The organism is Filomicrobium sp. (genome assembly GCF_025698805.1).
In the GTDB taxonomy this organism is placed as follows: Bacteria; Pseudomonadota; Alphaproteobacteria; order Rhizobiales; family Hyphomicrobiaceae; genus Filomicrobium; species Filomicrobium insigne.
Window position 1 is genome coordinate 57,672 of record NZ_JAILWT010000004.1, and the last position, 57,526, is coordinate 115,197.

54 protein-coding genes and 1 tRNA gene (2 of these 55 only partly in view) are annotated in these 57,526 nt (G+C 57.2%); 28 read left to right on the forward strand and 27 right to left on the reverse strand.

Features of this window, described 5'->3' with window-relative positions; genetic code table 11:
- A protein-coding gene (gene thiS / locus K5845_RS11250; protein ID WP_244466767.1) for a sulfur carrier protein ThiS crosses the window boundary here: on the reverse strand, nt 1–29 show its start. 193 nt of this gene lie to the left of the window's left edge; 29 of the gene's 222 nt are visible here — the first part of the coding sequence; it begins with the start codon at nt 27–29; its stop codon lies beyond the left edge, outside the window.
- A 309-nt stretch (nt 30–338) separates the two neighbouring features.
- On the opposite strand from thiS, the gene K5845_RS11255 reads away from it, so the two are divergent.
- The gene (locus K5845_RS11255) at nt 339–3,788 is read left to right on the forward strand and encodes an acyl-[ACP]--phospholipid O-acyltransferase (protein WP_287959007.1); all 3,450 of its coding nucleotides are present in this window, start codon (nt 339–341) and stop codon (nt 3,786–3,788) included.
- Nucleotides 3,789–3,851: 63 nt separating this feature from the next.
- Here K5845_RS11255 and K5845_RS11260 read toward each other — a convergent pair whose 3' ends face one another.
- Both K5845_RS11260 and K5845_RS11265 read right to left on the reverse strand, forming a co-directional pair.
- Nucleotides 3,852–4,394 (reverse strand): arsenate reductase ArsC, encoded by a 543-nt coding sequence (locus K5845_RS11260; RefSeq protein WP_172655238.1) that lies wholly within the window; start codon nt 4,392–4,394, stop codon nt 3,852–3,854.
- Nucleotides 4,387–4,749, reverse strand: a complete 363-nt coding sequence (locus tag K5845_RS11265; protein WP_046478270.1) for an ArsR/SmtB family transcription factor — start codon at nt 4,747–4,749, stop codon at nt 4,387–4,389. The genes K5845_RS11260 and K5845_RS11265 overlap by 8 nt, the downstream gene beginning before the upstream one ends.
- A 384-nt stretch (nt 4,750–5,133) precedes the next feature.
- On the opposite strand from K5845_RS11265, the gene K5845_RS11270 reads away from it, so the two are divergent.
- The 3 genes from K5845_RS11270 to K5845_RS11280 all read left to right on the forward strand — a co-directional run bounded on the left by K5845_RS11270 (nt 5,134) and on the right by K5845_RS11280 (nt 7,756).
- A complete protein-coding gene (locus K5845_RS11270; RefSeq protein ID WP_076605313.1) occupies nt 5,134–5,412 on the forward strand; it encodes a YrhK family protein in 279 nt (92 codons plus the stop codon).
- A gap of 152 nt (nt 5,413–5,564) precedes the next feature.
- Nucleotides 5,565–6,041, forward strand: a complete 477-nt coding sequence (locus K5845_RS11275) for a YtoQ family protein (protein WP_046478268.1) — start codon at nt 5,565–5,567, stop codon at nt 6,039–6,041.
- A gap of 524 nt (nt 6,042–6,565) precedes the next feature.
- Nucleotides 6,566–7,756 (forward strand): NAD(P)/FAD-dependent oxidoreductase, encoded by a 1,191-nt coding sequence (locus tag K5845_RS11280; RefSeq protein ID WP_287959008.1) that lies wholly within the window; start codon nt 6,566–6,568, stop codon nt 7,754–7,756.
- A 53-nt stretch (nt 7,757–7,809) separates the two neighbouring features.
- Here K5845_RS11280 and K5845_RS11285 read toward each other — a convergent pair whose 3' ends face one another.
- Complete coding sequence (locus tag K5845_RS11285) at nt 7,810–8,004, reverse strand: hypothetical protein (protein WP_046478266.1); 195 nt, start codon at nt 8,002–8,004, stop codon at nt 7,810–7,812.
- Nucleotides 8,005–8,181: 177 nt separating this feature from the next.
- Entirely contained in the window at nt 8,182–8,679 is a 498-nt protein-coding gene (locus tag K5845_RS11290; RefSeq protein ID WP_244512327.1) for a C40 family peptidase, read from the reverse strand.
- 767 nt (nt 8,680–9,446) lie between these two features.
- Between K5845_RS11290 and K5845_RS11295 the strand changes: the two genes are divergently transcribed.
- Together K5845_RS11295 and K5845_RS11300 are read left to right on the forward strand one after the other, a co-directional pair.
- A complete protein-coding gene (locus K5845_RS11295; RefSeq protein WP_287959009.1) occupies nt 9,447–10,091 on the forward strand; it encodes a L,D-transpeptidase in 645 nt (214 codons plus the stop codon).
- A gap of 405 nt (nt 10,092–10,496) precedes the next feature.
- The gene (locus K5845_RS11300) at nt 10,497–11,273 is read left to right on the forward strand and encodes a ferredoxin--NADP reductase (RefSeq protein ID WP_046480257.1); all 777 of its coding nucleotides are present in this window, start codon (nt 10,497–10,499) and stop codon (nt 11,271–11,273) included.
- Nucleotides 11,274–11,379: 106 nt separating this feature from the next.
- Here the strand turns inward: K5845_RS11300 and K5845_RS11305 are convergent, their stop codons facing one another.
- On the reverse strand, nt 11,380–11,814 hold the full coding sequence (locus K5845_RS11305; protein WP_287959010.1) for a DUF3775 domain-containing protein: 435 nt from the start codon (nt 11,812–11,814) through the stop codon (nt 11,380–11,382).
- A 285-nt stretch (nt 11,815–12,099) separates the two neighbouring features.
- Here K5845_RS11305 and K5845_RS11310 point away from each other — a divergent pair, with 285 nt between their 5' ends.
- Nucleotides 12,100–13,671, forward strand: coding sequence for a bifunctional aminoglycoside phosphotransferase/ATP-binding protein (locus K5845_RS11310; protein ID WP_090225805.1), 1,572 nt, complete (start codon nt 12,100–12,102; stop codon nt 13,669–13,671).
- Between the two features lie 6 nt (nt 13,672–13,677).
- On the opposite strand, the gene K5845_RS11315 is transcribed toward K5845_RS11310, so the two are convergent.
- Nucleotides 13,678–14,550 (reverse strand): GntR family transcriptional regulator, encoded by an 873-nt coding sequence (locus K5845_RS11315; protein ID WP_287959011.1) that lies wholly within the window; start codon nt 14,548–14,550, stop codon nt 13,678–13,680.
- Between the two features lie 352 nt (nt 14,551–14,902).
- Between K5845_RS11315 and K5845_RS11320 the strand changes: the two genes are divergently transcribed.
- From K5845_RS11320 to K5845_RS11330, 3 genes are all read left to right on the forward strand, one after another.
- A complete protein-coding gene (locus K5845_RS11320) occupies nt 14,903–16,282 on the forward strand; it encodes an L-serine ammonia-lyase (protein WP_090225810.1) in 1,380 nt (459 codons plus the stop codon).
- 64 nt (nt 16,283–16,346) lie between these two features.
- Nucleotides 16,347–17,276, forward strand: coding sequence for an AEC family transporter (locus K5845_RS11325; RefSeq protein ID WP_046478260.1), 930 nt, complete (start codon nt 16,347–16,349; stop codon nt 17,274–17,276).
- Nucleotides 17,277–17,430: 154 nt separating this feature from the next.
- Nucleotides 17,431–18,804, forward strand: coding sequence for a cation-efflux pump (locus tag K5845_RS11330; protein WP_287959012.1), 1,374 nt, complete (start codon nt 17,431–17,433; stop codon nt 18,802–18,804).
- Nucleotides 18,805–18,842: 38 nt separating this feature from the next.
- Here K5845_RS11330 and K5845_RS11335 read toward each other — a convergent pair whose 3' ends face one another.
- From K5845_RS11335 to K5845_RS11355, 5 genes are all read right to left on the reverse strand, one after another.
- Entirely contained in the window at nt 18,843–19,595 is a 753-nt protein-coding gene (locus tag K5845_RS11335) for an enoyl-CoA hydratase/isomerase family protein (protein ID WP_287959013.1), read from the reverse strand.
- 44 nt (nt 19,596–19,639) lie between these two features.
- Complete coding sequence (locus K5845_RS11340; protein ID WP_287959014.1) at nt 19,640–20,854, reverse strand: CaiB/BaiF CoA transferase family protein; 1,215 nt, start codon at nt 20,852–20,854, stop codon at nt 19,640–19,642.
- Between the two features lie 28 nt (nt 20,855–20,882).
- Entirely contained in the window at nt 20,883–22,007 is a 1,125-nt protein-coding gene (locus K5845_RS11345) for a Rieske 2Fe-2S domain-containing protein (RefSeq protein WP_046478258.1), read from the reverse strand.
- A gap of 61 nt (nt 22,008–22,068) precedes the next feature.
- Nucleotides 22,069–23,097, reverse strand: coding sequence for a PDR/VanB family oxidoreductase (locus K5845_RS11350; protein WP_287959015.1), 1,029 nt, complete (start codon nt 23,095–23,097; stop codon nt 22,069–22,071).
- Between the two features lie 189 nt (nt 23,098–23,286).
- Nucleotides 23,287–24,387, reverse strand: a complete 1,101-nt coding sequence (locus K5845_RS11355; RefSeq protein ID WP_046478257.1) for a TRAP transporter substrate-binding protein — start codon at nt 24,385–24,387, stop codon at nt 23,287–23,289.
- Between the two features lie 277 nt (nt 24,388–24,664).
- On the opposite strand from K5845_RS11355, the gene K5845_RS11360 reads away from it, so the two are divergent.
- Together K5845_RS11360 and K5845_RS11365 are read left to right on the forward strand one after the other, a co-directional pair.
- Complete coding sequence (locus K5845_RS11360) at nt 24,665–25,291, forward strand: carboxymuconolactone decarboxylase family protein (protein ID WP_052743852.1); 627 nt, start codon at nt 24,665–24,667, stop codon at nt 25,289–25,291.
- Nucleotides 25,288–26,226, forward strand: coding sequence for a LysR family transcriptional regulator (locus K5845_RS11365; protein ID WP_287959016.1), 939 nt, complete (start codon nt 25,288–25,290; stop codon nt 26,224–26,226). The genes K5845_RS11360 and K5845_RS11365 overlap by 4 nt, the downstream gene beginning before the upstream one ends.
- Here the strand turns inward: K5845_RS11365 and K5845_RS11370 are convergent.
- The 3 genes from K5845_RS11370 to K5845_RS11380 form a co-directional block, all read right to left on the reverse strand.
- Nucleotides 26,223–27,605: a TRAP transporter large permease gene (locus tag K5845_RS11370; RefSeq protein ID WP_046478255.1), complete on the reverse strand. Its 1,383-nt coding sequence runs from the start codon at nt 27,603–27,605 to the stop codon at nt 26,223–26,225. The genes K5845_RS11365 and K5845_RS11370 overlap by 4 nt on opposite strands.
- A 1-nt stretch (nt 27,606) precedes the next feature.
- Nucleotides 27,607–28,176 carry a TRAP transporter small permease subunit gene (locus K5845_RS11375; protein ID WP_046478254.1) on the reverse strand — a complete coding sequence of 190 codons (570 nt, stop codon included), beginning with the start codon at nt 28,174–28,176 and terminating at the stop codon, nt 27,607–27,609.
- 262 nt (nt 28,177–28,438) lie between these two features.
- The gene (locus K5845_RS11380; protein WP_170832377.1) at nt 28,439–29,872 is read right to left on the reverse strand and encodes a multicopper oxidase family protein; all 1,434 of its coding nucleotides are present in this window, start codon (nt 29,870–29,872) and stop codon (nt 28,439–28,441) included.
- A gap of 191 nt (nt 29,873–30,063) precedes the next feature.
- On the opposite strand from K5845_RS11380, the gene K5845_RS11385 reads away from it, so the two are divergent.
- Nucleotides 30,064–30,642 (forward strand): glutathione S-transferase, encoded by a 579-nt coding sequence (locus K5845_RS11385; RefSeq protein WP_287959017.1) that lies wholly within the window; start codon nt 30,064–30,066, stop codon nt 30,640–30,642.
- Between the two features lie 4 nt (nt 30,643–30,646).
- Here the strand turns inward: K5845_RS11385 and K5845_RS11390 are convergent, their stop codons facing one another.
- Nucleotides 30,647–32,587 carry a sigma 54-interacting transcriptional regulator gene (locus K5845_RS11390; protein ID WP_287959018.1) on the reverse strand — a complete coding sequence of 647 codons (1,941 nt, stop codon included), beginning with the start codon at nt 32,585–32,587 and terminating at the stop codon, nt 30,647–30,649.
- Between the two features lie 241 nt (nt 32,588–32,828).
- Here K5845_RS11390 and K5845_RS11395 point away from each other — a divergent pair, with 241 nt between their 5' ends.
- From K5845_RS11395 to K5845_RS11415, 5 genes are all read left to right on the forward strand, one after another.
- Complete coding sequence (locus K5845_RS11395) at nt 32,829–34,223, forward strand: CmpA/NrtA family ABC transporter substrate-binding protein (protein ID WP_046478251.1); 1,395 nt, start codon at nt 32,829–32,831, stop codon at nt 34,221–34,223.
- Between the two features lie 4 nt (nt 34,224–34,227).
- Nucleotides 34,228–35,058 carry a nitrate ABC transporter permease gene (gene ntrB, locus K5845_RS11400; protein ID WP_046480251.1) on the forward strand — a complete coding sequence of 277 codons (831 nt, stop codon included), beginning with the start codon at nt 34,228–34,230 and terminating at the stop codon, nt 35,056–35,058.
- Nucleotides 35,059–35,089: 31 nt separating this feature from the next.
- The gene (locus K5845_RS11405) at nt 35,090–36,001 is read left to right on the forward strand and encodes an ABC transporter ATP-binding protein (protein WP_287959019.1); all 912 of its coding nucleotides are present in this window, start codon (nt 35,090–35,092) and stop codon (nt 35,999–36,001) included.
- Nucleotides 36,002–36,039: 38 nt separating this feature from the next.
- Nucleotides 36,040–36,480: a cyanase gene (gene cynS / locus K5845_RS11410; RefSeq protein ID WP_090225827.1), complete on the forward strand. Its 441-nt coding sequence runs from the start codon at nt 36,040–36,042 to the stop codon at nt 36,478–36,480.
- A gap of 99 nt (nt 36,481–36,579) precedes the next feature.
- Entirely contained in the window at nt 36,580–37,050 is a 471-nt protein-coding gene (locus K5845_RS11415; protein ID WP_287959020.1) for a nuclear transport factor 2 family protein, read from the forward strand.
- Between the two features lie 59 nt (nt 37,051–37,109).
- Here the strand turns inward: K5845_RS11415 and K5845_RS11420 are convergent, their stop codons facing one another.
- From K5845_RS11420 to K5845_RS11430, 3 genes are all read right to left on the reverse strand, one after another.
- A complete protein-coding gene (locus tag K5845_RS11420) occupies nt 37,110–37,985 on the reverse strand; it encodes a hypothetical protein (protein ID WP_152024984.1) in 876 nt (291 codons plus the stop codon).
- Nucleotides 37,986–38,259: 274 nt separating this feature from the next.
- Nucleotides 38,260–38,333 (reverse strand) — tRNA-Gln (locus tag K5845_RS11425).
- A gap of 100 nt (nt 38,334–38,433) precedes the next feature.
- Nucleotides 38,434–39,231 carry a M15 family metallopeptidase gene (locus K5845_RS11430; protein ID WP_244512329.1) on the reverse strand — a complete coding sequence of 266 codons (798 nt, stop codon included), beginning with the start codon at nt 39,229–39,231 and terminating at the stop codon, nt 38,434–38,436.
- Between the two features lie 229 nt (nt 39,232–39,460).
- On the opposite strand from K5845_RS11430, the gene K5845_RS11435 reads away from it, so the two are divergent.
- Together K5845_RS11435 and K5845_RS11440 are read left to right on the forward strand one after the other, a co-directional pair.
- On the forward strand, nt 39,461–40,762 hold the full coding sequence (locus tag K5845_RS11435) for a Ppx/GppA phosphatase family protein (RefSeq protein WP_287959021.1): 1,302 nt from the start codon (nt 39,461–39,463) through the stop codon (nt 40,760–40,762).
- Between the two features lie 46 nt (nt 40,763–40,808).
- Nucleotides 40,809–41,555 (forward strand): RlmE family RNA methyltransferase, encoded by a 747-nt coding sequence (locus K5845_RS11440; protein WP_076605312.1) that lies wholly within the window; start codon nt 40,809–40,811, stop codon nt 41,553–41,555.
- A gap of 131 nt (nt 41,556–41,686) precedes the next feature.
- Here the strand turns inward: K5845_RS11440 and K5845_RS11445 are convergent, their stop codons facing one another.
- The gene (locus tag K5845_RS11445) at nt 41,687–42,517 is read right to left on the reverse strand and encodes a hypothetical protein (RefSeq protein WP_287959022.1); all 831 of its coding nucleotides are present in this window, start codon (nt 42,515–42,517) and stop codon (nt 41,687–41,689) included.
- A 303-nt stretch (nt 42,518–42,820) separates the two neighbouring features.
- On the opposite strand from K5845_RS11445, the gene K5845_RS11450 reads away from it, so the two are divergent.
- Together K5845_RS11450 and K5845_RS11455 are read left to right on the forward strand one after the other, a co-directional pair.
- On the forward strand, nt 42,821–43,828 hold the full coding sequence (locus K5845_RS11450; RefSeq protein ID WP_287959023.1) for an NAD-dependent epimerase: 1,008 nt from the start codon (nt 42,821–42,823) through the stop codon (nt 43,826–43,828).
- Nucleotides 43,829–43,964: 136 nt separating this feature from the next.
- A complete protein-coding gene (locus tag K5845_RS11455) occupies nt 43,965–44,801 on the forward strand; it encodes a HesA/MoeB/ThiF family protein (protein ID WP_090225841.1) in 837 nt (278 codons plus the stop codon).
- A 31-nt stretch (nt 44,802–44,832) separates the two neighbouring features.
- Here the strand turns inward: K5845_RS11455 and K5845_RS11460 are convergent, their stop codons facing one another.
- On the reverse strand, nt 44,833–45,831 hold the full coding sequence (locus K5845_RS11460; protein ID WP_090225844.1) for a 2-hydroxyacid dehydrogenase: 999 nt from the start codon (nt 45,829–45,831) through the stop codon (nt 44,833–44,835).
- A gap of 323 nt (nt 45,832–46,154) precedes the next feature.
- Between K5845_RS11460 and K5845_RS11465 the strand changes: the two genes are divergently transcribed.
- The gene (locus K5845_RS11465) at nt 46,155–46,643 is read left to right on the forward strand and encodes an SH3 domain-containing protein (protein ID WP_046480244.1); all 489 of its coding nucleotides are present in this window, start codon (nt 46,155–46,157) and stop codon (nt 46,641–46,643) included.
- A 37-nt stretch (nt 46,644–46,680) separates the two neighbouring features.
- On the opposite strand, the gene irrA is transcribed toward K5845_RS11465, so the two are convergent.
- Nucleotides 46,681–47,094: an iron response transcriptional regulator IrrA gene (gene irrA, locus K5845_RS11470; RefSeq protein ID WP_046478240.1), complete on the reverse strand. Its 414-nt coding sequence runs from the start codon at nt 47,092–47,094 to the stop codon at nt 46,681–46,683.
- Nucleotides 47,095–47,448: 354 nt separating this feature from the next.
- On the opposite strand from irrA, the gene fabA reads away from it, so the two are divergent.
- From fabA to K5845_RS11495, 5 genes are all read left to right on the forward strand, one after another.
- Nucleotides 47,449–47,985, forward strand: coding sequence for a 3-hydroxyacyl-[acyl-carrier-protein] dehydratase FabA (fabA, locus tag K5845_RS11475; protein ID WP_090225849.1), 537 nt, complete (start codon nt 47,449–47,451; stop codon nt 47,983–47,985).
- Between the two features lie 93 nt (nt 47,986–48,078).
- Nucleotides 48,079–49,311 (forward strand): beta-ketoacyl-ACP synthase I, encoded by a 1,233-nt coding sequence (fabB, locus tag K5845_RS11480; protein ID WP_090225852.1) that lies wholly within the window; start codon nt 48,079–48,081, stop codon nt 49,309–49,311.
- Nucleotides 49,312–49,445: 134 nt separating this feature from the next.
- A complete protein-coding gene (gene fabI, locus K5845_RS11485) occupies nt 49,446–50,315 on the forward strand; it encodes an enoyl-ACP reductase FabI (RefSeq protein ID WP_046480243.1) in 870 nt (289 codons plus the stop codon).
- A 54-nt stretch (nt 50,316–50,369) separates the two neighbouring features.
- Nucleotides 50,370–51,242: a glutamate racemase gene (locus K5845_RS11490; protein ID WP_046478237.1), complete on the forward strand. Its 873-nt coding sequence runs from the start codon at nt 50,370–50,372 to the stop codon at nt 51,240–51,242.
- A gap of 126 nt (nt 51,243–51,368) precedes the next feature.
- On the forward strand, nt 51,369–51,989 hold the full coding sequence (locus tag K5845_RS11495) for a hypothetical protein (protein ID WP_287959024.1): 621 nt from the start codon (nt 51,369–51,371) through the stop codon (nt 51,987–51,989).
- Nucleotides 51,990–52,098: 109 nt separating this feature from the next.
- On the opposite strand, the gene pnp is transcribed toward K5845_RS11495, so the two are convergent.
- From pnp to infB, 5 genes are all read right to left on the reverse strand, one after another.
- Nucleotides 52,099–54,288: a polyribonucleotide nucleotidyltransferase gene (gene pnp / locus K5845_RS11500; RefSeq protein ID WP_046478235.1), complete on the reverse strand. Its 2,190-nt coding sequence runs from the start codon at nt 54,286–54,288 to the stop codon at nt 52,099–52,101.
- A gap of 303 nt (nt 54,289–54,591) precedes the next feature.
- On the reverse strand, nt 54,592–54,861 hold the full coding sequence (gene rpsO / locus K5845_RS11505) for a 30S ribosomal protein S15 (RefSeq protein ID WP_046478234.1): 270 nt from the start codon (nt 54,859–54,861) through the stop codon (nt 54,592–54,594).
- Between the two features lie 235 nt (nt 54,862–55,096).
- Nucleotides 55,097–56,020 (reverse strand): tRNA pseudouridine(55) synthase TruB, encoded by a 924-nt coding sequence (gene truB / locus K5845_RS11510; RefSeq protein WP_090225854.1) that lies wholly within the window; start codon nt 56,018–56,020, stop codon nt 55,097–55,099.
- 59 nt (nt 56,021–56,079) lie between these two features.
- Nucleotides 56,080–56,487, reverse strand: coding sequence for a 30S ribosome-binding factor RbfA (gene rbfA, locus K5845_RS11515; protein WP_046480242.1), 408 nt, complete (start codon nt 56,485–56,487; stop codon nt 56,080–56,082).
- A gap of 149 nt (nt 56,488–56,636) precedes the next feature.
- Nucleotides 56,637–57,526, reverse strand: partial view of a translation initiation factor IF-2 gene (gene infB, locus K5845_RS11520; RefSeq protein WP_287959025.1) — the end only. The gene runs 1,939 nt beyond the window's last position; the window shows 890 of its 2,829 coding nt (coding positions 1,940–2,829); the start codon falls outside the window, past its right edge; it ends in the stop codon at nt 56,637–56,639.

The window sequence follows — 57,526 nt, forward strand, 5'->3', positions numbered from 1 at the left end:
TGGATGCCGGGGGTAGTGATTGCAAGCAACGTCGTCTCCTATTGGTCGTGCTTCACGACTAGAATATTGCTCTTGTTGCGGGTCTTTGAAGGGTGGATGCACCTTGGCATACCACCGCGCGCAGGCCAAATCTGCGGTAAATTTTCTACCTAAGCAAATCTTGCGCTGGCGGGACATGAACCCGGGCTGCTATTGCGGTCAAGACGGAAGACAGTAGGGGGGCGGGGCGGTGCCCATTCGGAGCCGTCCTTTCAACATGTTCGAGCGCAAAGCTGTCTTCAGCATCCGCCTCTCTTGGTGCATTGCAGCCGCGTTCGTTGCCTGACAGGACACTAAAAATGTTTAGCGACCTCATGACTTCCCGCCGTTTCGCACCCTTGTTCTGGTGCCAGTTCCTGTCGGCGCTGAATGACAATTTCATCAAGAACGCACTGGTGATCCTGGTGCTTTTTAAGATCGGCGCGGATTCCGGGGCTTCGCTCGTGACGTTGGCCGGTGCCGTGCTGGTGGTGCCATTCTTCTTCCTCTCCGCTTTAGGCGGGGAGCTCGCCGATAAGTATGACAAGGCCAAAGTGGCGGTCGCCATCAAGCTCGCCGAATTCCCGATCGCCGTCCTGGCCGCCGTTGGCTTTGTGATGAGCGGCAGCACTGATCCGGATATTGCCCGCTGGTCGATACTGGTATTGTTCTCCGCGCTTTTCCTGTTTGGGAGCATGGCGGCGCTTTTCGGACCGATTAAATACGGCATTCTACCCGACCATCTGCAGATCAAGGAGTTGCCGGCGGCCAACGCCTTGGTGGAAGGTGCCACGTTCCTTGCCATCCTCGGCGGCACCATTGCCGGCGGCTATGCGATGACCAGCGAAGCAGGACAGGCTGTTGTTCCAGAGTGGGTGGTCGCCCTTCTGATCGTCTCGTTCGCGTTGTGCGGATGGTTGACGGCCAAATGGATCAAACCAACGGGCGGGCAGCACGATCTGCGGATTACGCCCAACCCGCTCTCATCGACTTTCCGGCTTCTATGGGAATTGCACGCGGAACGGCGCCTATGGATCGGCGGCCTGATCACGTCGTGGTTTTGGACGGCCGGGATTGTTGCATTGTCCTTGCTCCCCACCCTCGTAAAAGATGTCGTCAACGGCACCGAACATGTCGTCACCCTCGGCCTTATTGTCTTCGTCGTCGGCATCGCGATCGGCTCGTTTTTGGCAGCCCGGGCGAGCCACATGCGCCCCAATCTCGCGTTGGTGCCGATTGGCGCTCTTCTCATGGGCCTGTTCTCTCTCGATATCGCGTGGGTTGCTTCGGCGATGACACCGGCGCCTGTGCCGCTTTCGCCCAGCGACCTGCTCAAGACGTTTTCCGGCGTGCGCTTGATGTTCGATCTGGCCGCATTGGCCGCGGCCGGCGGGTTGTTCATCGTACCTGCGTTCGCGGCCGTTCAAGCGTGGGCGAAGCCCGATCACAGGGCGCGCGTCGTGGCTGCCGTCAACATTCTCAATGCGGCTTTCATGTCCTTGGCCACGCTCGCCGTGTTTGCCGCTCAAGTCTATGGTGCAACGGTCGCGATGCTGTTTGCGATTGTCGGCATCGCAGGTCTCATCGTGACGGTAGGGGTTCTACGCGCATGGGGGCGTGAGGGTGTTCGAGACGTCGCGCGCTTCATTTTCAAAAGCCTGCTGGGCCTCGAAGTAACAGGGCTCGAAAATCTGCCACCTGATGGCGAGCGAGTCATTATCGCGCCCAATCATGTCTCCTTCCTCGACGCGCCGATCCTCTATTCCATTCTACCGGGGCACGCGGGCTATGCCATTGACACACAGATGGCGCAGACGTGGTGGATCAGGCCATTTCTCGCGCTCGCCAAAACCTGGTCCATCGATCCGACACGACCGCTTGGTGCGCGGAGCCTGATCGCTCACGTCAAAGATGGAGAGACGCTGGTCATCTTTCCGGAGGGCCGCTTAACGGTTACCGGCGGACTGATGAAGGTCTACGACGGCACCGCAATGATTGCCGATAAGAGTGACGCGATCGTGGTACCGGTACGCATAGACGGCCCCGAGCGCTCTCCATTCGGCTACATGAACCGCATGCAGACGAAGAAGGTGTGGTTGCCGAAGACACGCGTCTCGATCCTGCCTCCCGTCAAACTGGACGTACCGGAGGACCTCAGAGGGCGCGCGCGACGCCAATCGGCGGGGGCACGGCTCCAGGACATTATGGTCGAGGCCGCCGTCGCGACTGCGTCAACGGAGCAGACGCTGTTCCAAGCTCTGGCGGAAGCCCGGAGAACTCGCGACACGGGCCGCGCTGCGATCGAAGATCCGCTCGGTACGAAATTATCCTACGCCAAGCTCATCACGTCAGCGCAAGTGCTCGGTGCCAAGCTGAAACCGCTGGCTGGCATCGGCGAAAGCGTCGGTGTGCTGCTGCCGAACTCAGCTGGTGTGGCCGTGACCTTCTTTGCCCTACAGACGATCGGTCGCGTGCCGGCGATGCTCAATTTCACCGCCGGCAGCAGCAATCTGATCTCTGCCTGCAAAGCCGCTAAGATCAAAGTCATTCTCACGTCGCGTGCGTTTATCGAAAAGGCACGCCTTGGTGACGTCGTTGCTTCGCTATCGGAGCATACTCGTATCATCTATCTGGAAGATGTTCGCGTGAGCATCTCTGCGGGCGATAAACTTCGCGGCGTGATGGCGGGGTCGTCTCCGCAGGTGAAACGCAAGCCTGACTCCCCCGCCGTTATTCTGTTTACGTCGGGCAGCGAAGGCGCTCCCAAAGGGGTCGTGCTGTCTCACCGAAATATGCTGGCCAACGCGATGCAATCGCTCACGCGCGTGGCGGTGAACGGTCAGGATCGCGTGTTCAACGTGCTGCCCGTCTTCCACTCGTTCGGCCTTACGGCGGGGCTCGTGATGCCGCTCGTGGCAGGCGTGCCGGTGTTCCTCTATCCGACGCCACTGCACTACCGCATCGTGCCGGAACTCGTTTATCAGACCAACGCGACGATCCTGTTCGGCACCGACACCTTCCTCAACGGCTACGCGCGTACGGCGCATCCTTATGATTTCGCGCGCGTGCGTCTCGTGCTCGCTGGCGCAGAGCCGATCAAAGATCGCACACGCTCGCTCTACATGGACAAGTTCGGCGTTCGCATTCTGGAAGGCTATGGCGTTACCGAGACGGCACCTGTGCTGGCTATCAACACACCCCTTGCCAACAAGGCGGGAACCGTCGGCCGGCTTTCGCCTCTGATGGAGGCGCGGCTGGAACCGGTGCCCGGAATCGAAGAAGGTGGGCGGCTATTCGTTCGCGGTCCCAACGTCATGCTCGGCTATCTGCACGCGAGTAATCCCGGCGTTCTCGAACCGCCGGAGAATGGCTGGCACGACACAGGCGACATCGTCACCATTGACGAGAACGGGTTCATCACCATTCGCGGCCGCGCCAAGCGCTTTGCCAAAATCGGTGGGGAAATGGTGTCCCTTGCAGCCGTCGAGGCGCTTGCAACGGAGCTATGGCCCAGCGCCACGTCGGTGGTGGTCGCGCTTCCCGATCAACGCAAAGGCGAACGGCTTATTCTGATGACGAACGAAGCCAAGGCCACACGCGCTGAATTCCTGGCGCACGCTCGCACCTCCGGGGCCAACGAGCTCTCGGTCCCCGCAGAAGTGTTAGTCGTTTCAGCGGTTCCGCTTCTTGGCAGCGGCAAACCCGACTATCCGGCAGCGCTGGTGCTTGCGAAGGAGCGGCTCGGTCTGGCTGATATTAACGCGGCCTGAGGGTGAACAACTCTCAAGCGTTGTAATGTCAGATGCACTTGAGGCTGCGCTCTTTGCGCCGCCTCATCGGCCGTCGCTCTCTGCAAAGCCTGCAATATTCCTTCGGCGGACATCCTCTGAGAGTTCAGACACTTTCCGCCGCATACTTTTGTTGTCGAGGTCCTGCTTGGCGAGCTGGGTGAAGTTAGAAATATGATGATGGAGCAAGCTATAGGTGTTGGCGAACGCAGCCAGCTTATTTCCATCACTGCCTTCCGTGCGCGAGGGATCCGGCATACCCCAATGTTCCGTTATAGGATTGCCCGGCCAGACGGGGCATGTTTCAGCGGCGGCCTCGTCGCAAAGCGTAAAGACAAAATCAAACTCCGGGGCGCCCGGTTCTGTAAACTCATCCCAAGATTTAGAGCGTAGCCCGTCCGTCTTGAGACCGTAATTTTTGAGAATCTTGATGGCAAAGGGATTGATCTGGCCTGCCGGGGCGCTTCCTGCGCTGTAGGCGTTAAATGCACCCTGACCGAGCGAGTTCATCAAACACTCACCGATAACAGAGCGTGCTGAATTGTGCGTGCACAAGAAGAGCACGTTGTAGGGCCTCTCATCAATCATGACGCTCTTCTCCTTCACAAACGCATTCTAAATTACGATCGGGTTGCCAGCCTTCGCCGCATAGTTCCGGGTGTCCGCCACAGCAGTCCTCTGTGAGATACGTCAGCAGGGCACGTACCCCTTCGACCTGAACCGCGTAGCGGATGTAACGCCCATCGCGCCAGGAGCGCAGCAAGCCCGCGCGGTCGAGTTCCTTTAAGTGAAATGACATTGCCGTCGGACCGACCCCGATGGCCTTGGCGATGTCGCCAGCTGCCATCCCTGACGGACCGCGCGCCACCAGCAGGCGGAACAGCGTGAGTCGGCTTTCATGAGCCAGAGCTGACAGCGCTCGTACTACGTCCTGTGTCTCCATAATTTCATTGTTACAATAATCCTTGAATTATTCAATTATTATTTTGAGAGACCTGGGACGTTCAGCAGTTCGGGAGGCTGGAGAGCGTTCGAGGACGTCTGGTCAGCGATGGCGTTCGCGATGGTTATTGCGAACGCCTAGGCTGCCGCGCTGAAGGCCGCGCACTCTGGCTCGATCGCGTTTGCTGAGCATGCGACACTGCGTTGACACGCTTCCGGACACCGTGTCTGCGGTTGCAATTGTGCGCGACCAAAATTTCAGGTGTTCAAACGATTTTACGCACGGATTTGAAATCGCGGGGCCAAGGGACGTCCTCGCCATCACGATATTCGCTCGTTTCGCGTGCTCCACCTTGGGCACAGCACAATTCAGAGGGACCCACCGATGCACCTTTTCAATCCCGAGAACCGCACCCGGTCTGCCGAGCATATCCGCATCTACATTCTCTTCGAGATCTGGTACACGTTCGTCGATTTTACGGCTGCGCTTTGCTTCCTCATCGGGAGCGTTCTTTTCTTTTGGGACAGCACCATGTTTGTAGGAACGTGGTTGTTTGTTGTGGGTTCTGCCTTCTTTGCTTTGAAGCCAACGCTGCGATTGCTGCGCGAGTTGAAATATCTGAGCATGGGGGAGATCCCTCCAGCTCCCGAAAGCATCCCCTGACGCTTTACACTCACGCTCAGGTTTGACCGACACACAGCTGCCTTTGATCTCGCGGCGATATCGGGCCATAAGCTTCGCAACGCACATGCCCGCCCCAATCCTGCCAACCGGCGGCGCGTGCCCTGCAGAACAGACAGCGGAGGTAAGTAACGATGGATCACTGGACCATCTATCTTTCGGGCGAAATCCACACCGACTGGCGCGCGCAGATCGAGTCCCAGGCGCTTGCTGCCGGTTTGCCAGTTTCGTTCACGGCACCGGTTACAAACCACGAATATTCCGACGATTGCGGCGTCGCCATCCTTGGATCAGAACCGAACAAGTTCTGGCACGATCACAAAGGTGCGCAGATGAACGCAATTCGCACGCGTACGCTTATTGAGAACGCCGACCTCGTGATTGTGCGCTTCGGCGACAAGTACAAGCAGTGGAATGCGGCCTTTGATGCCGGCTATGCCAGCGCGCTCGGGACGCCGATGATCATCATGCACGAGCCGGAAAATGCGCATGCGTTGAAAGAGGTCGACGCGGCGGCTTTGGCAGTTGCACGGACTGTCGATGAGATCGTTGCCATCTTGCGGTACGTCATCGCCGGCGAACTGAAGCTCACGAAGGCCGCCGCAGAGTAAGGCGTGGCGAAAGAGACCGGCGTGCGCGTTTCTCAATTGCGAGCCGCGCACGCAGGTCAAGTCTGCTGCTGCAGAAGGGTCGAGAAGCCCCTTCCGATGAGCAACGAAAATGGCTCGACGACCTAGCGTTCCGCGAACGCCTTTTCAATTACCTACTCCCCCGGCTCTCCGCTCGACGCTTCAAAATAATGATCCTGCTCATCGGTTCCTTATCTGCGATCATGCGCGCGTTCCGTCGGCTTACCGGGTGACGTGATGCTCGGGAGTTTCTCCGCCATCTTGGCGTTGAGGACATCTTTCAGCCGGACGTCATTCAACAGATTGTTATGGGAAAGTTTTCCTGACGACGGCGCACGTATTCTGCGAGCGGCGGGGGATCCAACCACAGCCGAGATGTTTGACCGCATTACAAACAAGGCTATTAGGGTTGGCGTCTTCGTTTCCCTCACCTTCCTCATAGATGGCGAAATGTACTTCGGCCAAGACCGGCTTGATTTCGTCGCTGAGCGCCTAGGAGTTTCATGATGAGCTTGCCGATTGTCATCGTCGGCGCAGGTCAAGCTGCGGCCCGCGCCATCGAAACATTGCATGGCCTCTCATGCGGGCGGCGCATCGTGCTTGTCGGTTCTGAACCCCACCTACCCTATCAACGTCCACCGCTCTCCAAAAAATTTCTGACGGGGGACGCAACCGAGGAGCAGCTTTGGCTCCAAGGGGAAGCATTCCTTGAAAAGGCGGGCGTGGACTTCCGGCGCGGTGAAACGGCGCTCGAGCTCGACGTTACGGCGCGGAATGTGACGTTGTCCGGTGGCGAGACACTTGCATATCATCAGCTCCTCATCGCCACAGGGTCGCAGCCACGGCGGCTCAACCTCGCTGGCGAGGAGCTTGCGCGCGTGCACACCCTCTATTCGATTGCGGATGTACAACGCCTTGGTGCCGGCCTCGAGGACGCGCAGCGTGTCGTCATTATCGGCGGAGGGTATATTGGCCTCGAAGTCGCCGCGTCACTGATCAAGCTCGGCAAGGATGTCACCGTGCTCGAACAGCAGGACCGCCTCCTGTCGCGTGTCGTCAGCCCAGTGCTATCTGATTTCTTCAAACAGCTACACGAAGGGCATGGTGTTACGCTACGGTTTAATGCCCGCGCGCAACGTATCGAGGGCGACACGGACGCCACGGGCGTGATGCTGGATGATGGCGGTGTAATCAGCGCCGACCTCGTTCTCGTCGCGGCTGGCGCGGTGGCCAATGATCAGATTGCGCGCGAGGCCGGACTTGCCTGTGACAATGGAATCTTTGTCGACGAGGCCTGCCGCGTTGCGCCGCATGTTTTTGCCGCTGGCGACTGCACGCGCTTCCCGTCCCGGCGCTACGGCCGCCACTTGAGACTTGAAAGTGTGCAGAATGCCAACGATCAAGCACGTGCGGCAGCAACGGCCATGTGCGGAGACGAGGTCAGGTATGATCCGGTTCCGTGGTTCTGGTCCGATCAGTACGACGTGAAGCTACAGATTGCTGGCCTTTCAGATGGTTACGACCGAGTTTCAGTTGAAGGCGACCCGAAGGCGAACTCCTTTGCGGTATCCTATTGGCGCGGTCCGCAGCTTCTCGCCGTTGACGCGATCAACACGCCGCGCGCTTTCATGCAGGCCCGCCGAACCTTGCAACAGCCCCCGTCTCAATCAACGCCTTCGATGGCGGCCTCCGGTTAAACGGTCTGTCGGGGCTCAAGCACGCTCGCTCTCATTTAAAAACCTAACGCGGCTCATCTGCTGACGCGCGTGGCCGGGACAAACGTCAGGGATGTCGAGTGCTCCGGCTTTAACCGCGCCAGAGCTTTTGCTTCCCATCCCTCCATGGACCGCACGAACCCCATATAGGCCTCCGGACCAAGGTCGATATCGGTCGCGAGCCGGTGAAGACGGCCCGCCATCCGGGCCTCATAGATTAGCTGCGCCATGCCGCGCCCCTAGCTTTCCTTGCATGAGAACGCATTATGGGCGGCCGAATGATCCGTCGCCAGATCTATTTTGGCGCAGGCTAAGCAAGAACATGGACGAGAAAGGGGCCGCCCTACGAGAACGGCCCTGCTGGTAATCTGGAAGCGTCTCGGCTCTGGACGCTTCGCCGTAACGCGTCAGATCCGGAAGACCGCGCCCGAAACGGAGCGGGCACGCTCGCGGACCTTTCCGCCATCGTTGCCGGACTTCACGATCCACTTACCATTCGCGGCACGACCCGTAATGATTCCGACGTGGTGACGCCACACGACGACTGCTCCGACTTGCGGCGACGTCGGACGGCCATACTTGCGCCAGTTCCAAGCAACGTTGAATTCAGGGCCGCCACCCAACTGTGTGCGCATCCACCAGCCGCACCACCTCGACGGACGTGGGCCTACGCCACGGCTCGCCATCGGTGCGGCACTGACCTTGGTCGTAGAATATGTCCGCGCTTTTTTCTGAGGTTTGGAATTTACATTGCCGAAGTTTGCACCCAGCGAACTCCGACCAGAAGATCTCGCGTAAGATGGGCCATCGACTTTATCGAACATGCCCCCCGTAGACATTTGCGCAGAAGCCGGACCAATACCGGCGCCTACTAGAAGTCCCGCTACCGCGGCAAAGATCTTCATGTTCATCATTACGCTCCTACTACCTGTTGTTTTTTTTCGGGAGCGCACCGGCACCAACATTGAGGCGAAAAAGTGAGGGTACGTCGTGAGCGCGTCAAAACGCCTCGCCGTAGAGTAAATGTAGAGCCCTGACCGTCTGTGACCTGGAAAATCAATAATTTGTCCCGTTTCATGGGACCGATGCAGCGTCGGGTTGTAGGTGAACGTGCTTCATAACACTGATTTGAAGATAACTTCATTCGACGCGGGCACGTATTCGGGCGATTCTGAGTCAGATTCGAAGTGCCGCAGGGCGGGGGCATGCATCAGATGCGGCTCGGAAATACCGAGACTACTTGGTCGCGACTTGGGTTGCAGACGGGACTAGCGCTCGTACTGCTGCTGAGCTGTGTCACCTTGATCCTAGCTCAGACGCCAGCATCATACGCTTCGGGCACCACAACCTATAATTGCCACTCACGCACGCTCGAATTGCGTAGTGGCAATACGGAGCATGGCTCAGTCTGTTGTCGTCGTTTGGGGTTGTGCCCATCACATACATTCTCGGGACTGAACACCGGCTCCCCGCTCAGCATTCCTGCGCCCCGCAACGATCAAGCTTGGAATTTTCTGGTTGGCGCACCGCTGCGCGGGCTCACCTTGGCACCAGAGCCTCCCCCTCCGAGACGCCACGTCTAGCTCACTCTATCGCCCAATCTGATTTTCAACTTGGCGGGTCACCACGCCCGCGAGAGGGGATTTGTGCCCTTCGCTCGGAGGTCTTTCACATGTTGTATCGTCCTGAGCGTATTAGCGTGCCGCTCATCACACCCGCTTTCCGTTCCCGTATCAGTCGTCGGATGGTGTGCTCAGCCGCGGCTCTCGCAGCTCTAACGTCATCGTTCCTTGCACCTCAGGTTCACGCGCAAGGTTTTCTCGATAGCATGGCTCAGTCGCGGATCAGCAAACAGACTGTCCGGCTAAATACGGAGTACCCGGCAGGCACAATCATTGTCAGCTTTGGTGATCGTCGGCTTTACCGGATTGAGGAAGGGGGGCAGGCAACCTCATACCCAATTACCGCCCCTGCCAAATACGCGAATTGGGAGGGAACGCTTCCCGTCACCATGAAGCGGGTCAACCCATCGTGGCGGCCAACGCCGTCCATGATCCGCAAGAATCCGAAACTACCGAGTTACGTGCCAGGTGGTCATCCGCAGAACCCGTTGGGCGTTCGTGCCCTTTATCTTGGCGACACGCTCTATCGCATTCACGGCACGGACGCTCCGTGGACAATTGGGGAAGCCGTCTCTGCGGGTTGTATCCGAATGTATAATGAGGACGTTAAGGACCTCTACAGCCGAACAAAAATCGGCGCAAAAGTCATCGTGACGCGAAAAAAGTTCCAACCTGAGCGCGTTGCGGCACGGTGACACGCAAAATTTTTTCTTGTTGGCGGATCGGGAATACCGTCCCTGATCCGCCGAACTTGACGATCTGCGTATTGTCCCGCGACGGCAAAGCATGAAATTCGTTTTTACGATTCAATCTATTCGCGCTGAAATTGCGTCGATTGAGCGCCTCGAGGGGCCCGTTGACTGTTCTGTTAAAGGGGCGCACATGATGCTTATTCAAAAACGGCCACGGTGGCGGCGGCTCGAAACACGCTAACTGATTTTGCGTATTGAGAGCTTCTGCCATCCAGAGAAACACTGGAAACAGGGCCAGCCTTCGCGTCAAAGAGGGCGCCTTTCCAATACCTACGCAATTCTTTAGGGGATCTGGTCGATAACCGTTCTGGTCCCTTGAACACCAGACCTGTGATCGGAGATGCGATCGTGAGCGCTTTTTACGAAGAAACCGTTCTGTCGGTCCGCCACTGGACTGACACGCTGTTCAGCTTCACCACGACACGTAGTCCCTCGTTCCGCTTCGAGAACGGACAGTTCACGATGATGGGACTTGAGACAGAAGGTGGTCGGCCGTTGATGCGCGCATATTCGCTCGTCAGCCCAAACTACGAAGAGACCCTGGAATTCTTTTCGATCAAAGTTCCTGACGGGCCGTTGACTTCGCGCCTTCAACACATCCGCGAGGGCGACCGCATTCTGGTGTCGAAAAAGCCCGTTGGCACACTTATTATCGATAACCTTAAACCAGGGCGAAATCTGTTCCTGTTCAGCACGGGAACCGGACTTGCTCCATTCATGAGCATCATCCGTGATCCTGCGACGTATGAACGTTTCGAGAAGGTTGTTCTCGTGCATGGCTGCCGGCAGGTGGCCGAGCTAGCTTACAGCGAACGGATCGGCAGAGAACTTCCCGAGGACGAGTTCATCGGCGAACTCGTGCAGGGGCAGCTTATCTATTATCCTACGGTGACCCGCGAGCCCTTCGAAAATCGTGGCCGGATCACCGATCTTGTGACCAGCGGAAAGCTGTTCTCAGATCTCACGTTGCCACCGATTGACCCCGAACTTGATCGCGCCATGTTGTGCGGCAGCCCCGAGATGCTTCGGGAAATGACGCAAATTCTGGAAGATATGTCCCTCACCGAGGGGAACAGCGGAACGCCCGGCGAATATGTGATCGAAAAGGCGTTCGTCGAAAAGTGACGATCGAACAAACGCGCACCTGAGAGCCGCTTATCATAGGCTTGTCGAAGCGGTTTCGCCCGGAGCGGAACCGCTTTTTTACTGAAGCGCTATTGGCGGGCGCACCTCAGATGACTTCACCTCTGGTGAGCTCATCCTCGGCATCATCAATCGAAAATCCGAGGTTTTCGAACCCATTGGTGAGGTAGTCCGCGAGCAGAGGAAGCCCCAGCAGATAATCCGCCGTCGGGTTCGTACGCTCTTCGCGTGCAGTCCTTAGCGCCTCGCCAAATTCTTCCGGTTCAAACGTCCCGCGCCCGACCCATGCTATGGCAACGAGCTCGGCTTGCTCATCATCGTTCAGTTCGGCGATGAAGGTCGTAAGTTCGGTGCGCACCGGATCATTCGCGAGGTTTTCCAGTATTGCATCGCTGACGTCATTTTCGTCGCTCGCATCCGGATCGTTCCAGGAATCAACTTTTGCGTCGAACTCGCGGGCCTTGATAATGACATAAGCGACTTTTTCGGGTGTGATATTGAGATCCACCTGATTGCTGTCCATGTGTCGTCTCCTAACGCAGCAATGCGAGAGCTTTCTACGCTCTGCCTCAAGAAGCGGCTGCGGGCTTTGATCGACCTCAAAGCGCTACCCGCCTCCCAAACCTCAATGAGGCGAACTCAGCCAAACAACGCACCACGACGTAATTGGTTGAGTTTCATCTTGTCTGGTGGTTTCACATCTCTGTTTGGAACGTCTGTCACGCTTGACCGTTAACGCGGATTTGCAGCAGTGGACCGCAAGATTGCGGACCGACATCGAGCGTTGTCACTGGAGGGTAGCTCAAGAATGGCTTCAACGGTCCCGGAAGCGAATGGCGCCCAAGCGGACGTAATCGCGTTTCTAGAAAACCCGGCGAACTATGCGCCTGCGCCGGAAGGCGTCGACCGCATCGATACACATGGGGCCATCGTTTTCCTTGCCGGCGACTATGCCTACAAGATGAAACGCGCCGTACGCCTTCCCTATCTCGACTTTTCGACGCTTGACCAACGTCTGAGGGCCTGCAATCGCGAGTTCGAGCTCAACACAAGAATTGCTCCTGAACTTTATCTTCGCGTCTGCCCGATCCTTAGGCAGCCCGATGGGATGCTGTCCTGGCAGGGTGCAGGAGAGATCGTTGAATACGTCCTGATCATGAGACGTTTCGAGCAAAGCCAGCTCTTGGATGAAATGGCTATCGCGGGGAAGCTCGATGAAAAGCTTATGGTCCCGCTCGCCCATCACATCGTCGACACGCACGGAAGTGCCACCGTCCATAAAGACGTTGATCCAGCGAAGAGCTTTGAAACCATCCTGGAGCACGTGACCGCTGCACTTACCCGCGACATCAGCCCGATCCCTGTTGACGACGTGGCAGCTTACAGGGCTGCAGCTTCAGCGGCGCTCCGCGAGACCACGCCGTTGATGCGAGAACGGGCGCGCCAAGGCTTCGTGCGGCGGTGTCATGGGGACATGCACTTGCGCAATATAGTGCTTCTCGAAAGCGGGCCGACGCTGTTCGATGCACTCGAATTTGACGAGACCCTGGCAACGATCGACGTGCTCTACGGCCTCGCCTTTCTGCTCATGGACCTTTACCGGCGAGGTATGCGCCGTCACGCATGCCAGCTCTTCAATCAATATCTGCAGGATCAATCCGGCATTCGCCACCTGGAGGGCCTAGCTCTTCTGCCGTTCTTCTTATCCTGCCGGGCGGCGATACGCGCGATGGTGGGTTTGGATAGAAAAGCCAATGTCTCCCAAGACCGGACAGCTGCGATCGATGACGATGTAAGGCAGTATTTTGCATTTTCCCGACAGTTTTTGACGCCGCCCCGGGCTCGTCTGATCGTGGTCGGTGGATTATCTGGAACGGGCAAAACCACGGTAGCGCGCATGCTCGCGCCCGACATCGAACCTGTTCCCGGCGCGCTGCATCTGCGCAGCGACGTGGAACGCAAGCTCATGTACGAATGGGATCCGGAGGAGCCTCTGCCTGAGTCTGCGTATGCGGAAAAGGTAACGGCGCACGTTTATCAACGGCTTGGAGATAAGGCCGAGTGCGCTCTAAGAGCTGGCCACTCAGTTATCGTCGATGCGGTTTTCGCGACGGAGAGCGAACGCAGGGATATTGAAGCGCGCGCCCGGAAAGCCGACGCCGAATTCTTAGGCCTATGGCTAACTGCGCCGGCTGATGTTCTGTATGCCCGCGTTTCCGCGCGCGAAGGGGACGCCTCAGACGCTGACGTTCAAGTCGTCCACCAACAGCTTTCTTACGATATAGGAGTGGTCGACTGGCAGCATATAGACGTTGACGCCGGCCCAGACGAGGTCCGTTTGCGTGCTGCCAAAATCATAGGATTGCCGCAGCACAATTAGCGCTTATTAGTTTCCGACTTCGAGTTCAAATCGGTTCGGTGGAACAATGATATCGTGAAAAGAGATTGGAGCATCACGGAATGTGAAGCTCCTGGCCTTTATTCTAATGGCCACTTCACCTGGTTTGCAGCCCAACATTTCTGCCTGTTTCGGATCCAGTTCGCAGCGTGAAATCAGATGCGTGGAACGAAATGTCGGGGCATTGAACCGCTCATGCAAGAAAATCCGAAGATTTTTTCCAGCGAGAATTGCCGGAGGTGTATCGAGGATCGGACGAAAACGCTGGCCATCGACATAAAGATCCGACCACAACCGAAATTCATCCGCTACCGACACCACGCGCGAAATCTTCACATAACTCGGGGATTCCCCCAAAAATTTTGACCAGTCACCTTTCTCTTTCACTTCCTCGACGAAAAGTTCCCTGGTTTCCCAGGGCATTAGCCCAGATCCATCCGGGTTACGAAAACGGAAGTACCATACTGTTGAACCTTGTTCGCGCGTTTGGGAAACGAATGTCCCAGAACGCCGAGACCGCTCTACCAGGCTCGCATTCTGCAGAGCCCGCATTGCAGCCTGCACTGTGCCAACACTGATATTGAGCTCGTGACTCAGTTCTTTTTCCGTGGGGAGCCGGTCTCCGGAACGCCAGTACCCCCGCTCAATCAATTCTGAAATAGCATTCACCAAAGCCTGAATTTTGGAGATGCCGGCTTCCGCAGAAAAATTTGACAGGGTGCGTATGAGCACGTCAAACCGTGCGGTGTCACGCTGATCAGACCGCGTAAAAGGCACTGTAACCTCATGGTTTTGCGCAAGATTATTTTCAGTATCAGCCATAGCAATAACCCGTCTTTCGTGATGGAAACTATACTGCAATCTAAAGACGCATACCAAAAAGACGTATGATTTAGATCAAGACGGTTGATCTTTAATACCCTTGTCGGCGATCCGCGCAAATATGCGTGTGTCGGATACGGACGGATAAGACCCGCACATGTAATTGGCAGCCCACTGGGCGGAGATGCACAGTTTGGCAGATTTTTTGCCCAGCGCTTAAATAATTTGCTGTGTGTCGGCGAGGCATTGTCACACTTCAGTGACACCTCACTGGCATCTACTAGCTCCGCCGTGATAGTGGCTCGCATTCTGGGTAATTGGCAAAGTTCCGGGCCAGCGGAATTTATGGCAGAGTTCTCCTTGTGCGCACTGCCATCGTTCGAGGGATCATATGTTCATCAGTGTGCTTGAAATTTTTAAAATCGGCATCGGACCGTCGAGTTCACACACGATGGGGCCGATGGTGGCTGCCAATCGGTTCCTTGATGAATTGCGGACAGGCAAGGGCACAAGCGTTGCCCGCCTTGGCGTGACGCTCTACGGATCGCTTGCGTTTACCGGGAAAGGACATGCGACTGACCGGGCTGTCATCTTGGGGCTGGCCGGTCTTTTGCCAGAGGTGCTTGATTACGACCACGCGGAGGCGACGCTCGCAGCAATCTCCGGCACAAAACAAATTAGTGCGCCTGGGCTGCCTACGTACAGTTTCGATCCGGCCGTGGATATCGTTTTTGATTATGGTCCGGCCCTGCCGGGCCACGCCAATGGCCTGTGGCTTCATGCCTACGATCAGGACGGCCAGGAGATTCACGCGACGATCTATTATTCGATCGGCGGCGGTTTCGTGCTCACTGCGGACGAACTTGAAGCCGGGGTGACCTTATGCACAGAGCCCGCAATTCCGAAGCCTTTCCCATTCAAGAGCGCGCAGGAGATGCTTCGATTAGGCAAGGAGTCGGGCAAGAGCATTCTTGAGATGAAGCGCGCCAACGAGCTTTGCCTGAACGGGGAAGAAGAGCTAACGCACCGGCTCGATAAAATCTGGTCGGTTATGAACGATTGCATCGACCGTGGGCTCGCGACTGAAGGGACGTTACCGGGCGGGCTGGCCGTCAAACGCCGCGCCAGCGCCATCTATAAAAAATTAAGTCAACATCGCTCCAATGCTCTCTATGCACATGAGATCAATGATTGGATTTCCACCTTTGCCATGGCAGTGAACGAAGAGAACGCTGCAGGCGGACAGGTCGTGACAGCCCCAACGAACGGTGCGGCCGGCGTTATTCCGGCAGTGATCCGGTATTATCTTGAGTTTTGCCCCGGGGCGCAGCAGAGCGACGTGCGAGATTTTCTGCTGGTCGCCGCTGCTATCGGAGGCCTAATCAAACACAACGCTTCGATATCTGGAGCTGAAGTCGGGTGCCAGGGCGAGGTGGGCTCCGCTTCCGCGATGGCGGCGGCAGGCTTGTGCGCCGTTCTTGGAGGCACAAACGAGCAGATTGAGAACGCGGCAGAGATCGCACTTGAACATCATCTCGGCATGACTTGCGACCCCGTGAAAGGATTGGTGCAGGTTCCGTGCATCGAACGCAACGGGTTCGGCGCTGTTAAAGCTGTGACGGCTGCGTCTCTTGCACTCAAGGGAGATGGGTCACATGTGGTCGAATTGGACAAGTGCGTTGAGACAATGCGACAGACGGGCTTCGACATGAGCCTCAAGTATAAGGAAACATCTACGGGCGGGTTGGCTGTGAACGTCGTAGCCTGCTGAAGCATCGCGACTTTGCCGTTGCGAGGGAACCTGTAACGATCATTTAGCGGCGCGGAGCCTTCGTTTGCTCGAAATTTTGGTGGCCATTGCGCCGATTTTTCTCCTTATCGTGCTTGGCCATATTCTGCGCAGGGGCGACATCCCCAGCCTTGAGTTCTGGAGTCTGAACGACCGATTGGTCTATTGGGTGCTCCTTCCATCTCTATTGTTTCAGAAGACCTCTACCAACGAATTTTCGCCAGATCTTATCGGCTCGTATGCCGTTGTGATCCTTGGATCGTTTGCGGTCGTGTTTGTTTGCGCGCTGCTGGTTTTGCGCGTGATGACGATTTCCCCGGCGGCGGGGACTTCGTTTCTGCAAGGCGCTGTTCGCCACAACATGTTCATCGCCTTGGCGGTCGCTGGATCGCTCTACGGTCCGACAGGGCTTGCGCTGGCGACGCTCATTCCGGCCCTTCTCATTCCGGTCACGAATATAGCGATCGTGACGGCCATGGTCGCCATGCTGCACGACGGTGAGGAAAAGGGCTTAACGCGGCATATTCTGCGGGACCTCGTACGGAACCCGTTGATCATCGCGATCGGATTAGGCGTCCTGACGAATATGCTGACCGACGGGCCTGTCCCGGTGTTGAATGAGGCCGCAACGCTTCTGGGGAATGCGTCGCTGCCCGTGATGCTACTTTGCGTAGGCGCCAATATTCGTGTGCGCGGCTTGGAGACGGCCGTCGTCCCGATGTTGATATCTTGCGTTATAAAACTCGTCATATTCCCCGCTGCGATCCTGGTGCTCGCTATTCTCATGGGCCTTTCCGAGATGGAGACCGTCGTCGCGCTTCTTTTCGGCGTGGTGCCCACATCTGCTTCGTCTTACACATTCGCGAAGCAGATGGGTGGAGACGCGCCACTCATGGCGGCGATCGTGACACTGCAGACCGTCTTTGCTTTCCTCACTATGCCTCTAACCCTCACGCTGGCCCGGCAATTTATGTAGTCCGCAAAGTGCCACAAGGTCTTGCCTGAGTGCTCACAAAGGCTATTGAGATAGCGCATAAGCGTACATCAGCAGACTGGCCGCCACGCCGTCAGCCAAAATCCATGACATGCGGGCAGATATCGTTTGTCTTGTCCGCCAACGAGACAACGTCATGCAAAAGGAAAAAGAGCACGTCGCCCTGATATCGGTGCTGGCAAGCGGCGGTTTGGCGATCGTCAAGTTTGTGATCGGCTTCATGACGGGCAGTATCGGTCTGATCTCGGAGGGCGTTCATTCTTCCTCGGATTTTGTCGCGACCCTGATCACTTGGTGGGCCGTCCGCGTCAGCCACAAACCCGCCGATGACGACCATCACTTCGGCCACGGCAAAATGGAAAGCATGGCGGCGCTATTCCAGGTCGTTTTGCTTTTTGGCGCTGCCGGATGGATCGCTTATGAAGCGATCAAGCGGCTTCTCGGTGAATCCCACGTCATTGAAGGCGCTTGGATGGCTATCGCCGTTCTGGTCGGCTCCATCATTGTCGACTTCTGGCGCGTACGGGCTCTCCGTAAAGTCGCTAAAGCCACGGGTAGTCCGGCACTCGAAGCGGACGCGCTGCATTTCCTTTCGGATATGCTGTCTTCCGGCGTCGTGCTAATCGGCATGATTTTCGTCGCGTTCGGGCAAATGTCGGCTGATGCGGTTGCAGCTCTCATTGTGGCCTGTTTCATTATTTTTGCGGCGTTTAAGCTGGGGCGTCAGACTTTTGACACGCTGGTTGACACGGCGCCTGAAGGGGCTAGCCGCGCCATTGCCGCGCACGTTGAAAGGATCCCTGAAGTTCTGGCTGTTGAGCGAACCCGTGTACGTAGCGCAGGCGCGACGCTCTTTGTTGAACTCGCTGTCGCCGTCAGCCGGTCACTTCCCCTTGACCATGTCTCGGCGCTAAACGCTCAGATCGTCGAAACGGTCCAGAATGAATTTCCCAACGCCGAGGTGATCGTCGTTGCAGAGCCGCGCGCGGTCGACGATGAAGCCATTGAAACGCACCTGCGCGTGATTGCCGCGAATCTCGGCGCCGCCATCCATCGCCTGACGATCCAACGGGTGGCCGGACGGCTTTCGATCAGCGTCGACATCGAGGTTCAAGCCGATCTCAGCGTCGACCAAGCTCACGATGCCGCCAGCGAACTCGAAGCCGCCATCCGCAAAGAACTCGGCGATGACATCGAAATCGATACGCACATCGAGCCCATGGCAGCGAACTGGCTGTCCGGCAAAGAAATCCCGGACGAGCGCTATCGCACGCTGAAAGACTCGCTCATTGCTTCAGCCGATGAAGGCGGCGTCGTGCGGGACGTGCACAACGTGCGTATTCGCTCGACCGAGCTTGGCCTTATCATGAACTTCCACTGCCGGTTGCCGCCGGACATGCTGGTGAGCGATGCCCATACGGCTGTCGATGAAGTGGAGCGGCGTGTACGTTCGCTCCATCCCGATGTTGTACGGGTTATCGGGCATGCCGAACCGCAGCGTGCGATTTAGGCATGCCCGTTGCCCGGAGACGGCAGGCAGCGGCCGGCTTATTTCTTCTTCATCGAGGCGATGTAGTCGGAAATTCGGGTTTTGAGCCCCGGCTCCATGACCGAGCGGGCTAATTCGGCGAGATCAGAATCCCGGCGATCGTCGTTCGTCAGTTGCAGGACGCGTTCCAGTCGCGACGCACTCAGAATGGATGCGGCTTCCGTTGCTTCTGTCACCAGTTGCGGCCAGTTATCCTGTTCCGCAATTCCCGTTAGGAAGCCGATGCGCAGAGCTTCGTTAGCTTCCAAGATCTTGGACTTCGACAGCACATCACGGGCATTGTCCCGGCCGATGACTTCGGCCAATCGCCGCGTGCCCAACACGACACCAAAACGCAAGCCCGGCATGCGGAAGCGCGCGCCTGGCGCAGCGATACGATGCGTGCACGAGGCGACCAAATCGGCGGCTGCGCCGAAGCAGGGTCCGTGCACAAGAGCCATCGTCACGAACGGAGCATTGTGCACTGCCTGGAGAAGTGCCTCAACACGCAAGAAGCGCAGAGCGAGATCGCCCTCTGTCTGTTCTTCCAGGCCAGTAAAGTCGAAACCTCCCGAAAAGCCCTTACCCGCGCCACGGAACACGACGAGACGCGTTCCGTCGCCCCGGCAGACTTCAAGCGCAGAGAGAAGTTCTTCGACAATACCGCTATCGAGCGAGTTGAGCTTGGCTGGCCGTGACAACGTCAGCGTTGTCGTTGTTCCGTCCTTGCTAACCTCGACGCTGTTCGCGTCGAGCCGTTCATCTATGGTCATAGACAGGTCTTAGCTTTCCTGTTGCGTTTCGGAGTTTCCGAGCTTCAACGACCGGTTCCACCCTGCGCCACGACGCGTGCAGGCGAGCTGAGCCACTCCTCGAATACCTCTTCGGTGTGAGCACCGAGTTGTGGAGGCTCACGGGAGATCTCAAACTCGTATCCCGTCATCTTCACCGGATAAGCCGTTGTGCACGTCTGAACGCCATTCGGCAACCGCAACTCATGTATCAGTCCCATTTCACGGACATGCGGATCAGCCAGGATCTCCCGATAGGTGTTGATAGGCGCCGACGGGACCCCGCGGCGATCCATCTCCTCGAGCCACTCGCTCGCAGACTTTTGGGAAAACGGAGTATTTAGGATTTCCGCCAACGCCTCCTGATTTTGGGCGCGGTCAAGCTGAGTTTTGAAGCGTGCATCTTCGGTCAGCTCGGGCAAACCGACAGCTTCGGCAACTTGCTTCCAAAGCTCATTGTTACCGGCGGCGATCACGAAATAATCGTCGCTGGCGCGATAGGCTTGGTAAGGCGCGTTGCGCGGATGCGCGGAGCCCAGGCGCCGCCCGTCACGACCGGTGCCGAAAAACTCACTGGTCTGGAGCGCTGCAACGCCGACGAGCGAGCCCAGCATCGAGCAATCAATGTAGGCCCCTTCACCCGTTTCGCGGGCACGCATCAAGGCCGCGAGGATCGTATAAGCCCCGTACAGACCAGCGCAGAAGTCGCCGACCGGCACGCCGCATTTTACAGGCGGGCGTCCCTCTTCTCCTGTCACGCTCATCAGGCCGCTCATAGCTTGCACCGTCACGTCGAAAGCACCGCGCTGCGCATATGGGCCGGTTTGCCCGAAACCCGATATGGAGCAATAGACGAGACGAGGGTTGAGGCGACTGGCCTCATCATAGCCGAGCCCGAGCCGACGCAACACGCCAGCGCGGAAGTTCTCGATGATCACATCGCTGGCAGCCATCAATTCCTTGAGGTGCGCGATGCTCGGCTTGTCCTTCAGGTCGACGGCGATAGAACGCTTGTTGCGATTAAGCGAAGCGAAGTTCTCGCTGTAGACCTCGCCATCCGGGCTCGGCGTCAATGGCGGCCAACCGCGCATGCCGTCGCCCCCGACGGGATTTTCCACCTTAACGACGTCAGCTCCAAGGTCGGCTAACAGCGAGCCCGTAAACGGGCCCGCTGCGATTTGACCGAACTCAAGAACCTTCACTCCGGCGAGTGGCCCGTTGGGCCCTCTGCTCTTAGCCATTTCTTGTTGTCCCCTTGCCGAAGCAATCTTATTCCGCGGCTTCGGCTGGGCGACCGGCCGTCTCCTCGCGATGCATATCGGCGAAGATCTTACGTGCGCGACGCAGGGCAAGATCCGGCTTGAGGAAGACTTCAGAATAGCCCTCGTCAGGGTATTCAAACATCTTCTGTTGCTCAGCAACCGCCCAGAGATCCTCTGCCGCCACATCGGGGAACATTTCAGAGGCGCGGCGCGCGGTCGATTTGGAAGGATCACCCTTGGACATATGATGTGCGGGGCAATTGATGATGATGCGCCACACGTGGTTACGCTCATCAATCGGGGTGTGCGTATGGATCAGCACGTACCCACGCTCAACACCCTCGACGTTCATCTCCCCGGGGTATTCCTGGTCGCCTTCACGCGGTGCGAGCTCGCCTGGAGGGGCGTTGCGCATAACCACGCGCGTAACACCAGGATTCATAAGGCAGTGCGTGTGGTGCCGGTCAACGACATCGTAGTGGAACCAATCTACAAGGTAGGGCGGCTGGGCGTAGTCGTTGGTCTTGCGAATGGTCATTACATACTTGTTGCCGTCAACTTCGCCCTCTTCCAACTCGATCGGAATACGGCTGTTGGCGATATCACCGATGTTGCCATCGTGCAGCGGATAGAAGTGCGTGATATCGAGCAGGTTCTCGATCAGAAGCAGATAGTTCGAGTCGACGGTCATGGGGCCGACGCAGATCGATTCCCATTTGTCATCGCCAACCTCAGGCACGCGAGGCGGCTTGCGTGTTTCAGACTTATCGGGATCACCCGGCCAGATCCAAACTAAGCCATCCTGCTCTATCACAGGAAACGCGCGGACTACGGCTTGCGGGGAGATAGGCCCGGTGGGGTGAGACGGGATCATCACGCACTTGCCGGACGTGTCATAGCGCAGACCGTGATAGGCGCACTCGAGCGTGCCATCTTCCATCAAGCGGCCCTTGGACAGCGGAAAGCGTTTATGAGAGCAGCGATCGTCATAGGCAACGACATCGCCATCCTTCGTTCGCCACATCACGATCGGACGTTTGGCGATCGTGTGCCCCGTCAGCTTCTCTTTGGGAAAGTCAGACGAGAGCCCGGCAACATACCAGCAGTCTCGCACAAAAATCTGTTCGGTCATTTCGTTTCCTCGCTCGTGTTTATTGTTTTGTTCTGGGGTAACTTGCAGCTCCGGGCCTCGGTTAGAGATCCAATTCAAGCACGCCGCCCTTGGCTCGCGCGCAGCAGACCATCACGTAGCTCTTGCGCTCTTTGTCGCTCAGAACGGTGTCGCGATGCTCAGGATTACCGGAGAGGTAACGTGTAATGCAGGTGCCGCAGTATCCATCCTCGCAGTCGGTATCGACGACGCAACCGGCGTCCTTCAGGACTTCGGAAATTGAGCGATCGGAAGGAACCGGCAACGTTTGCCCCGTGCTCTTGATCTTGACCTCGAAGGGCACATTCTCCGACTGATCGTATTCAATGCCGGCTGAAGCGAAGTATTCGCGGTGGACGGCATGGGGTGGCCACGCTTCCGTGCATTCGCCACAGGCGTTCATGAACCCCTGGGGACCACAGAAATAAAGGTGCGTTCCAATCTCGTAGTTGGAGAGAAGAGCTCTGATGTCGAGCCCATTCTGAGGCATCCCGCCATCGTGATGGATCGTGACCTTGCCAGCCTCGACGTAAGGCGCGAGCTGCTTGAGAAACGCTGTCCGCTCGGGACTGCGGGTTGCGTAGTGCATCGACCACCGCGCGCCCTTGGCCTCCAGTTCCGCTATCATGGCCATCATTGGCGTTACGCCGATGCCACCTGCCAACAACAGGTGCGCGCGTGCCTCCCGGCCAGCCAAAGGAAAGTGATTGCGCGGATTGCTGACCACCAACGAGTCGCCCTCGCTGATTGCCTCATGCATCAACTTCGAGCCGCCGCGGCCGTTTTCTTCCTTCAGGACTGCGATGACGTACCGGTGCCGTTCCGCCGGATCGTTGCAAAGTGAATAGGAACGAATGGTTCCATCCTTCAAATGCACTTCGACGTGTGCGCCGGCCGTAAACGGAGCCAACGGCGTCTCATCAGAAGCGACGAATTCAAAGGTCTTTATGCCTTCTGCAACGTCTTCGATTTTAGCGACACGTACCGTACGCTTTTCCTTGCGCCGTGCCAGATCGTCATCCGTTGACGTCTCATTCATCTCGTTTTCAAACCTGTCCGTCTCTTCAAGCATGTCCACCCTCCGGCGTGATAAGCCGTGTTGCTTTCATGCTCATGCTCGCCCATCCCATCAATCGACGCAAACGATATTAAAAGAACGAATATCATCAATTTTTTTGATCATCATGACACCAAAACGCCGTAAAATAAGGGCCGGCGCCCTGCACGCCATGCTTTGCAGGGCACCGGCATCAGTAGCTCGTTAGGCGGGCCAGCTGAAATTCAGTGAACGTGCGTGGAGGAAATCTCCTTCCGCAACGGTGGTGTAAGCTTTCTGCTCGCCACGGAACTTGTTCATGCTGGCAAAGATCTTCTTCGCCAACGCATCCCGTTCCGTGATCTCGTTTAGAACCTCAGCAGACGTTTCGCCGAGTTTCGTGATCTGCTCGTCGTTGAGCCTCCGGATCTCGACGCCGTGCTTGTTCACAAACTGATCAAGGATGGGCCCAGAGCGCGCCTGGAATTCACTCAACATGACAACATTCGCAGAGAATGCACATTGCTGAACGATCGCTTTGAGATCGTCTTCGAGCGAATCCCACTGCTTCTTATTGACGAAGAGTTCGAGCACTGTTCCCGGCTCGTGCCAGCCCGGGGTGTAGTAGTACTTCGCGTGGCGCCAGAAGCCCAAGGATGCTTCACCGTAAGGGTTGTTCCACTCGACCCAGTCGATCGCACCAGAGGCCAGCGCGGTCGTTACTTCGTTGGCCGGCAAGTTAACAACGGTGGCACCGAGACGCTTCATCACCTCGCCACCGAGACCCGGCATACGCACCTTCAGACCTTTAATGTCGTCGAGCGTATTGACCTCTTTGCGGCTCCAGCCCGGATGCTGCACGCCGGTGTTACCGCAGGGAAAGAACTTGCAGCCAAACGCATCGGCATAAAGTTCATCGCACAGCTTTTCACCGCCGCCGAAGTGATACCAGGCATTGTATTCCTGAGCGGTCAGACCGAAGGGGAAGTTACTGACAATTTCAGCCGCGGGTGCTTTGCCCTTCCAATAATAAGGGCACCCATGGCCCATCTCGACGGTACCCGTCTTCACCGCGTCGATGGATTCAAATGCCGGTACGATTTCGCCGGCAGCGAAGAGCTCAACGGACAAACGTCCGCCGGTGCACTTGGTCACCTGATCCGCAAAGTACTGCGCTCCTGTGCCGAGCCCTGGCAGGTTCTTTTGCCAAGTCGTCACCATCCGCCATTTACGCTTGTTTTGGGCAATTGCTGGCTTGGGGAAAGTCGCAGCGGCTGCCGCAGCCGTTGTCGCTGCAGCAGACACCATGAATGTCCTGCGATGCATGGGTATTTCCTCCGACAATCATTTTTATCGGGAGCCCCGCTTACTTTACGACACCCCCTTTTTTGCAGGAACCGACGCTCGCTGCCGCTGCGTCGCGGAGCGTTCGACGATCCCATGCGAACACTATCGGAGACGAAACGCATCACTACAATCGATTATTTTCAATCTAGACTCTCCATTAAATCTGATAGGATAAAATTGAAACGTCGGGGGTGTTCCATGAAAATCAGTCGATACACACCCAATCATTTCAGCGAAGATCGGGGAGGCTGAACGCATGGCGCGCGTGGGCGAATTAGACGGGTCGGCATTGCCGGCCGACCTTCAAACGCTTTGGAAAACGTTCTCAACCCCTCCGCGCGACTTCACGAACCAAGTCCGCGTGCTTGCCCACTCACCGGATGCGTTTCGGCATCTCTATGGATTGATCGAGGCCTTACGATCATCGCCAAGCCTCTCGCCACGACTGATTGAAATCGCTGTGGTTACGACGAGCCGCGTCAACGCTTGCCCTTATTGCGTCGGACATCACGGAGCCGCCTTGGCTGCGCACGGGCTAGAGCCTGAAACCATCGAAAACATTTTGGAGCCCGATGTACCCGGCCTCAGCGAGAAGGAACGCCTCGTACGGGATTATGCGCGGCTTGTGTCCGAACGAGCCTGGGGCATCAGGGACAGCGTATTTGAGGATCTCTCCAAGCATTTCGACGAGCGGGAGATTGTCGAACTCACCGTGCGCATCGGTTTGTGCACATTGTTCAACAAGTTCAATCAGGCACTGCAAATCGACGCCGAGACAAGTCTCATGACAATGCTCTCTGGCTCTGGATTGGAGGCTGGCGAAGGTATGCCGACATCGCCCGCGCGTACGAACGACAAAACATCGCGCGAGGAAGCCCAATGAATTTCAAGCAATTGGAAACGTATTATTGGGCCGCCAAACTGGGTAGCTTCTGCTCGGCGGCTCAGCGGCTCAATGCAACGCAATCTACTGTCTCCATGCGCATCATAGAGCTTGAGCGCGATTTGGGCGTCGAACTTTTCGACCGAAGTCAACGCACAGCGCGCCCGACGGCCAAGGGTCGCGAGCTAATGGCCTACGCAGAACAGGCGATGCGGCTTTCGGTTGAAATTCAGCAAACCATTGGGGCAGAAGACGCCGCGACCGGCATCTTGCGTATCGGTGTCGTTGAGATGATTTCGGTCACGTGGCTTCCCGCGCTTATGAAGCTCATCCATGAGCGGTTTCCATCCATCACCGTGGAGCTGGACGAAGCGCTCACCCATAATCTTATTGAGCGATTGAATCAGGGCTCACTTGATCTCATCCTGATTCCCGGTCGTGTTCCCGGCTATAGCACGACGCCGGTGCCGCTCGGATACGTCGATTTCGCGTGGGTCGCCAGTCCGTCTCTTGGCGTGCCGGATTCAGTTCTCACACCCAAGCTTATGCAGGAATATCCGATCATCGCTTTATCGCGAGAGTCGTATCACTACACCTCAATTGAAGATTGGTTTCGCTCGGGTGACGCTTATTGCCGCCGCGTAGATACGTGCAAAAGCTTCGGCGTCGCTGCCTCGCTGGCAGCAGCTGGCCTCGGCTTAACGCTGCTCCCGCCTCGCTGCCATCAGGACACGATCGATGCAGGACGATTGAAGATCCTCGAAACCGATCCGGCGGTTCCTCGCGTGGAATTCACCGCAACGACGGCTATCGGCAGCATTCAACCAGTCGCGCGGAAAATTGCGCGACTGGCCGCTGCGGTGAGTAACTTTTCCGATGTGCCGCCGGCCAAATCCGGCCGGCGGGAAAAACGTTCATCCTTACCCGCGTCTTAGCCCAAAAGGACTGACGGCAGCCAGGTCGCAATTTCGGGGAAGGTCCAGATGATGGCCAGCATCAGGATCTGTATTGCGATAAACGGCATCACACCCCGATAGATCGTCGTGGTCTTGATCGACGATGGTGTCACGCCTCTGATATAGAACAGCGCCCAACCAAATGGTGGTGTCAGGAAGCTCGTCTGCAGGTTGATACCCATCATCACGCCGAGCCAAACAGGGCTGATATCGGCCATGAAAAGCGCTGGTGCTACGATGGGCACAACGATGAAAACGATCTCGATAAAGTCGAGCACAAAGCCCATCACGAACATAACAAGCATGACAATGAGCATGGCGGTGAAGAACCCGCCCGGTAGGCCCGTCAGAAACTCATGAACCAAATGATCGCCGCCAAAGCCGCGGAACGTCAGCGAAAAGATCGACGCGCCGATCAAGATCGCAAACACCATTGCGGAAATACGTGCCGTTGAACTTGCGACCTCACGCAATACGCTGATCTTAAGTTGCCCGCGAAGGAAAGCCAACAGAGTTGCCCCCACGCCACCGAATGACGCTGCTTCTGTTGGCGTGGCCAGACCTCCCAGGATGGACCCGAGCACTGCCAGGATAAGGAAGATCGGTGGCACGAGAGCCTTTGCGATCTTGAGGATCAGCTCCGTCCGCCCGACATCCTTGCGATAATATGCCGGGCTCGTCTCAGGGTTAAAGATAGCCATGTAGACGAGATAGAGGATGTATAGGCTGCTCAGCATTAGCCCTGGGATCAGGGCACCCGCGAACAGATCGATGACACTGAACGGTTCGACGATGAAATTGCCCTTTGCGAGCTGCGATTCCGCATATACGCCAGATAGCGAGTCAGCCAGCACGACCAAGGCAATCGACGGGGGGATGATCTGACCCAGCGTGCCCGAGGCACAGACCGTTCCGCAGGCCAGCTTGGGATCGTAACCTGCCTTCAACATCGCAGGCAGGCTCAATAGCCCCATGGTGACAACTGTTGCTCCGACAATGCCCGTCGAGGCCGCCAGCAACATGCCGACGATGGTTACGGATATGCCTAGGCCACCGCGCAACGAGCCGAAGCATTGGCCCATCGTTTCCAGGAGTTCATCAGCAATCCGCGAGCGTTCGAGCATCACGCCCATGAACACAAACAACGGTACAGCAACAAGAACCTCGTTGCTCATCACGCCGTAGAGGCGACCAGGGATTGCGTTGAAAAAGAACAAATCGAACACGCCCATCGAAGCCCCGATGAACGCAAACACAACCGATACTCCCGCCAACGTAAAGGCGACGGGAAAGCCGAGCATCATGGCGGCGCAAACTGCGACGAGAAGCAGAATGCTCATAAGTTCGTTTGTCGGCATCTTATTCCCCCGAATGAGCTGCAGCTGAGCCTTGAGGCGCGGCGTTAAAATCCGGACTCCATTCTTCGGCGCCACGGAGCACCAAGATGCTTCTCAGCAATAACGCTAAGCCTTGAAGACCAACGAGGACGACGAAGGCAAGGATGCAGCTCTTAAGCAGGAACAGGCCGGCTAATCCGCCAGCCTCCTGAGAGCCTTCAAGCCGGCTCCAGGACAGCTCGACATAAGGGTAGGAGACCCACCAGATCAAAATGAGTGTCGGAAACAGGAATGCGAGCGTTCCGAAACCGTTGATCAGGGCTTTTGTTTTTGGGCTCGCGGCGCCGTAAAAGACGTCAATGCGGACGTGCCCGTCGTGGAGAAGCGTGTAACCCGATGCCAGAAGGAAGATGATGGCGTGGGTCCACAAGTAAACTTCCTGCAGCCAAACCCAGCCCAGACTGAACCCATATCGCAGCACAGCGACTAGGCACGTGTTGAAGACTAGTAATATGCTGAGCCACGAGATGACGCGACCAACGCGTTCGTTAAACCACTCTATGGCGGTTACCGCCGCAGCAAGACCTTCCATGTCCCCCCGAAACCCAAAGCGCTTCCACCCTAACCGGCTTTTTCAAGCTCTATAATTTTAGTGCGCATCATGTTGCCACCTGGATCAAAGCCCAGCGTTTTCAGCACAGACGCACGTCCCAATCCAGCCCCGAAATGGAAACCGAATTCAGTTTGGGTCGACAGTCGCAAAGACGACCCATCAACTCAAACGAATTTATTGAATAAGGATTCAACAGGAATTCTGTATTGGTGAGCGTCCCGCGCTTTAGAGTCATGAAGGCTTACGCGACCTCGTACCAGCTGCTCATACCGCCGGCTTGATGCTCAAGCATATGGCAGTGAAGCATCCAGCGTCCCGGATTATGCGCCAGGAAGGCGACCGTTACCTCTTCACCGCGCTCCATCAAAATCGTATCGCGCCAATAGGGTAGAGGCGTTCGCCGCGCGTGCGCGACCTCCTTTACGTGATGGCCATGGAAGTGCATCGCGTGCGGCCAAGCCGTACGATTGACAATGCGTACTTTTACCGTTTTCCCAAGCGGTATCTGCATCAACGGCGATTGGGGCATTCCAACAATTCCGTTGAATGCCCAAATTTTATGATGCTCGCGGACCAGCTCGCGCGCACCATAGCGCTTACCTTTGTACTCGGCGGCTTCAAACGCCGACATCGCACCGCCGGTCATCTCAAGATCTACGTTGATGGCACGATCGAGGTCCAATGCGACCGGCATCGGGTTTTGGGGCAGTAAAGGAATGTCGGTCAGGATATTCGGCCGTTCGCGCTTTTCCTTATGATAGACAAAACGGCCAATACGCAACTTCTCCCGACCGGTATCGGCCAGGATCGAAGTCTGCGCCCCGACGTCCTGGTCGCAATCCAAAATAAGATCTGCGCGTTGTGCAGGGGCTAGGCGTACGAGGTTATTGCCCGGCGCAAACGGACGATCTAATGGCTGCCCATCGAGCGCGATCACCATCGGGACATGTCCCTCGAACGTAATCCCGATAATGCGTGCGTTGGCAGCATTGATGAGCCGTAGGCGCAGGCGCTGCCCAGCGCGTACCGGGATATCCTGTTCGCCGCGCCCGTTGAGCGTCAGGACGTTGCCCAGTCGTCCCGCATGCGAAATGTCGTGCATGCTTCCAAGGGACGCCTCGTCGATGTGACCGTTGTCCCCGAGGCGCCAGTCATCGATCATCAGGACCAGATCTTGATCACAGGGCGGTGGCTGCTGCTCTTCAACGATGAATGGGCCATAAAGACCGCGTGCCAACTGCTCCCAGGTCCGGTTATGCGGATGATACCAATAGGTGCCGGCATCAGGTGGCGAGAAGCGGTACGCGAAAGTTTCGCCCGGAGTGACCGGGGTTTGCGTGAGCCCTGCAACGCCGTCCATGCTGTTATCGATCCGAATGCCGTGCCAGTGGATTGTCGTCGGCTGAGGCAGCGAATTGACGAGATCAATGGCGACTGGTTTGCCCTGCGCAACGCGCAATTCAGGCCCAGGCACATGGCCCTCGTAGCCCCAGATCGGCGTGCGCGGCGCATCTGTCTCCAACAGTTCGGCTTCACCCAGCTTAGCGGTTAATCGCCGTACCTGTTCATTTGTGGAAGGCTGTTGCGCTTTCAGCGACCCCGCCAAGACTGTCGCAGCGGCAAAAGCCGAGGCACCCCCAGTGAATTGTCGTCGCGTGATCGTGAAGCGCATCATCCCTCCGCGCACTGCGGGTGCCGCCAGCTCTTGCCAATATAACGTTATTCTGCAGTTTAGCCGAATTTCGCGGTCAGGTATTGAGGCGTCACTCCAGACTTTGCATTGCGAGTTCGAAGGTGGCATCAAGCGGCTTGTAAATCCGGCTCTGCCCGCACATTCAGTCAGTGCCTTGCCACAGGATCCCCTAGATGAAGTTGTTTTTCAGCCCTACCTCGCCATACGCTCGCAAAGTGCTCGTGGTTGCACATGAGAAGGGGCTCGTGGATGCGTTCGAACTTGTGGAGGTCAATCCCTGGAAGGACCCGGAGGACCTGCTTGCGGTGTCGCCATTCTGCAAGGTTCCCACACTTGCGACGAAAGAAGATGGCGTCATCACTGAGAGCACGACCATATGCGAATATCTGGACAACATTAGTGCCGCGCCTTCGCTCGTTCAGCCGAACAGGCTGGAAGTCCTTACGCGCGCAGGAATAGCCCAAGGGCTGAAGGATGCCACAGTGGCATCGGTTCTGGAAGGGCGCCGTCCCGTTGAGTTCCAGTGGCATTCCTGGCTTGAAAGGCAGCGTAACGCTATCACCCGCGCCTTGCCCAGGGTACCAACTCCGCCGTCCGGCCGCTTCGACCTGGGCGATATTGGCTTGGCCTGCGCGCTCGCCTATTTGGACTTGCGGCTGAAGGAGCTCGATTGGCGTAGCCTCCAGCCTGGTTTGGGGCCCTGGCTGGAAGAGGTTAGCACGCGTCCTTCGATGCTGGCGACGAAGGTTTAAGCACTTAGATCTTGAGCTGAAGCTTGCGCAGTTTCGAGTAGAGCGTTTGCGGATTTATCTGGAGACGCTCGGCAGCGCCACCTGCGCCCGACACCCGCCCTTGGCTCGCCATAAGGGCACGTTCCAGATTGCTTCTTTCAAGCTCATCCAATTCCTGCGCCGTCAGTATCCGATCTTCATCGACAGATGTCGCTGCCTTGGCGGGCGCGCGCACCTCTTTCGGCGTATCTGTTCTTCCCGGAAGGTTGAGCTGCAATTTGCCCCGCGTCGACAAAATCGCGGCCCGCTCCATGACGTTCTGGAGTTCACGCGCATTGCCCGGCCAATTGTAGCGTTGCAAGGCCTCCATGTCGGCGCGGGTCATACGTGGCTCAGATATATTCATTCGCCGGCAACTGACGCTCAGGAAGTTTTGAGCCAGCGTTGCTATATCTTCCGGCCGCTTCCGTAGCGGCTGGCACTCTATGGGAAACACATTGAGACGGAAGAACAGATCTTCGCGGAAGCGCCCCGCCAACACCTCCTTCTCAAGATCACGGTTCGTCGCGGCGATAATGCGAACATCGACGCCGCGCGTGTGCTCCTCACCTACCCGTTCGAAATAGCCCTCCTGCAGCACGCGCAGGAGCTTCGACTGGAGGTCGATCGGGATCTCGCCCACTTCGTCGAGAAAGAGGGTTCCGCCATCGGCCAGTTCGAAGCGACCGACGCGGTCACGCAATGCGCCGGAGAACGCGCCTTTAACGTGCCCGAAGAATTCACTTTCAAACAGTTCACGTGGAATTGCCGCGCAGTTCACACGAATTAACGGACGGTTCTTCCGTGCTGACGCCTTATGAATCGCGACCGCGACCAGCTCCTTGCCCGTTCCGCTCTCCCCAGTGATCAGAACGTTGGCGTCCGTCGGCGCAACGACGTCGATCTGGCGAATGATGCGCATCGTACCAGCCGACGTCCCCAGAATTTCGTGGTGGTTCGAATGCGTGAGAATTTCTTCCTGCAGGTAGGCGTTTTCCTTTTCCAGCCGCTCACGCAGGGCAGCGTTCTCATCAAGCGCCTTCATGAGCTTATCTTCATTGCTCTTGCGTTCGGATATATCGCGAAAGATCACGACAGCGCCGATGGAGCGGCCATCCTGCATGAGCGGCGTCGACGTGTATTCGATCCACAGGGGCTTGCCGTCCTTGCGCCAGAACACCTCGTCATCGACGCAGGTCACGACGCATTCCCTGAACGCATTGTAGATTGGGCAGCATTCCACCGGGTAATGCGAGCCATCCGCATGCTTGGAGTGAACGACGTCGTGGATCTTGCGGCCGATCAGCTCCTCCGCAGTCCATCCCAACATTCTTTCAGCCGCCGGATTTACGAAGGTCGTAATGCCGTTGTCGTCAACACCATAGATGCCCTCACCCGCGGCGGACAGAATGAGCTGATTGCGCTGCTCGATTTCGCGAAAGATGCGCTCGGCTTTGCGCCACTCTTCCAGACCACGACGAATTGTGACGTTGGCTTCGTTGTCCACCGCACGCCGCTGCATGGCATCGAGATCATGAATTTTGAGGATCAGCACGGCGCCCCTGCCTGTTCCGCAGGCCACAAACTCGTGCTCCACCGACTTCGGCGCATCCTCTGCTGCCTTTGCGACGAGGTCTCGCGAAATCGTATGGCCCTTTACCATCGCCGCTTCCGAGGCCACGTGCAGCTCGCCGAAGGAGTCCGGGTAAAGGTCGCTTACTCTCGTCGTCAGGAGTTCAGCGCGTGTCAGCCCAAAAAAGCGGCAGGCAGCCTCGTTGGCACGCAGAACTGCATTCTCCAACGGGAAGATGATTAATTGTGCCTGGGGTGATGCTTCAAACCCCGTAAGAAGCAGCCGCGCCGCGGGATCGTCAGCCAAACCCGGAGAAGCTTCCGCTCCGAGGATATCGGTTGGGATTACATTCATGACAAAGCCCCCTGCCGAAGAGCATAAAACTCGATTTCTATTTTTTAAATTCATAATTCGATTTTGAAAACTGATAATTTATGAATTTAGATAATACCCATCCGCACCCTGCGGCCTCCACCCATCATGCTGATTTTAAATGTAATTTTTCTCATATCGAGTTTTGGCACACGTCTTGCTGAGAGGTTAACCAGTTTCGGAGGTCGGATCCCCGACGAACAGCAACGATGGAGTGTCGTCCATGACAACAAAGAGCCTAGGCAATCCCTACGATCCAAACCTGGATCTACGTCACGGCAAAGGTTGTAGTTGTTCTGAATGTGGGACCTCCGGTCATCATCATGACAGTGCCGCCAACGCGAGCACTCCTCAAAACAACGAAGAAGCTCTTGAGCGCGCCATCGAAAGCGCTGTCGTCCGCTCCGTCTTCGGTCACAACGAACTATCACGCCGATCCTTCGCCGGCCTGCTCGGCGGTTCCGCTCTCGCAGCTGCGATCGCAGCCGTGTTTCCCATGGACGCTGCGAAGGCTGCCATTCTCGATGAACTTGGCAAACCGGAAAAGGCGAAACTCAAGGTCGGCTTTGTTCCCATCACCTGTGCGACGCCGATCATCATGGCTAAACCACTTGGGTTCTATGAGAAGTATGGCCTCGATGTTGATGTGATCAAGACGGCGGGCTGGGCCGTTGCCAGAGACAAGTCTCTCAACGGCGAATACGACGCCTCTCACATGCTGACGCCTATGCCGCTCGCCATCACCATGGGTGCGGGTTCCACAGCGACGCCTTTCATCATGCCTGCTGTCGAGAACATCAACGGGCAGGCGATCGTCCTGCACAACGATCACAAAGACAAGAACGACCCCAAACAATGGAAGGGCTTCAAGTTTGGTGTTCCGTTCGAGTACTCGATGCACAACTTCCTGCTGCGCTACTACGTGGCCGAAGCAGGCCTCGATCCCGACAAGGATATTCAGATCCGTGTCGTTCCGCCGCCCGAAATGGTGGCCAACCTGCGCGCCGGCAACCTCGACGGCTACCTCTCGCCCGACCCGTTCAATCAGCGCGCGGTTTGGGAAAAAGTTGGCTTCATCCATATTCTCACGAAGGAAATCTGGGACGGACATCCTTGCTGCGCTTTCGCTTGTTCGCAGGAATTCGCGACGAAGCTACCCAACACCTACGGCAACCTGTTGAAGGCCCTGGTCGACGCTACGCAGTACGCCAGCAACAAGGATAATCGCAAAGAAATTTCGACTGCGATCGCTCCCGCGAACTATCTCAATCAGCCCGTGCCCGTCATCGAGCAGGTCATGACCGGCCGCTACGCTGACGGTCTCGGCAATGTCAAAAACGTCCCCGATCGCATCGATTTCGATCCGTTCCCGTGGCACTCCATGGGCGTGTGGATCCTCACCCAGATGAAGCGTTGGGGCTATATCGAAGGCGATGTCGACTACAAGAAGATCGCAGAGCAGGTCTATCTGACGGCCGACTGCGGCAAGCTCATGAAGGATCTCGGGATGCCTGTGCCCGACAAGACCTACGAGAGCTACACGATCATGGGCAAGACGTTCGATCCTGAAAAGCCGGAAGAGTATGTCGCCAGCTTCCCGATCAAGCGCGGGGTCTGATGCCATGGCGATCGCAGACAACTTAAAGGCCGTGCTGCTTTCCGTTCTGATGCTCGTCGCTACGCTCGGCATTTGGGAACTTGCGACGCCGAACTCACAATCTTCGGGAGAGCTTTCCGAATACGAACTTATGACCGGTGGCGGGGGGCAGCAGGCGCGCGTCCCTCCGCCTTCGGCGGTGATCGAGAAAGCTGTCTCCGAACTGTCGAAGCCGTTTTACGACAACGGCCCAAACGACAAAGGCATTGGTATCCAGATTGGGTATTCACTCTACCGCGTGCTGACCGGCTACTTCCTGGCGGCACTCGTGGCAATCCCGATCGGGTTTCTGATCGGCATGTCGCCCCTGATGTACAAGGCGCTCGATCCATTCATCCAAGTGCTGCGGCCTATCTCACCCTTGGCTTGGATGCCTCTCGCCCTGTTCATCATTCAGGACAGCCAGGCCTCAGCCATTTTCGTAATCTTCATCTGTTCGATCTGGCCGATGCTCATCAATACAGCGTTCGGCGTGGCGGGTGTGCGCAAGGACTGGGTGAACGTCGCGCGGACACATCAGCTTTCACCTCTCAAGACCGCCTTTCTCGTCATTTTGCCGGCGGCAGCTCCGACGATCGTGACCGGCATGCGGATTTCAATCGGCATCGCTTGGCTCGTCATCGTCGCGGCGGAGATGCTCGTGGGCGGTACAGGCATTGGCTACTACGTCTGGAATGAGTGGAACAACCTCGACCTGACGAGCGTGATCTTTTCGATCCTGATGATCGGGGTCGTAGGCATGCTCTTAGACGCCGCCTTCGGGCAACTTCAGAAGGCCGTGCGGTTCCAAGAATAAATCGGCCGGACGAACGAAAAGGATAAGCTTCATGAGCAGGTCATTCATAGAAGTCTCCCAACTCGCCAAACGTTTTCCGGGCCCCAAAGACGGCCAGCCCCTAACGGTTTTCGAGAACGCAGACTTCACTATCGAGCGCGGCGAGTTTGTCTGCATCATCGGCCACTCCGGCTGCGGCAAGTCCACGATCATGAACATCCTCGCCGGGCTCGATGAGCCCACCGAGGGCGGCATCATCATGGATGGCAAGGAGATTTCCGGACCGAGCCTGGAACGCGGCGTCGTGTTTCAGAACTATTCACTCCTGCCGTGGCTTTCAGCACTTAAGAACGTCATGTTCGGCGTTCGTGCACGGTATCCTCAGTGGACACGCGCACAGGTCTACGAGCATTCGCAAAAGTTTTTGGGGCTCGTGGGGCTGACTGGGGGAGCCGAGCACCGCAAACCGGCTCAGCTCTCCGGCGGCATGCGGCAGCGTGTTTCGATTGCGCGAGCGTTTGCTATCCAGCCGAAACTGTTGCTGCTTGACGAACCGTTCGGTGCGCTCGATGCGCTTACGCGCGGCACGATCCAAGACGAGTTGACCCGCATCTGGTCCAGCTCCGAGCAAACCGTCTTCATGATCACGCACGACGTCGATGAAGCCATCCTTCTCGCCGACCGTATTCTTCTCATGACCAACGGGCCCTACGCGCGCATCGCCGAAAGCGTGGTGGTTGATATTCCGCGGCCGCGGCAACGCGGAGAGATCATTCATGATCCCGGTTACTACAAGATCCGCAACCACCTCGTGGATTTCCTGACCAATCGGTCCAAGAAGCTCTCGGGCTCACAGTCCGATGGTTCAACGAATAGCCCGATCACTGTCCGGCCCGCTTTGGATGAGGTCCAGTCCGACGGCCGCCCTACTTCGCCGCGCCCGCTGGTGTCGGTCGCGGTTTAAGCGCTCCCCAAGATCAACAACCGTCGAGGAAAACGACAATGAATAAAGCCGAAGTCACCGAAATGATTCTGGCGAAGAAGAAGCAGACTGGCATCACCTGGGCCAGCATGGCTGAAGCGATCGGCATGTCCGAAGTGTTCACGACTTCCGCGTGCCTTGGCATGAACTCTATGCCGCGTGACAAAGCCGATAAACTCGCCACCCATCTCGGCCTTCCGCAAGAGGCTGGTCCCGTCCTCGCGGAATTTCCGACGAAGATGTTCGAGCAGTCCATTCCGACAGATCCGTGCATTTATCGTCTGTACGAAATCGTCGGCGTCTACGGTCAGACACTTAAAGAACTCATCCAGGAGAAAGGTGGCGACGGGATCATGAGCGCCATCGACTTTGAGATGTATGTCGAGAAAATCCCTGATCCGAAGGGTGACCGCATCGAGATCAAGATGAGCGGCAAATTCCTGCCCTACAAGAATTGGTAAGTTCCTAATCACGTTAGAAACGAGGGGAGCGGGTTCTGTCTCGCTCTCTTTTTTTGCCTAATTGCCTTTGATGCTCACTTTCTATCGCCCTGATTTAGGATGCTCGTCATGCGACCTCCCTTGCCTCCCTTCACCGCTGAAACCGCGGCTCAAAAAGTCCGAATGGCCGAAGATGCGTGGAACACGCGAGACCCCGAGAAAGTCTCGCTCGCCTACACGCCAGACACCGTTTGGCGCAATCGTGCTGAATTCCTCAAAGGACGCGAAGCCGTTCAGGCGTTCCTGACGCGCAAGTGGGCCCGCGAACTCGAATACCGGCTGATCAAGGAGCTCTGGGCGTTCGACGGAAACCGGATTGCTGTGCGCTTCGCATATGAGTGGCGTGACGATTCAGGGCAGTGGTACCGCGCTTATGGCAACGAGAATTGGGAGTTTAGTGACGACGGCCTGATGGCGCGCCGCATCGCGAGCATCAACGATCTCCCGATCGCTGAAAGCGAGCGCAAATATCACTGGCCACAGGGCCGCCGGCCAGACGATCATCCGAGTCTCAGCGATCTCGGCCTTTAATCCTTTAATTAAGTAAGCGCTCCGCGGCAGATGCCTCCTGCTGCCGCGGTTCCGGCCGCTTATCGCAGAGGGCGGCGATAGGTTTCCACGCGGGCAAGCCAGCCACGCTGCCATCTCTTGTCGGGTGGGTTGTTGGAGATCCGGCGCTTCAAAGCAAAGCGGGCGGCATCTGCAAATTCAGCGAGCACCTGCTTAGGATCTTCCGACGTCCCATTCATTGCAAGGAGGACGTCTTTCAAACCCCAGCCTTCGGGTTCACCGGTGCGCCGATTGGGAAACGTCTCTTTATCGCTGATGCCTTCGCCCTTGAAATTTATGTAGTCGATCAGCGGGTAGAGATCCTGTGAAACTCCGACAAGCCTATAGAACTGACGGCGCACGTGAAGGCGGTCGTCCGCATTCGGCAGGCTGTCCAAAATCTTCGGGAGCGCTGCCTTCGTACGCTGCGCAAGATACTGGACTTGTAGATCCACGGTCTCCAGGAGGAACCTGCGCAGGCTCGTCATTTTCGGCGAGTAGAACTCGCGGCGGAATTCCTGCTGCGTCTTCCAAGGACAGGGTGGCACAGGCGAAACGTCCAGCCACGCCGGCGGCTTCGCGCCACGGCTGCGCAAGAACTCCAGCATCGCTGGAAAACTCTCCCTGAACCGCGTATCAAGCCCCTCGGAAAACCAGATGAAATGACCGATGCCGAGAGAGGCAAAATCCTCGGTCGTGTTCCAGGCGGTGATCGCCTCACGATCCCCACCGGTTTCATTCAGCCAAACCTTCTGGCCGACCTTTTCCGCCAGATCCTGCGAAATCTCGATTGATCGCATGGGCGCCGCCACCAGCTTTGGCTCTTCGACGAGAACTGGAGGCGTCTCCGTAGCAAACGCCGGAGACGTCAATACCAGAATTATACCGGAAGCAACAAAGGGGTTCAGTCGCAGCACGTTTTGTCCTTCGTGTTCCCCGTGCTCGTTAGGCCAACGCTCGATCATGCTGAAATGCATGGTAGCCCGCGGCACGCATCCTCTTTCACCCTATGCCGGAACAGAACGGCGGCAGTGTGATCATGCACAGGAGGCCGAAATCTGCGGCCTAGATGTTGGCGCAAAGGGGTAAAAGTTCGGTTTGTGAGTGGGAATATCGGTCGGAACTGGCGGCGCTCAAAACGAGCAAAGTTCATCGCCGTCCAACCCTGATAATTTGCGTGGAAAGACAAAGTGGCTGGGGAACCTGGATTCGAACCAGGACTAACGGAGTCAGAGTCCGTGGGTCTACCGTTAACCTATTCCCCAACGGCGCCAGAAACGGCGCTTCGCAATGGAGCGAGGCATATAACAATTCCGGACGCGGGGCGCAACCAGCGGCGTGCGGAGAATGCACTATCCCTTCGCGCTATCGCGCAATCGGCAGCAATTCCGGGCGATATTCGAAGTGCATGGTGTCGAAGTGGTGCCATTTTCCGCCCCATATGAAGCCATGACGTTCGAAGATCTCGACGATTTCGTATGGAATTCGGTTGCGGTACCGTGGGGACGCACCGCTGGCCGGCTTTGCCCAGCGCCAATAATCCGTATGCTTTATGGCGATGTCGATGGCGATGCCGTAACCGTGCGCCGAGATGCGATCGGTCCCGGCGATAACACGGCAATTGTACGTTCCTGCTGAGGGGATCAGGAACTTATCGAACTTTGACGAGAGCTTATCTAGCTCGTCGCTGACCCGCTGCAATTGCTCTGCAACCCCATTTATGCGCGTGACGCGAAGCCGCTGACTAGACTTCTTGGGAAGCCAAATAACGTCGACGAGCTCCTTATTCACCGCACCGGACCGACAGTCCCCGTACACTTTTCGAAAGAAGGCTTGGTTCCGTGCCCGCCCTGGATCGGCACCAGCATGGGGTGGCTGCGCGAGTTGGCCGAGCGGATAAGGCACGCGTAGCATGTCGGCGACGCTCGGTTTTTCAAGCCATTCGGCGCTGCCTGGAGGTTTCGGCTCCACATCAAGCGGCATGCGCGTACCATCCCGCCAAATGAGTGTCGTTTCGTCTGCGCCATCAATATAATCTTGGTACGTCTCAATTAGCCGTCCCGAAATTTCTTTAAGGGTCTGCGCCCCCTCGACGCCGCAATTCGCGGTGGTCGCCAGAGCCTGAAGCACCGCAACCATGAGAAACATGACAACGTAATTCATTGATACTTTTATACTTTACTCAATCATTAGGCGTTCACACGCTTGATACTACCGCTCTTCAGCCTACCGAGTACAAAGTCAGGCATCCTGCTTTACCACTCCTTGCGACCTGCTACACTCAGTTCAAGACGAATCCAGACGGCTGTCTGATGACGCAACTTCCTCCGACTGCCTGTGCCCTACAGCACGGGTTGTTTCGGAGCCAGCGCCAGACACTGGAGATAAAGCGGTGGAGGATTTTAAAGACGAGGGAGAGCCCCGCCCTGCGTCCGTGGACGAGAAAGTCCCGGCGCGAAAACCTGTATCTGCAGGTCCTCTGCACCATGAACGCGAGCCCGTCGACGTAAGGACGCTCGATGTGCGCCATTTGCTTACTGGCTCCCCCGCGCCAGAACCTCGAACAGCCGCGCTGGATTGCGTTCGTGATCAAAAGAAGCAAGCTTGTCTGAATGGCAACGCCAACGAGCGCGCGTTAAACCGCGGCGCCCGCCAGGAGACGGTTGAGCAAGTTTACGGCGCTCTCGATCTCGGCACGAACAATTGCCGCCTATTGTTGGCCCGGCCAACACGCCGCGGATTTCGCGTTGTAGATTCTTTTTCACGCATCATTCGGCTTGGTGAGGGTGTCTCGCAATGCGGTACGCTTTCGGAACCAGCCATGCGCCGGACGATGGACGCACTCAAAGTCTGTGGCTCCAAGCTCAACCGCCATGGTGTCCGCCGCGCTCGTCTCGTCGCGACGGAGGCTTGCCGATTTGCGAGCAACGGTCCGGATTTCCTCGCGCGTGTTAAGGAGCGCCTCGGTCTCGATATTGAAGTGCTCACCCCCGAAGTCGAGGCACGTCTCGCCGTCTCCGGCTGCGCCTCGCTGATCGATGACCGATCTGACTACGTTCTCGTTTTCGACATCGGCGGCGGTTCTTCCGAACTGATCTGGCTCAATCTGTCGGGTGCAACACGCAAGCGTTCGCGCGGCGCGGATCGGATCGATGCACAGAACCATATGGCTGCATGGACGTCTTTGCCGGTCGGTGTTGTGACGCTTGCTGAAAGATTTGGCGGACGGTTCGTCACGTCGGAACGCTTCGAAGCGATGGTCGAACACGTCAGCAACTTGCTCCGCCCCTTCGAAGATAAGTACCAATTCGCGCCCCTGTTACGTGATCGTCCGGCGCATCTGCTCGGCACGTCAGGTACGGTGACGACCATTGCAGGCATCCAGATGGGCTTGCCGCGTTATGATCGCAATCGGGTCGACGGATGCTGGCTCTCAGTCGCAGAAGCACGCGACATCACCTACAAGCTCGTCGGTAGCAGTTACGAGGAGCGCGTTGCCCAGCCCTGCATCGGGCGCGACCGAGCGGATCTCGTGCTCGCCGGCTGCGCTATCCTCGAGGCCCTGATACGGTTGTGGCCCTGTGAACGATTACGGGTTGCCGATCGCGGGTTACGCGAAGGCATCCTGACCACATTGATGATAGAAGACGGTGTCTACCGGACACGGCGACGGCGCGGGCGCCAGCATCGCTGACAGCACATCTTAACTCTTAAAAGCACTTGCTAGACGAGGTCACTCCTTGGCGAAGAAAGGCAGCGGCGGGATTACCGGCCCGACAGGCGGGCAGCGCCAATTGCATGTTCGTGTGAAGACCGCGCGAAAGCGCTCAACATCGTCTGCTCGATGGCTCGAACGTCAGCTCAATGATCCTTATGTGGCCGCGGCCAAACGTGAGGGCATGCGCTCGCGCGCCGCTTACAAGCTCTTGGAAATCGATGACAAGCACCGAATCCTCAAACCCGGCCAGCGGGTGATCGATCTCGGGGCAGCGCCAGGAGGCTGGAGCCAGATCGCCGCGGACCGTGTGAAGGCTTTAGACGGACAAGGTGACAAGCGCGGCCAGGTGGTTGCCATCGACTACCTGGATGTCGAACCGCTCCCTGGCGTGGACTTCGTCAAAATGGACTTTACGGACGAAGACGCGGAAGATCGGCTGAAGTCCATGCTGCGAGACGGAGCAGCCGATGTTGTCATGTCTGATATGGCAGCGCCGACTGTGGGACATACGCGTACTGACCACTTACGCATTATGGGACTTGCCGAAGCGGCTGCGCACTTTGCGTGCGATGTCCTAAGCCCTGATGGCGCCTTTCTCTGCAAGGTTTTCCAAGGTGGGGCGGAACGCGATCTGCTTGACCTTCTAAAGCGCAACTTCAAAACCGTGCGTCACATCAAGCCGCCAGCCAGCCGCTCAGACTCTGCGGAACTGTATGTTCTTGCGACAGGCTTTCGCGGAGACAAGAAAGCAGAAGACGCGGACAACTAGTACTTTTCCGAACGAGCCGAGCGGCTTCGAATTTGGCAGCTGACCAGACGGTTCCTCAAAAAAGACATCGCCCGCGATGGGAGCCATAGCGGGCATAATTCCGGTTTTTATGATGATACGTGTGTCTGCTCTCAGCAGGACGGCTTGCGCTTGACCGGCTCACTAAATCCAAACACACGCCACGCCCAGGACGGCATTGCACAGTCGCCGGTCTCATAATACTCGGCCGCTCGCTTGTTGGCGCGCGGCTGAACCTTTCTTTGACGGCCAGCGCTTCTGGAAGACGAGTCATTCTTGTTACTGGTCTCGCCTTTTTCGTCTTCCATCTCTATCACGTCGATTTCAGGAGCCGCGCGGCTCGACCTGATCTCGCCCGCATCGCTATCGGGACGCGCGATAGTAACTGGCAGCTGGCTGGGATCTACGCCGCCTAGATTTTCAGTTTCCGCGGGATCAGCATTGGTCGCTGTATAGCCAGCAACCCGTGGCTGACCGAGCGATCCTGTTTCGGGCGGCGTACGGTCGGTTGCCGGACGGGGTGCTGTAGCCAGATCCTGATTGGCAGGCTGAGCGACAGGGGGATCTTTTTCGACAGCTATGATCGCCGGGGCCGAAGGCTTATCGGTGTCGCCGACGTCGACTGGAACCTTTTCTTTAATGGAAGCGACGTCTACACCCGAGGATGTGCCTGTCGCCGTTGCTGGCCCATCGTTTGGCTCTGGAGACCAGGGGATCATCATCAGGGCCGCCGTTGCTCCGGCGAGCCCCACACCGGCAAGCCAAAGCGCGCGCCGCGGACGCCGCGTGCGCACCGGCATGGAATTTGTAGATTCCAACGCCTGTCGGGCGGCCGCAGCGACCGCCGACTCGCGCACCTTGGTTTCGCGCTTCTCTGGCACGACAAGGTCGTGCGCATACCAGACGCGCGATTCCGTCGGTCCGGATGGTTGTGAAGGTTTCACGGCTCTTTCTTTAGCTCGCAGAATGTTGATCCGGATCCCAGTTGAGAGCCAGGAAACCATGATTCGGCGTTTCATAGCTGACGGGAAAAGGCTTTGCCTTCGTGAGCGGCATGTATTTTTGATTCTAGTTGCGAAAACGCTGCCTATTGCCCCGAAAAAGGCGATCGACGTACACGCAAAGCATATAAGTGCCGCAACGCCCTCTACTCAGGCATGAATGCGTTTACAAACTCGTGTCGAGCATCACATAACCGCCTGCGGTTGTAAGATATATAGCAATCTCATCTATTCAGGAGTTAGGACGTGAAGATTCTCGTGACTGGAGCCGCCGGCTTTATCGGGTATTTTGTAGCGCGGCGATTACTCGACGAGGGTCATGACGTCATTGGTCTTGATAATCTAAACGATTACTACGATCCGTCGCTGAAGCAGGCCCGGCTGGCTCAGCTCAAGCCGCATGAACGCTTTTCTTTCCTGCGGCTGGATATTGCCGACCGCGCAAGCATGGCTGAGCTTTTTGGCGCGCATAATTTCGATCGCGTTGTTCATCTCGCCGCTCAGGCGGGCGTACGTTACTCACTTAAGAATCCGAATGCCTACATCGATTCAAACGTCGTTGGATTCATGAATATCCTTGAAGGATGCCGACAAACCCAAGTCGGGCATTTGGTCTACGCGTCATCGAGCTCTGTTTATGGGGCTAATGAAAGCGTTCCCTTCTCGGTGCATCAGAACGTCGACCATCCGTTGAGTCTCTATGCCGCCACCAAGAAGTCCAACGAACTCATGGCGCATACTTATGCGCACCTTTACCGCATTCCGGTAACCGGGCTCCGTTTTTTCACAGTCTACGGACCCTGGGGGCGCCCCGACATGGCGCTGTTCCTGTTCACCCGCAAAATACTCGCAGGCGAGCCCATCGAAATATTCAATCACGGGCGCCACGCGCGCGACTTTACCTACATTGACGACATTGTCGAAGGGGTCGTGCGAACGATGCATTCCATCGCGCAGCCCAACTCACAATGGTCTGGGTCGGCGCCTGATCCCGCTACATCTTCCGCACCCTACAGACTTTATAATATCGGCAATCACGAACCCATCGCGTTGCTCGACTTCGTGGCTGCTATTGAACGCTCTCTTGGCAAGACAGCTGAAAAGATCATGTTACCCATGCAGGCAGGCGACGTGGAAAAAACGTTTGCCGACGTGGATGACTTGGCCCGGGATGTGGGCTTTGCTCCCGCAACACAACTGGAAGCCGGAATCGAGAAATTCGTAACCTGGTATCGCGACTACTACGCCCAGTAAGACCGCCGAGTTCCGTCATAGAGCAAGGCCTAGCGCATTTTTTGATCACAGATGCTAGTGTTTAACGAGACCGGCCTGAAGGACGTGCGTGTGCCCTACCCCGCACGTCAGGCTCTATCATGATGGACACGGATCAATGGCACTCACTCCTGAGGAAATTCAGCGTTACAAGCGCCATCTGGTACTCAAGGATGTTGGGGGACCAGGGCAGCAACAGCTCAAGAAAGCGCGGGTTCTTCTTATCGGCGCGGGTGGATTAGGCTCGCCAATCGCGCTTTATCTCGCGGCGGCAGGCGTTGGTACGATCGGCCTTATCGATGACGATATCGTCTCGCTCGACAATCTTCAGCGCCAGATCGTCCATGACACAGCAGACGTCGGCGTGCCGAAGGTCGAAAGCGCCCGCAAGACTATCAACCGTCTCAATCCGCATGTCGACGTCGAGACATTCAATTTTCGACTGACATCGGACAACGCACTGCAAATCATTGAGCAGTTCGACTTGGTGTGTGATGGCTCGGATAATTTCGCAACACGCTATCTAGTCTCTGACGCCTGCTATTTTGCACGCAAGACGTTGGTGTTCGGTGCTGTTGGGCCATTCGACGGCTATGTGACGACACTCAAGCCGCACGAGAAGCGGCCGGACGGGACACCTTGGCCGAGCTACCGCTGCATTTTCCCCGAGGCTCCACCACCGGGAACGGTAGCGAACTGCTCCGAGGTCGGCGTCCTTGGAGCCGTCGTTGGCGTCATTGGTACTCTGCAGGCAACCGAAGTCCTCAAGGAGATCACCGGTGCCGGTGAGACCCTGGCCGGCCGCTTGTTGATCTACGATGCCCTGGGATCACGTGTTGAGAGCGTCTCAATCGGCTGGGATCCCGAGAATGAGCTCTCGGGCAAAAATCCGACCATCATCGACCTTTCGATGCATGATGGCACAGAAGCTACCGCGGCCTGTGCCGCCACGTAGCGCATTCAGCTTCGATCGTTCCGAAAAGGCCTCAGAACATCGCAGGATGGACACGGTCAGGCGGATTGTGACCGTCCATGAACGTCTTGATGTTGATGATGACCTTTTCACCCATGTCGACGCGGCCTTCCAGCGTCGCCGACCCCATATGCGGTAACGCGACAACGCGGCTTGAGCGCAGCAACTTCGGGTTCACGGCAGGCTCGTGCTCAAATACGTCGAGGCCGGCCCCAGCAATTGCTTCGGCTTCAACTAATCGTGCCAGCTCGTTCTCATCAATCACCTCACCGCGCGCTGTATTGACGATGTAAGCCGTCGGCTTCATCAGCCGGAGCCGGCGTGCAGAGAGAAGATGGTAGGTCGCCGGGGTGTGCGGGCAGTTCACAGAAATAATGTCCATGCGCGCCAGCATCTGGTCCAGGCTATCCCAGTAGGTCGCCTCGTATTCCTGTTCGATCTCCTCAGGCAGCCGGCGGCGATTGTGATAGTGGATCTGCAGCCCGAACGCCTTGGCGCGCCGTGCCACAGCACTTCCGATGCGCCCCATTCCGATGATTCCCAACCGTTTGCCATAGATGCGATGGCCGAGCATCCAGGTTGGCGACCATCCGTGCCACTCGTTCGCAGGATCTTTCAGATACTGCGTCGCTTCAGCGAGACGCCTGGGGACGGCGAGGATCAGCGCCATGGTCATGTCGGCGGTATCCTCGGTCAATACACCTGGCGTATTGGTCACGGTAATGCCGCGGTTGCGGGCTGTATCAAGATCGATGTTATCGACGCCAGTACCGAAGTTTGCGATAAGCTTCAGCTTTTCACCCGCCTGAGAAATCACGGCCCGATCAATCCGATCGGTCACCGTCGGCACGAGAACGTCAGCCGTTTTGACCGCCTCGACAAGCTCCGCTTGCGACATCGGCTCGTCGGCAACGTTCAAGTGGGCTTCAAACAATTCACGCATGCGGGTCTCGACGACCTCTGGCAACTTGCGCGTAACGATGACAACGGGCTTTTTGGGGCTGTTGGGCATGGGTGTCTTGCTGGTCGGAGGTTTAGCTTCCGGGTCGCGCGATGGGCTTGAATGTCGCGGTCGACACGGGCGCCGTCGGTAGGTCCGAAAGTCGGATCGGCCTTCTCTAACAGATGGTCATCGCAATGACAAAGCTAGCGGACAGATTGAGCTTAAACACTGGATTGGTGGCAGGTTCCTCACCATGTACGCGCTTTCAAGGAGAAGTCAGAATTAAAATGCGGGCACGAGCAAGCGGGACAACAGCGCGAAACAGCGGTTCGCGAATCAAACGGCACGGCCGATTCGGCGTCTCCACCGCCTTCCTCCTCTCCGTGGCCCTGATGGCTGGAGGCCTTTTTGCCGGATCTGCGGCTGCCCAAGAAGGCGGAACGCAGTTTAAGGTTCCGCGCTTTGTCAGCCTGAAGTCCAACCGCGTTAACCTTCGCAAGGGACCAGGCACGGACTACCCCACATCCTGGGTCTTTCGCCGAGCGGGCCTTCCCGTTGAAATCATCAAAGAATTCGAGGGCTGGCGGCAGGTGCGCGATGCAGAAGGAACGACGGGATGGGTCCTAGGGTCGCTTCTCTCCGGGCGCCGAACGGCACAGATTCTTCCTTGGGATGTAAAGTCATCCCAAGAACGGCCTCAGGTTGCACTTGCGTCTCGAGAAAGTGAGGGTTCGAGACCGGTTGCGATGGTTGAAGCGGGTGTCGTCGCGGACATTCATGAATGCGACGGCGAGTGGTGCTTCGTTTCCGTCGACAAGTATCGGGGGTACGTCGCGCAGAAGAAGCTGTGGGGTGTTTACCCCGATGAAATCATTAAATAGCGGAATATCTTCCGCTTTCTGCACTGAGTGTGACGACTTATTCTTTCACGAGGCGCACAATTACGTCGATGTGAGAAATCTTTGTGCCTTCCGGCGGTTCCGGGAGTCCGTCGACCCGAATCGAATGGCTGGGGATGTCCACCAGAACACCTTCCGGCTCTAGGAAGTAATGGTTGTGATTCGAGGTGTTGGTATCGAAGTAGGTCTTTGTACTGTCGATCGCCAATTCGCGCAGCAGCCCGGCACGCTTGAATTGATGTAGCGTGTTGTACACCGTCGCCAAAGAAACTTGCTCGCCCGCCTTCTCAACCTCGTCATGAAGCAATTCAGCCGTGACGTGGCGATCTTGCCCGCAAAAAAGCAGTTGAGCGAGCGCAACACGTTGACGCGTTGGCCTTAGCCCTGCTTGGCGAAGAATCTTTTCTATGTAGCGGTCGGCTTCCGTGCGCATATCTGCGTTATCACTACCTCGCGCGAGGCGAGTTCCTTAGGTTTCGTCGTACAATGGGGCATCCTGCCACTTTCGCACAGACGCCCCAAGCACGTAATCTTAGACGGCTTTTGCCCAGCTAAGCGGTATAGAATGCTCTGCTTAATATATCTGCAAGCGTTACGTCCTGCAACTTGGCCGCGTTCTACAGACAGTTAGCGGAAGGTTAAAGCACCTTGACGACCCAACCGTTTGCCATTTGAAGGTCTTGGTGAGTGTGTTACCAGATTGACCCCATGTGCGTCGGCGCCTTCTTGGTGCGCGCCACAAGCGGCAGGTTAATGAAACAACTACGGGGGATTCGAAACGAGGCCCATGGCTGAGCGGCGACCAAACTTTGACTACGACGATCTGATCGCCTGCGGACGCGGAGAACTGTTCGGACCGGGCAATGCCCAGCTTCCGCTCCCGCCCATGTTGATGTTTGATCGCATAACTTCGATCTCTGAAACCGGCGGCGCGCACGGCAAAGGACAAATCGTGGCCGAACTCAAAGTGGCAGGCAATCCGAAGCTCGACTGGTTCTTCAAATGCCATTTTGAAGGTGACCCGGTCATGCCGGGGTGCCTGGGACTTGATGCGCTGTGGCAGATGACTGGTTTCTTTCTGGGTTGGCTCGGCGCCCCAGGACGCGGCCGCGCTCTTGGCGTTGGCGAAGTGAAGTTCACCGGAATGGTGGTGCCAACCGTGCAACGCGTGGAGTACATCGTCGATTTAAAGCGGGTTATTTTACGTAAGCTGAAGTTGGCCATCGCCGATGGAACCCTAAAAGCCGACGGACAAACTATCTATACAGCCAGCGACCTGCGTGTCGGACTGTTCGAGACAGGGGACGCGGTAGCGGGGGCATAAACTCCGCCCGTGGAGCCCCGCTCCAAAACTGCGACACCAATTCAAATCCGGGGCCTCTTCAATGCATGGGCTCCGTGAGGGAAAGGGATTTTGATGAGACGCGTCGTCGTCACCGGGATGGGCATCGTTTCCTCAATCGGGAACAACACCCAGGAGGTCCTTGCGTCTTTGCGCGAGGCCAAATCCGGCGTCGTCAGGGCAGACAAATATGCCGAACTCGGGTTCCGCTGCCACGTTCACGGGGCGCCGAATATAGACTGGGAAACCCAGGTCCCCCGTAAGCCGAAGCGCTTCATGGAGGCCGGCGTCGGCTGGAATTACATCGCTATGGATCAGGCCATTCGCGATGCCGGTCTTGAGTCCTCCGAGGTCGTCAATGAGCGTACCGGCATTATTGTTGGTGCGGGCGGCCCTTCCACGGTCGCGATCGTACGTGCTGCTCAGACGACCCAGGAACGTGGCCCGAAAAAGGTCGGACCATTCGAGGTCCCGAAGGCAATGTGTTCAGGGCCTTCGGCGGTTCTCGCGACGAGTTTTGAGATCAAGGGTGTAAATTACTCAATCTCCTCGGCATGCTCGACGTCAGCGCATTGCATTGGCAATGCTGCAGAGCATATCGCCTGGGGCAAGCAGGACATCATGTTCGCCGGTGGCTGCGAAGAGCTGGACTGGACCCTGTCCGTCCTTTTCGACGCGATGGGCGCGATGTCGTCCGGCCACAACGATGCTCCTCAACGTGCAAGCCGGGCCTATGACAAGAATAGAGACGGCTTTGTGATCGCAGGGGGCGCCGGCATGCTGGTGCTTGAGGAGCTGGGACACGCCCGTGCGCGCGGCGCCAAGATTTATGGCGAACTTGTCGGTTACGGGGCCACTTCGGACGGCTTTGATATGGTTGCCCCCTCAGGCGAGGGCGCGGCGCGGTGCATGAAATTGGCGATGCAAGGCCTTGATGGTAAAGGCCTGGGCTGCGATATCGATTATATTAATCCACATGCCACTTCCACACCGGTGGGTGACGCACGCGAAATTGATGCCATTCGCGCCGTTTTCGGAGAGAATATCCCCCACATCTCGGCGACAAAATCACTCACCGGTCACTCGATGGGTGCTGTCGGGGTGCAGGAAGCCATCTATTCACTCTTAATGATGAATGCCGGCTTTGTTTGCGAAAGTGCAAATATCGACGAATTAGACCCTGAGTTCGAAGGGGTGCCGATCGCGCGCCAGAGGTTGGACGACGTAACGCTTAACTGTGTAATGTCGAACAGTTTCGGTTTTGGCGGAACAAATGCGAGTCTGGTGTTCCGCCGCTACGAAACCTGATCTCACTTATGTCGCGGCGATAGGGGGACATCAGGTCCCTGCTTAGAGGTTCGTCCGACATGAAACGCGACACTACCGGCACTGGCTGGTTCGACACTGTTGGACGCGCCGCGGGCGCAGAAAGAAGGGCTCGCATGACCCAGACTGATTTTGCAAAACCCGGTCCTTTGCTTGCGGGCAAACGTGGCCTTGTCATGGGCGTCGCTAATGATCGCTCGATCGCATGGGGCATTGCACGGGTATTGGCCGGGCAGGGTGCGGATCTGGCCTTTACCTATCAAGGAGAGGCGTTCGGGCGCCGCGCCATTCCCCTGGCTGAATCGGTGGGCTCTAAGATCATTGTGCCTTGCGATGTCAGTGATCTCGATAGTGTCGATAAGGTTTTTGAAGAAATCAAAAAAACCTGGGGCAGCCTGGACTTTATCGTTCATGCGTTGGCTTTTTCTGACCGCCGTGAGTTGCATGGCCGATACGCGGATACGACGCGTGATAACTTCGTGAATACCATGGTTATCTCGTGCTTCTCCTTCACTGAAATCGCGAAGCGGGCCGCAGAGCTGATGCCAAACGGCGGATCGTTGCTTACGCTTACGTATGGTGGGGCGACGCGATGGGTGCCGTCCTACAACGTGATGGGCGTCGCTAAGGCTGCGCTGGAAGCCTCGGTACGATATCTCGCGGCCGACCTGGGCCCGCAAGGCATTCGTGTCAACGCCGTGTCGGCGGGGCCAATGCGAACTCTTGCCGGCTCCGGCATTTCGGATGCGCGCGTCATTTTCAACTATCAGCGCGATCATTCGCCCTTGCGGCGCACGCCAACGCTCGACGAAGTCGGCGGCTCGGCGCTTTATCTGCTGTCCGACATGGGAGGCGCGGTAACGGGCGAAGTTCACTTCGTCGACTGCGGTTATAGCACAGTGGCAATGCCGACGCTCGAAGCTCTTAAGGAGCAAGAAGCAGATGCAGATGCCGCCGGCCGGTCACCTTCGGAAGCGGCCGAATAAGGCTCCAATTGCTAGTAACTTGACGCATCGTCACGGCGAGCGCAGAACGCTTCAATGATCGGGGTCTTCGATTCAGGGTTGGGGGGACTGACTGTGCTGCGCGAACTCGCGGCGCGGTTCCCTCAGATTTCGTTCACGTACCTCGGCGATCATGCTCACGTACCCTACGGCAACCGGTCGTCCGAGGAGGTCGTGGACCTGACGCGTCAAGGTGTCGAGACGCTGTTTCGGCTTGGTGCGCGTCTCGTCATCTTGGGCTGTAATACCGCAACGGCAGTGGCTGCCCGGCAGCTTCAGCAGAATTGGCTGCCGAAGTCCCAATGGGGCGGACACAACATCCTGGGCATCGTTGCGCCGACGGTGGAAGCTGCGACGCAGACACCCTGGGCCGTTACAGCCCCGCAATATCCGCAGAAGTACAATACCGACATCATTGCCGTGTTCGGCACCACCAGAACAATTTCTTCGAACGTCTACAGAGAAGAGATTCGCAAACGCTGCCCAAAAGTCGTGGTCGTGCAGCAGATTTGCGCGAACTTAGCTGGAGCGATTGAGCACGAGGCGCCAGAAGCGGAACTGGATGCTCTGGTGCAAGAGGGGGTAGCCGGTTTACTGTCCCAGACCCACGACACGCCGCCGCATCGTGCGATTTTAGGTTGCACGCATTTTCCTTTGGTGGAGCATCTCTTCGCGCGTCATCTGCCCCCATTCACGCGCATTCTGTCCCAGCCGCAGATCGTCGCTGATAGTCTCGAAGATTATCTTCACCGTCGTCCGCATTTTGTCGCTGATAGTTCCTCCATAGCGAATCAATCCCATGTCCGCCTCATGACGACGGGCAATGCGCGGGAGGCCAGCTCGCTGGCCCAAGTTTTCTGGCCAGATGCTCCATCCTTCGAATCTGCATTAGAGTACACACGTTCCTAGGCTTGCTTCCTTGCCACAATTGCGTTGCATATCCGGCGCGCTTCACTTGAACTGAACGATTGTAAGCGAAAGGGCTCGACAAGCCCACCTGGTCTTTGTCTACAATCGGTGCGGGAACGGTGAAATGTGGCGGTGACGATGCCCAAATGGCAGATACTCACGATACGGAGCGGGCAACCGGAGACCTTACTGGAAGCCTCAAAAGACTGGAGCTGGGAACAACGCCTATCAGCGCGGATGTCTTTCTCGCTAGTCTATCACGACATGCTCAATGATCTCATGCGGTATGGCACACCCCAGCGATTCTACACGCGTGATTTTGCTGGTGCCGCAGTCAGCGCGCACGCGTGGCGAACGGGCAGTAATGTGTGTCTGTACGCAACCACAGTTGCATTTGACGGGACACTGCCTCCCGCGGATAGCGATGCTGGTCTCGACGCGTTAGCTTACGAAGCCCTGGATCAGACTTCAGTTTCGATCATCACGTGCTTCGGCAAAACTTGGCTTTTCGAGCAAACGCAGGGAGAGCCCATTCTGTCGCCGTTGTTAGCAGCGTATGTGGATGTCGCTGCCGCACCGAAGGGTTTTTGTGAAGATGGGGAACGCCAATCGCCTTTCGAAAGCAGTTCCCGCACCGGTCTAGCCTCTAAAAACGATACCATCGACGTCAACGAAAACTATGCGTGGCTCGATACGTGGCTGCTTCGCGGCGAACCTATGCCCTTCGGCTCACCCAGGAACCGATAAACATCTGGCGGGTGGCGAACAAGGGATCAGCCGCTGAGGCCGTAACATTTCCAAGAAAAAAGCGCCGTTGGATTTCAACGGCGCTTTTTTATTCTTTTATCGAGAAGGCTTACGCATCGCGGCGCGGGCGACGGTCACGACGCGGACGATCTCCGCGGTCTCCGCCGCCTGTATCTTCAGCTTCGCCTTCAGCACGGGGAATTTCCTGGCCCGTGGACTGATCGACAACCTTCATGGACAGGCGAACCTTGCCACGGTCGTCGAAGCCAAGGAGTTTGACGTAAACTTCCTGACCTTCCTTGACCACTTCACTGACGGTTTCAGGACGACCCTGGCTCAGTTGCGAAATGTGAACCAGACCATCGCGGGCGCCGAAGAAGTTCACAAAGGCACCGAAGTCCATAACCTTAACGACCTTACCCTTGTAGATCGTGCCAACCTCAGGCTCGGTGGTGATGGAGCGGATACGGCTCAGAGCTGCTTCAATCGACTCACGCTTAGCGGCTGCGATCTTCACCGTGCCGTCGTCATTGATATCGATCTTGGCACCCGACTCTTCGACGATCGAACGAATAACCGAGCCACCCGAACCGATGACTTCGCGGATCTTGTCCGTCGGGATCTGGATCGTTTCGATACGTGGCGCGTGTTCGCCCAGTTCCGAACGCGCATCCGTCAGAGCCTTCGACATCTCTTGAAGGATATGCATGCGGCCATCTCTGGCCTGATCAAGTGCCACCCGCATAATCTCTTCCGTGATGCCGGTAATCTTGATGTCCATCTGAAGCGAAGTGACGCCGTTGGTCGTACCCGCGACTTTGAAGTCCATATCGCCGAGGTGGTCTTCGTCGCCGAGAATGTCGGAGAGAACGGCGAACTTGTCGCCTTCCTTGATCAAGCCCATGGCAATACCGGCGACGGGCGACTTGAGCGGGACGCCAGCGTCCATAAGTGCCAAGGACGTGCCGCACACCGTCGCCATCGAAGACGACCCGTTACTTTCGGTGATTTCGGACACCACGCGGATGGTGTAGGGGAATTCCTCCGCCGTCGGCATCAGAGGATGCACGGCGCGCCATGCGAGCTTGCCGTGACCGATTTCACGACGGCCGGGGCTCCCCATACGGCCCGTTTCACCCACGGAGTAGGGGGGGAAGTTATAGTGAAGCAGGAAGCGCTCCTTGCGCGTTCCTTCGAGCGAATCCACAAACTGCTCGTCTTCACCGGTGCCAAGTGTCGCCACGACCAGAGCCTGGGTCTCACCACGCGTGAACAGCGCGGAGCCATGCGTACGCGGCAGAACATCAACCTCCGACATGATCGGGCGAACCGTCTTAAGATCGCGTCCGTCGATGCGATGCCCCGTGTCGACCACGGATGAGCGCATGATGTCGGACTCGAGCGCTTTGAATGCGCTGGCAAGCAGACCCTTGTCTTCAGGCGCATCTTCAGGAACTTCGATTTCCGCGAAGACCTTTTCCTTGACGGCGGCAACCATGTCGTTGCGCTTTTGCTTCTCGGGCGTCGAGAAGGCAACCTTTAGATCTGCCTCAGCAATGGCGCGGACAGCTTCCTTGTACTTGCCCGTGTCGGGAAGCGTGATGTCCCAGGGTTCCTTGGCGGCAGTCTCAGCCAGCTTGATGATGGCCTGGATGACCGGCTGGAAATGCTCATGGCCGAACATCACGGCCTTTAGCATAACGTCTTCGCCCAGTTCCTTGGCTTCAGACTCGACCATCATGACCGCGTCTTCGGTGCCTGCGATCACGAGATCCAGCTCGCTTTCGGCCATCTCGTCCAGCATGGGATTGAGGACAAGCTCACCATTGATGCGACCAACGCGTGCCGCAGCGATCGGCCCGAGGAAGGGAACGCCGGACAGCGTCAGCGCTGCAGACGCAGCGACCATGCCGAGAACGTCAGGATCGTTCTCCATGTCGTGGGAAAGAACGGTGACGATGACCTGAACTTCGTTTTTGAAGCCCTGCACGAACAGCGGGCGAATGGGGCGGTCAATGAGCCGCGACGTCAACGTTTCCTTTTCCGTCGGCCGGCCTTCGCGTTTGAAATAACCACCGGGGATCTTGCCGGCCGCGTAGGTCTTTTCCTGGTAATTTACGGTCAACGGGAAAAAGTCGATGCCCGGCTTGGGCTGCTTGGCAGCGACTACGGTCGCGAGCACGCTGGTCTCACCGTACTGTGCATAAACGGCGGCGTCGGCCTGGCGCGCCATGTGGCCCGTCTCGAGGCGCAGCGGACGCCCCCCCCAGTCAATTTCCACGCGATGAATGTCGAACATGCTTTTCGTCTTTCGTTTCGGTCTTTGTTTCGTACGAGCGCGGTTCTAGCGCATTTTCAGCGATAGCAAAAAGTTTCCAGTCACAAGGCGCGCCCTATCGCGGAGCGGCCGAGACCGTCCCGCGTTGCAGGCACAAAAAGTTCACTAAAAAGCGAACCGCACAAATGTTGGTGTTTGTAGAATTCGCACTTGGACAGGCTCGGGCGGTAGATGCTGCCGCCAGACCTGACGGCAGCATCCCACATGAGCGGACGTGTCAAAATTTGCGCCCTAGGCCAAGCCGCGCGCGATAAAACGCGCAAATTAACGGCGGATGCCGAGGCGTTCGATGAGCTTCTGATAGCGAGAAACGTCCTTAGCCTTGACATAGTCCAGGAGATGGCGCCGCTGGCTTACCATTTTGAGCAGACCACGACGTGAATGGTTGTCTTTCTTGTGGGTCTTGAAGTGCTCAGTAAGGTAAGTGATGCGTGAGGTCAGAATAGCGATCTGAACTTCTGGAGAACCGGTATCGCCTTCTTTCGTTCCGAACTCCTTTACGAGTTCGGCCTTGCGTTCTGCCGTAATCGACATCGGGATCGTCCTTTCAATTCGAGAAGATACGGAAAGCTTCAGAGCTTTCCCTAGGCGGCCACAGCCGGGATGTCGTCCAGCTGGGTCACAAACATACAACGCGGGCCCATGGGACCCGCGTCGTTGGGGGCTTTATACACGAATACGCGCTCGTGACCAGCATCTTTCGATGCACCTGCGGGCTTGATTCCCGGTAAAGCTGCGTCGCAGGGCAATCAAATTAACGATAAGATGATCACCGCCCTAGATTGAAGACGCGGTTCGGCCTGAGTTGACCTTTTTCCGCGTCACCGATGGCGACGAGCTGTCCCTTGCACATGGCGAAAAACCCGCCTGTGAACACGGGGGCGTCGCGACCGCGCAGAAGTATGGTCTTGCCACGGGCCAGTTCAGACGCGTCCGAAGGGGTTACGGAGAGTTCCGTTAGGTCTTCGAGGGCCGACTCGACGGGTTGGAGATATGAGTCCAACGCTTCCGCTCCGCCTTCCTCGTGGGCGGCCACAAGCTCATCCATGGAAACGGCTTCTTCCTCCGTAAATGAGCCGACGGCAAGGCGCCGGAGCTCACTTACATGGCCATAGCAGCCCAAGGCCCGTCCGAGGTCGCGCGCGATCGCCCGCACATAGGTCCCCTTGCCGCACTCCGCTTCAAAAATCGCGGAGTTCGCATCGACCGCGCCAAGCAGACGTAGATCGTCAATGTTAACAATGCGCGGCTGCAGCTCGACAACCTCGCCGTCTCGGGCGAGATCGTAAGCGCGGTTTCCTGCCACCTTGATCGCTGAGAACTGCGGCGGTACCTGGCTGATTTCGCCTGTGAATTGCGGCAACAGCGCTTCGATCTCAGCAACGGAGGGGCGCGTCTCGGAGCTTGCTACGATCTCGCCTTCCGTATCGTCCGTCGTGCGCTCGTTCCCCCAGGTCACAGTAAAACGATATGCCTTCTCGCCATCAACGGCATAGGACACAGTCTTCGTTGCTTCACCGAAAGCGATCGGCAGGATACCTGTTGCCAACGGATCGAGTGTCCCGGCATGGCCTGCCTTCTGTGCATCGAACAGGCGTTTCACTGCGCCCAGCGCTTGGGTCGACGTGCGACCGAGCGGCTTGTCGAGGACGAGCCAACCGTTGACCGCCCTACCTTTCTTTCTTCGTGCCATATGGTGCTCTGCTGATCGGCCGAGAGTGACATATCCAGCCGCGCGTTGAAGACTAATGCTCAGTCGTTTTCCAGGTCCCGTCGGACGGTGGGGCTGTGCAGCAACTCGTCGATACGCAGCGCTTCATCAAAGCTCCGGTCGGCACGGAAACGGAGTTCCGGGGCATACTTCAAGTTAACGGCATGCGCAATCTCGCCACGTAAAAACCTCTTATTCCGATCGAGCGCGGCAAGAACAGGTTCCATCGCCTCGCCACCGCCAAGCGGCATGACGAATATCGTCGCAAGCTTCAGGTCCGGTGACATACGAACCTCAGGAACCGTGATGACATGTGCCCCGAGGACGTCGTCGTGAATCTCACCGCGCGTTAGCATCTCGGCTATCGCATGCCGGATCATTTCTCCAACGCGCAACTGCCTTTGCGACGGGCCCGCTCCGGCGGGAGATTTGGAGGATCGTTTCGCCATATCAGTTCCGTTGACGGGTCGAAGACCAGCCGTGCCGGTCAACTTCATCCATGACATCGCGGCGGGACAAGCCATTGCCGCTATGACGTCAAAGGGGTCGTGCCGTCAGCCGGCCCGACCCCAAACGATCGCCAAGCGATCGGATGTGACTACAGGGTGCGAGCCAGTGTCTCGACCTGGAAGCACTCGATCACGTCGCCCTCGCGTAGGTCCTGATAATTCGCGAAGGACATACCGCATTCCTGACCTACGGGAACTTCCTTCACGTCATCCTTGAAGCGCTTCAGGATTGACAGGCTGCCCTCATGGATAACGACATTGTCGCGGATCAGGCGAACTTTGGCTCCGCGCTCAACCTTGCCTTCCGTTACACGGCAGCCAGCTACTTTGCCGACCTTAGTGATATTGAAGACCTGCAGGATCTCCGCATTTCCAAGGAATATTTCGCGGATCGTCGGCTCAAGCAGACCGGACATCGCCGCCTTAACGTCATCAACGAGGTCGTAGATGATGTTGTAGTAGCGGATCTCGACACCCTGACTATCGGCGGCCTGTTTGGCTTGGGCGTTGGCGCGAACGTTGAAGCCAAAAATGACAGCGTTCGAGGCGTTCGCCAAAACGACGTCGGACTCTGTGATACCGCCAACGCCGGAGTGCACGATACGCGCTTCGACCTCGTCGGTGCCCATCTTCTTGAGAGCGCCCGCGATGGCTTCGATAGAGCCTTGCACGTCACCCTTGATGACGAGCGGAAACTCTTTCTTGCCCGCTTCGTCCTTGAGCGTTTGCATCATTTGCTCAAGCGTACGCGGCGACCCAGCGGAGCCCAACTTTTCGCGCCGTTTGCGAACACGATAGTCGGTGATCTCGCGGGCACGAGCTTCGTTCTCAACAACGGCGAACTGATCACCTGCTTCAGGCGCCGCATCGAAGCCCAAAACCTCGACAGGAACAGACGGGCCCGCCTTAGCGACGTTCTTTCCGCGATCGTCAATCAACGCGCGGACGCGGCCCCATGCGGTGCCGGCAACGACGATGT

Coding starts and splice junctions, on each gene's coding strand:
- K5845_RS11255 (WP_287959007.1), top strand. CDS start 339: ATGTTTAGCGACCTCATGACTTCCCGCCGTTTCGCACCCTTGTTCTGG.
- K5845_RS11260 (WP_172655238.1), bottom strand. CDS start 4,394: ATGATTGATGAGAGGCCCTACAACGTGCTCTTCTTGTGCACGCACAAT.
- K5845_RS11265 (WP_046478270.1), bottom strand. CDS start 4,749: ATGGAGACACAGGACGTAGTACGAGCGCTGTCAGCTCTGGCTCATGAA.
- K5845_RS11270 (WP_076605313.1), top strand. CDS start 5,134: ATGCACCTTTTCAATCCCGAGAACCGCACCCGGTCTGCCGAGCATATC.
- K5845_RS11275 (WP_046478268.1), top strand. CDS start 5,565: ATGGATCACTGGACCATCTATCTTTCGGGCGAAATCCACACCGACTGG.
- K5845_RS11280 (WP_287959008.1), top strand. CDS start 6,566: ATGAGCTTGCCGATTGTCATCGTCGGCGCAGGTCAAGCTGCGGCCCGC.
- K5845_RS11285 (WP_046478266.1), bottom strand. CDS start 8,004: ATGGCGCAGCTAATCTATGAGGCCCGGATGGCGGGCCGTCTTCACCGG.
- K5845_RS11290 (WP_244512327.1), bottom strand. CDS start 8,679: ATGAAGATCTTTGCCGCGGTAGCGGGACTTCTAGTAGGCGCCGGTATT.
- K5845_RS11295 (WP_287959009.1), top strand. CDS start 9,447: ATGTTGTATCGTCCTGAGCGTATTAGCGTGCCGCTCATCACACCCGCT.
- K5845_RS11305 (WP_287959010.1), bottom strand. CDS start 11,814: ATGGACAGCAATCAGGTGGATCTCAATATCACACCCGAAAAAGTCGCT.
- K5845_RS11310 (WP_090225805.1), top strand. CDS start 12,100: ATGGCTTCAACGGTCCCGGAAGCGAATGGCGCCCAAGCGGACGTAATC.
- K5845_RS11320 (WP_090225810.1), top strand. CDS start 14,903: ATGTTCATCAGTGTGCTTGAAATTTTTAAAATCGGCATCGGACCGTCG.
- K5845_RS11330 (WP_287959012.1), top strand. CDS start 17,431: ATGCAAAAGGAAAAAGAGCACGTCGCCCTGATATCGGTGCTGGCAAGC.
- K5845_RS11335 (WP_287959013.1), bottom strand. CDS start 19,595: ATGACCATAGATGAACGGCTCGACGCGAACAGCGTCGAGGTTAGCAAG.
- K5845_RS11340 (WP_287959014.1), bottom strand. CDS start 20,854: ATGGCTAAGAGCAGAGGGCCCAACGGGCCACTCGCCGGAGTGAAGGTT.
- K5845_RS11345 (WP_046478258.1), bottom strand. CDS start 22,007: ATGACCGAACAGATTTTTGTGCGAGACTGCTGGTATGTTGCCGGGCTC.
- K5845_RS11350 (WP_287959015.1), bottom strand. CDS start 23,097: ATGCTTGAAGAGACGGACAGGTTTGAAAACGAGATGAATGAGACGTCA.
- K5845_RS11355 (WP_046478257.1), bottom strand. CDS start 24,387: ATGCATCGCAGGACATTCATGGTGTCTGCTGCAGCGACAACGGCTGCG.
- K5845_RS11360 (WP_052743852.1), top strand. CDS start 24,665: ATGGCGCGCGTGGGCGAATTAGACGGGTCGGCATTGCCGGCCGACCTT.
- K5845_RS11365 (WP_287959016.1), top strand. CDS start 25,288: ATGAATTTCAAGCAATTGGAAACGTATTATTGGGCCGCCAAACTGGGT.
- K5845_RS11370 (WP_046478255.1), bottom strand. CDS start 27,605: ATGCCGACAAACGAACTTATGAGCATTCTGCTTCTCGTCGCAGTTTGC.
- K5845_RS11375 (WP_046478254.1), bottom strand. CDS start 28,176: ATGGAAGGTCTTGCTGCGGCGGTAACCGCCATAGAGTGGTTTAACGAA.
- K5845_RS11380 (WP_170832377.1), bottom strand. CDS start 29,872: ATGATGCGCTTCACGATCACGCGACGACAATTCACTGGGGGTGCCTCG.
- K5845_RS11385 (WP_287959017.1), top strand. CDS start 30,064: ATGAAGTTGTTTTTCAGCCCTACCTCGCCATACGCTCGCAAAGTGCTC.
- K5845_RS11390 (WP_287959018.1), bottom strand. CDS start 32,587: ATGAATGTAATCCCAACCGATATCCTCGGAGCGGAAGCTTCTCCGGGT.
- K5845_RS11395 (WP_046478251.1), top strand. CDS start 32,829: ATGACAACAAAGAGCCTAGGCAATCCCTACGATCCAAACCTGGATCTA.
- ntrB (WP_046480251.1), top strand. CDS start 34,228: ATGGCGATCGCAGACAACTTAAAGGCCGTGCTGCTTTCCGTTCTGATG.
- K5845_RS11405 (WP_287959019.1), top strand. CDS start 35,090: ATGAGCAGGTCATTCATAGAAGTCTCCCAACTCGCCAAACGTTTTCCG.
- cynS (WP_090225827.1), top strand. CDS start 36,040: ATGAATAAAGCCGAAGTCACCGAAATGATTCTGGCGAAGAAGAAGCAG.
- K5845_RS11415 (WP_287959020.1), top strand. CDS start 36,580: ATGCTCGTCATGCGACCTCCCTTGCCTCCCTTCACCGCTGAAACCGCG.
- K5845_RS11430 (WP_244512329.1), bottom strand. CDS start 39,231: ATGAATTACGTTGTCATGTTTCTCATGGTTGCGGTGCTTCAGGCTCTG.
- K5845_RS11455 (WP_090225841.1), top strand. CDS start 43,965: ATGGCACTCACTCCTGAGGAAATTCAGCGTTACAAGCGCCATCTGGTA.
- K5845_RS11460 (WP_090225844.1), bottom strand. CDS start 45,831: ATGCCCAACAGCCCCAAAAAGCCCGTTGTCATCGTTACGCGCAAGTTG.
- K5845_RS11465 (WP_046480244.1), top strand. CDS start 46,155: ATGGCTGGAGGCCTTTTTGCCGGATCTGCGGCTGCCCAAGAAGGCGGA.
- irrA (WP_046478240.1), bottom strand. CDS start 47,094: ATGCGCACGGAAGCCGACCGCTACATAGAAAAGATTCTTCGCCAAGCA.
- fabA (WP_090225849.1), top strand. CDS start 47,449: ATGGCTGAGCGGCGACCAAACTTTGACTACGACGATCTGATCGCCTGC.
- fabB (WP_090225852.1), top strand. CDS start 48,079: ATGAGACGCGTCGTCGTCACCGGGATGGGCATCGTTTCCTCAATCGGG.
- fabI (WP_046480243.1), top strand. CDS start 49,446: ATGACCCAGACTGATTTTGCAAAACCCGGTCCTTTGCTTGCGGGCAAA.
- K5845_RS11490 (WP_046478237.1), top strand. CDS start 50,370: ATGATCGGGGTCTTCGATTCAGGGTTGGGGGGACTGACTGTGCTGCGC.
- pnp (WP_046478235.1), bottom strand. CDS start 54,288: ATGTTCGACATTCATCGCGTGGAAATTGACTGGGGGGGGCGTCCGCTG.
- rpsO (WP_046478234.1), bottom strand. CDS start 54,861: ATGTCGATTACGGCAGAACGCAAGGCCGAACTCGTAAAGGAGTTCGGA.
- truB (WP_090225854.1), bottom strand. CDS start 56,020: ATGGCACGAAGAAAGAAAGGTAGGGCGGTCAACGGTTGGCTCGTCCTC.
- rbfA (WP_046480242.1), bottom strand. CDS start 56,487: ATGGCGAAACGATCCTCCAAATCTCCCGCCGGAGCGGGCCCGTCGCAA.